Consider the following 48,162-nt stretch of genomic DNA (forward strand, 5'->3'; position numbering starts at 1 on the left):
GGCTGCCTTCGGGGACGCACGAACGGCGTGCTCTCCCACGAAGGAATCCTCGCGCTTCAGTGCGGGGAGGATGTCAATCCAGCTGTGGCTGTATGTTCCGATTTACGCGGAACACGTTCTCTGGATCGTACTTCTCCTTGATCTCGGTGAGACGGTCGTAGTTGTCGCCGTAGGTCGTTTCAATACGCTCGTGCTCCTCGTCGGCGGTTTGGAAGTTGATGTAGTTGCCGCCAGTCGAGTAGGACCGGAGCTGTTCCCATACATCGCGGACCCACTCACGATACTGGTCTCCCTTGGAGTCGTCGGGCTCCCACATGGCCAATGGGAATAACGCGAACCGGGCGTCGCGATTATTGACAGCCCCATCATCTAAGTCGTGTTCATTGAGGGCCCCGGCGATGTGCATGATAACCATCTCGCCCGGGGCAGGGCTCTCTGTGAATCGGTCCCGCATCGTCGATAGCAGGTCGTCGCTCAACTTGGGGGCGAATTCGGACTTCATGTAGTAGTGCTTGCCCTTGGGGAGGATCGCGTCGAAAAGCGACTGCATCCCTGTATAGGGCCGCTCCTGAAGGAGATCCACAATGGGATACTCCAGCGCTTGAATCGGGGTGAGCGCCTCGTCGGCGCCGTCCAAGTCACCGCTATAACAGACGATCATGGCGCAGATGCGTTCACCGTGCCACTCTTCAGGGACGAACGGTGCTGGCGGCGCTCGCCGCATGTTCAGGAAGACAGTCAGTTCGCGGGACGCGTCAGCAGTGAGCGCTTGGTAGGTCTCAAGAATCTCGTCAGCACGCTCGAACGGCCAGGCGATGAGCCCGCCGAAGACGGTCGGGCCGACCTCGTGCAGTTGGAAGGTAAATGACGTGACAACGCCGAAGTTGTGGCCGGCGCCGCGGATCGCCCAGAAGAGGTCCTCGTTTTCCTCGCGGCTGGCGCGGCGGACCTGCCCGTCGGCGGTGACAATTTCGACTTCGCGTAAGTTGTCGACTGTCCAGCCGAATCGACGAGTCAGGTAGCCGAAGCCACCGCCGAGTGTCAGGCCGGCCAGGCCGGTCTCAGAGACGAAGCCTCCCGGTGTCGCTAGGCCGTGAACCTGGGTTTCCCGGTCGAGATCACCGAGGAGACAGCCGGCTTGAGCCGTCACAATCTGCTCGCCAGAATCGACGATGACTCCACGGAGGCGAGACATATCGATGGTCAGGCCATCGTCGGCTAGGGCTGTCCCAGCGATGTTGTGGCCGCCGCCCTTCACCGAAAACAGGAGGTCGTTATCGCGGGCGAAATTCACCGTAGCCACGACATCGGCTGTCCCCGTTGGCTGGACGACAAGCGCGGGCGTTTTCTCGACCATGCCGTTCCAGATGCGCGTTGCCTCCGCGAATCCCTCGTCCTCGGGAGAGAAGAGCGGACCGCGCAGGTGCTGCCGAAACTCTTCAAGGGTTTCTTCGATCAGTTTGGTCGTAGTCCCGTCTCGGGTGGCGATGGTGGCTTGAGTCATGGTACTAAGGGCATACTTGAGGTCCCATTGGCTGAGGTGACTGTTTCTATTTCCCTGCCTCTACTGGTGGGGTTGCATCTGTTATTGGATGGTTTATCCCTATCTTCTAGGCGTCGCAGCCACATAGCGTCATTGCCAGAAATACACCCGCTGTCCGTATAGGAGCGCGACTGACCAAGAGTCGGTGAACGATAAGCGCCCTCTATGCAGCATGACTGTTGAAACATATCGCTGCGTGGGAGTTTCAACAGGGCCAAGAATGTTTATGATGTGAGAGCCAGGCGCGAATGAGCTCGTTCTATTCGGCTTCCTTGTCAAGCTTTGCGCGCAACTCCTCGTTTTTTCTCTTCAACTTCATCGATGCACTCCTGAAGCTGGGAAGAAGATCGCAGAAGAGAACGACGCGATGATTGCGCGGATGGACTATCGGACGGTCACCACCCACTACGGGTGTACGTCCACGAACGACGGCTATCGCGTCATGGAGGAACTGGCCGACCGCGTCCCCGGTGTGAATTACAAGGAGAGTCGGACGGTGTCGGCGGACGACGCACTAGGAGTTGGCGGTCGGCATATCGAAATCTCGGTCGCTGATCCCGATCTCGCCGGCTGGATGCGAACATACGACGCCTAAAGACGATGCGGTAGCCACTGCGAGCAGTTTGTGATCAGTAGAACGGATCCGACACCAATTTGGCAATCTACTTTGGAAACCCTCAACAGTGATAGGTTTCAGCGAACATGATGGACACACGATGCTTATCACTTGTCTGGTGGAATTCTCTCATCCATGAGATCCTTTCTGTGATCAGAGTTATATTTGGGCACCTATTAGGGAGTTCTACCAGACGGCGAAGGCCTGTGGCCACGTTTCTGTAGTCGCTGGATCAACGTGGCTGAAACTATTGCTGAACGATGAGGTACGGTGTTTTATTTCTCTAAAGATACGTTCTACGGCATTCCGATTTCCATGTTAAACGGGCTGAAGTCTGAACCCGGCTCGTTGCAGTGCCGCCGCTAGATGGTGGACGTGATCGACAAGAAACACGGCGTCGGAGACGTCGTGTTTCTCTCGAAGTTCCCGTAGAAACCGCTGTGTTAACGCTGTCGTGGTCGTCGTAAAGAGCCTCAAGTGCAAGAATTAGTCGACTCAGGATCGACGGCGGTGTACAGCCAAAACTGCTGACCATTGATTCAGATCACTATCTCGTCCACCGCAACGTGATCCGGACTTGCATCGCTAGCTGGCTGTAGATTAGCCTTCTGTACCCAATCATGAACTACCTTCCGCGAGCGTACGACACCAAATCCCACACCTCCGTATATAGTATTTGAAATTGATATCAGTGCCAGATGTAGTCGAATCCCCAATTCCATCAGCTCACTCGGTGTCCGCTCACGCTTCACAAGCGCTAACTCAATCCAGTCGCTACATTCGGTGAGGCGGTCGAATTCGAGCATAAGACACTACGAATTTCACCGCCTCATCCTTATCTGAATAGTACCCTCGACCACCAACAGCATTTTTAGCTAATCGCACTGCTTTCTTCATGAAGCGGTAGATCTTCGACATGAACCATCGGCGGTTTCCCACTTCAACTCCCTAGTTCTAACGGTTAAAGTCGACGCTATCCAGCAATTCACCAGAGTCGGACACTCTGAATCACACCTGTGGAGACTGCGCTCGCTGCGCATACACCCGTATCTCTAAGGCAGGTCGTGGAAACAGGAAGCCCCACCCTCACTGAGCGAACCACTTCAGCCATGAGCAAGTAGGATAGGGTAGTTTACAATGGCTCAATGAGCTCGACATGGTGGCCATCCGGGTCCTTCACAAATGCTGTCCGAGCGCCGGCAGCGGGCTGATCACCGGGTTCTTTTACCACGCCGTGGTGATCAATTTCCTCAAAGACGGCGTCAACATCGTCGACGTCCACTGCAACGTGGTCGTAGTGGTTTCCCTGATTGCTTGGTGTCTGTCCATCTGTGTCTGACAGCTGGAATTCAACACCGTTCTCGTCGGTGACATAGATGTTGTGTGTATCGCCGTCTTCGGTGGTGAACTCCCACGAACGTTCGAAGTCAAGCTGTTCAACGTACCAATCGGCCGTACGGTCTGCATCACCGACGTTCAAACAAGTATGGAGTATCGCCATAGATCATCTAACCATACCCCTATATTAAACCTAACTGAATATGCAATCTTTTCGCCAATATTGTCTTAGAGAATGCATTACTACTGTCGAAATCGGTGCGTGATAATCTATCGTCAAATTATGGATGGAATCACGCTTCAGGTGCTGATAGAGTGGCAAACTCTCCATCATAACAAAATCAGTTTCAAGGATAGTATCTCTATAAACTACTGTACGTATTTTATACCATATCAATTGGTTACGGGTACATATGGTTTGCCGGATGATTCCATAAATAGTATAACCATACCACATACGGCATTTAAGAAGGAAGAAAACAATACCTTATACACGAGAATTTTCTGCAAAGAGAAGATGAAATTTTGGCCCCATTACAGTACTATATGCGTAATAGACGATCCAATATCGTCGAGGAACGATGTATCTGAGAGGGTTTGTTGAGCGTCACATGAGGAGGAGAAGGAAATTGTTGCTTCCTTACTGGGCGATTCAACCCCTAAGAAAATAGTTTTACTATGTATATAACTGATTGAACTGAGGGCAGTAAAGCGAATAGAGGCAATACGATTGTGGTATCGTCTCTTCGAATAGCTGCTTTGTCGTAAATCGCCCTGTCTCTCTCATTTTCACGCGGGTTTCTTAGTAGTCGTTAAAAAATTACTCTGTTCTAGTCTTCGCTGTAGTAACTCGCGTATTTTGCTCTTCATGAAATCAAGCTGGCGGATCTTTACGCTCCTTGCGGTAGGAAGTACTATTAGTGCGCCAAGTAGTGTAAGTCATTCCTTAATATAGCTCAGAATACATTATATTATCTAACATTAATTATTTAAACTGTAGAGTTCTCATGTGGATTGTGGCGCAAAAGATGCTAACTCATAACAAAGAGCGCAGTGTATATAGAGACGCTGTAATCCAACGAAATTGGACGAGGAACAGGAGGTCAATGAAGTAATCATGGCCAGTGCAATCGCAGCCCTAATCGCGCTACTGCCGATATTGACCATCACGTACCTGATGGTCGGTCGATTCTGGCCAGCAACCCGTGCCATGCCAGTCGCCTGGTTAGTCGCGATTGCAGCCGGGTACATAGGATGGAACATGAACCTACAGTGGATCGCTGCTGCGACAATCAACGGCTTCATTACAGCAATCAGCATCCTCTGGATCGTTTTCGGTGCGATTCTACTCTTATACACACTCCGGGAAGCCGGAGCATTCGACGTGATCAGTCAAGGATTCGCCTCAGTGAGCGAGGACCGTCGCGTGCAGGTAGTCCTGCTCGTGTTCCTTATGGGTTCGTTCATCGAAGGTGCAGCCGGATTCGGAACACCTGCAGCAATCGTCGGTCCCCTCTTAGTTGGACTCGGCTTCCCGCCAATGGCGGCCGTCGTTGTTGCCCTCACAGGCAACCTGATGGCCATCACTTTCGGAGCCGTCGGAACACCGCTCATCATCGGGATGATAGACATCTTCCAATCGGTCAGCAGGATTCAGACCGAAGTCGTGGCAAACGGCCCGCACGCAAGTATCGCAACATGGGTTAGTGACATCGCCGTCTGGGCCGCAACATACCACGTCATTGTCGGCATATTCCTGCCGTTCATCGGGGTAGCGATGATGACGCGCTTCTTCGGTGAGGAACGCTCCATCAAACCCGCACTCGAAGTGCTACCACTCACGCTGTTCGCGTGGGCGTCCTTCGCTATCCCCTATTGGTTAACTGCCTACTTCCTCGGTCCTGAATTCCCGGCTCTTATCGGCGCAATGGTAGGACTGTTCCTCACGGTTGGCGTACTGAAAACCGGGTTTTTCCATCCCGACGAGGAATGGGACTTCAACAAAAAATCAGATTGGCCGGATCATTGGATCGGAGATATCCAGCCTGGTGAATCAGTCGGATCAAAAGGAGAATTAGCGGCCGATGGAGGAAAAGTCTCCACGCCAAGCAGGAGGGAAACCACGGGCAGTGGAATGTCACTCTGGGTTGCCTGGCTTCCGTACGGGATACTGGCCGCGTTGCTCGTGCTAACACGAGTTTGGGACCCATTAGTGGCGTTCCTCCAGAACACTCTCGTCTTAAGTTGGACGGATATCCTCGGGACTGATCTCTCGAATTCAATCGAAGTCCTCTATCTTCCGGGCGCAGCCTTCGTTGCTGTGCACCTGCTCACAATACCACTCCACGGCATGGATACAACGGAAGTTAAGGATGCCTGGTACGAGACTGTCGAAAAGGTAACACCCGCTGTCATTGCACTGCTCTTTGCTGTCGCGACAGTGCAGATCATGCTCCAATCCGGTGCGAGTACCGGACAGGACAGTATGCTCATCGTATTGTCAGAAATAGTGGCCAACACCGCTGGAGGTGTCTACCCTTTCTTCGCACCGTTCGTCGGAGCACTCGGTGCCTTCCTCGCCGGATCCAATACGGTAAGCGACATCCTCTTTGGGACCTTCCAGTACGGTGTCGCTACCGATATTGGTGCCTCCCGGACTCTTGTGTTGGGCGCACAAGCGGTTGGTGGTGCAATCGGTAACCTCATCGCCATTCACAACGTGGTTGCTGCACTCGCGGTTGTCGGTCTCGTCGGTGAGGAGGGTCGGGTAATCCGGTATGAGCTGATACCGCTATTATATTATGGCACTGCAACAGGGTTACTGACCCTGCTCTTCGTCTACGTCCTCTTCCCTGCAATCTACTAACGAAACAAACTTCTTTTAATTTGGCTCCTGCTAACGAAAGCACCGTCGAATTCTCTTCTACATAGATTCGTCCATACAAACCTTCTTTGGTGGGTTTTCGGGAGATTCATAACTCCGCTGAAGATAACTCGCCTTACAGAGGGAGTATCAATTCATGGTGGAAAACAATGAAATCGATGTGTGTACACCCACCACAACTATTAATAAAAGCAAACCGCAACGAGATATTGTAATGGCCACTGAGAAGCCACGACCTGGTCTTAGCGATTTCGAAACTTTTCGAGAAGCGCAAAATCTTGAACACGAAGATGTAGAGGAATATGCGTCACTCGCGGCGGATCTCCGCAAAGAACTCGAGGGGGAAGTCCGGTTCGACGAATACTCACAGGTTCTCTACGCGACCGACGGCAGTATCTTTCGAGCACGTCCTGCCGGGGTGGTTATTCCGCATCACCTGAACGACGTGCAGAAAGCGGTTCAGATCGCGTTTGACCACGACGTGCCGATTCTGGCTCGTGGGACCGGGTCGTCACTCGGGGGACAGGCCGTCGGGCCTGGATGTGTAATCCTAGATATGAGTAAGTATATGAATGATATAATTGACATAGATCCTGAAGGTCAAGAGGCAACGATCCAACCCGGAGTCGTTCAGGATGATCTCGACGAGCATCTCGACCAGTATGGTCTGAAGTTCGCTCCCGACCCTGCCTCTTCGAACCGGGCAACGGTCGGTGGCGGAATCGGAAACAATTCAACAGGCGCGCATTCGGTCCGATACGAAATCACCGACGAGTACACTGAGGAATTAAAAGTCGTACTCTCGGATGGGTCCGTGATCCAGACGCGAGAAATCGTGCTCGACAGCGATGAATGGGATGATATCGTAAGTGATGATACGCTGGAGGCGGATATCTACCGGACCGTCAGATCGATAGTCGAGGACAACGAAGCCGAGATTGAGAAGCGCTATCCCGATCTGAAGCGGAACGTAAGCGGTTACAACCTCCATAAGGTCATCTACGAGAACAAAGAGGGCCAAGAGGTTATCAACCTTTCAAAACTCCTGGTCGGCTCGGAGAGTACGCTTGGCGTGGTCGTTGAGGCAACGGTGAGTCTGGTTCCAAAGCCGGACGAGACGGCGCTTGCTCTCTACTGCTTTGACGATCTCATCGATACGATGGAGGCAGTTCCTGAAGCGCTGGAGTTCGACGTCAGCGCTGTCGAACTCATGGACGACGAAGTGTTTAGGTTGGCGCGTGAATCCGCAGAGTTCTCCCAGTATGCCGAACCGATTCCGGAACGGGCCGCGGCTGCCCTGATGATCGAGTTCGATTCCGAGTTAGTCGACGACTTCGAAGTAGCTATTTCGGAAACGAACGACCACTTTGTCGAGACGGGACATGCGTTCGACGTGATCGAAGCCTATACGGAGGAAGAGCAGCAGAAACTCTGGAAGCTTCGAAAGGCAGCCATCCCCCTCTTGATGAGTCTTGACGGGGATCCGAAGCCCTATCCATTTATCGAGGATGCGACCGTGCCACCTGAAGAACTTTCGGAGTACGTGCAGTCGTTCGAGAACATTTTGGTCGACCATGATACGTCGGCCGCCTACTTCGCCCATGCTGGTAGCGGGACGCTCCATATTCGGCCGATTCTGAACTTGAAAGAGAACGAAGGAATCCAGCGGATGAGGTCCATCACTGACGAAGTGACGGATCTGGTCGTGGAACATCACGGGTCCTTCTCGGGGGAGCACGGCGACGGCCTCGCGCGGACGGAATTCAATCCCAAGATGTATGGCCCCCAGCTCTGGGATGCGTTCAAGGAAGTGAAGGAAACGTTCGACCCAGGATGGAATATGAATCCTGGGAAGGTTGTCTATCGAGACGAAAATCCGACCGACATGCGTGACGACCTCCGGTATGGCGCCGAATACAGCTCGATTCAACCCCAAACGAAACTTGACTTCGACGATGAAGGCAGTTTCTCCGAGTTGGTTGAACTGTGTAACGGCTGCGGGAACTGTCGACAGACGGATGGTGACGTGATGTGTCCGACCTATCGCGTCTCAAAAGACGAGATGGAGTCGACTCGTGGCCGGGCCAATATGTTGCGTGAAGCCATCAGCGGGGAACTGCCCGAAGGGGAGATGTTCACTGAACGGTTTCAGGAGGAGGTTCTCGACCTCTGTATCGGGTGTAAAGGATGTATGAACGACTGTCCCACTGGGGTGGACCTGGCGAAACTCAAAACAGAAGTCAAACACCAGTATCACCAGCAAGAAGAGCCGAGCATTCGTGAGAAGATATTCGCGAATATCGAGCCGTTGTCGGCGCTTGGAAGTCGCTTCGCCCCCGTCTCGAATTGGCTTCCGAAGCTTCCCGGTGCTCGAACTGCACTCGAAAGATTCGTCGGGATATCGAAAGAGCGGAAACTGCCCCCGTTCCAGTCAGAGAGTTTCGAGGAGTGGTTCGAGTCCAGAGGACCCAAGGTCTCGCTCTCCGAAGCCGATGATAAGGTACTACTCTTCCCCGATACATACACGAATTACAACTATTCGGACGCGGGCAAAGCTGCCGTTGCAGTTCTTGAGGCGGCCGACGTTCACGTTGAACTGCCCGATAATGTCGCCCCAAGTGGCCGGCCAGCGTTCTCAAAAGGGTTCTTGGACCTCGCCGAGGATCGGGCGCAACAGAACGTAGAAGCGCTCGTCCCCTACATCAACGATGGGTGGTCGGTGCTCTTCGTGGAACCATCTGATGCAGTGATGTTACAGGACGAGTATCTCGATCTGATAGACGACCCAGCCGTCGAAGACGTTGCAGCCAACTCCTACAGCGTCCTAGAATACATCGACGCAAAGTGGCTGGACGACGACATCTCTTTCGATGCGTCTGATCAGACGCTTACGTATCACGGGCACTGCAATCAGAAGGCGATGAACAAGGACCATCACGCGGTTGGCGTGTTACGGCGAGCCGGCTACCGCGTTGACCCTCTTGACAGTGCTTGCTGTGGGATGGCCGGATCGTTTGGTTACGAGGCCGAACACTACGACCTCTCGAAAGCCATGGGTCGCCGCCTGTTCGAGAAGGTCGACGCGAGCGATGGCGACGAAGTAGTCGCCCCGGGCGCGTCCTGCCGCAGCCAATTAGGTGACCGACCAAACGAGGACCGTCCACCCCATCCCATCGAAAAGGTCGCAGACGCGCTCAGCACCTGACTTCTTCCTAACCCCCTCCGTCTAAATCGGTGCACAGGACAGCCCCGGATGCTGAACGAGTGTACGTGGACCAGGGACCCCCTCGCGTCGAATTTCTCCGAAACGAGCGATCCAAGTCCGGAGCGTGCGAGCTTGCGGTCACTGGCAAAAGAAACTATGAACTTCGTCTCTCCGTTCTCTACAGGCGGAGCAGGCCGCGTGCCTCGGGGTCGTTCGAGAGAGCTTCGCTCTCTCGTGATGACGAGACGCCGTCGGCGTCTCGAACCACGTGATCCCGAGGCGGTTCACTGTAGCGCCGTGCGTACGATGACGCTACCCGACCTGCATGGCGCGGTCCACGACGTCCTCACCATACATGTCTTCGAGTTCGTCTTGCTGGTCCGGACGGGCCTCGTAGACCTCCTGGAACAGAGAGACCGGGGTTTGAGCCGCCTGATACGTGGCTTCATCCCACATCCGATCGCGCGTCACCTGGACTTCAGTTCCGTCGAGAATCAGCGTCGCCGTTCGCGTCATCGAAATCGCACCCTTCCCGCCGGCCTTGGCTTCCTCGAACTCCTCCATCGAGTCCACGTAGTCGTCCATACTCATGACGTACTGCGTCTGGTCCAGTAGCTCTTGGTGGAGTTCGTCCTCGTCTAACTCGCGTTCATCCTGGCCGATCCGGAGTCTGTACGTTCCATCACCGAGCTCTTCGAGTTCGACGTCGTCACCGGTGTACTCGTGGTATCCCTCGTCGACTCGGTCGAGTTCGACCGTTTCACCGTCGATTTCCAGCAGGTACGATCCTTCCTCGGCGGGAAGCGGGGCCTTGTTCGCTTCGACCACCTGTCCGGGAGTCAACGACCAGATACCGAGCATTCCTTTCGCCCGGTTGTCGGTCATCCGCTGGCGGTATCCTTTCACGTCCCGAATGTCGTCGTACGGTCCGTCGACCGCGATCAGTCCGCTTGCACTCGCAGCACGGGACGTGTTGTGTCGCAGTTCCGCCCATGGGGGTTGCGCCCCGGTAGGCGTCATGGCGCGCATATCCTTCGTGTAGTCCACTTCGCCGTCGACGAGGAGGAACAGCCGTTCGAGGTTGTTAGAGTGTTTTCCTATCTCGTCGTTGAGACGCGACATCGCTATCTCGGCTTCGCCGCTCTCCACGATTGGCGACATGGACAGACTGCCTTCCTCGAGGCCGTGTTCCGCTTCGACCATGGTGATGAACTCGTCGGCCTTCTTCCAGTCGTCGAGAGACCCGACCTCCGGAATCACGAATCCGTCGATATGCTCGATCACATCTTCGTCGGAACCTGCCAACTGCATCATGTGTTCGAACCCCTGGCGTCTGGTTTCAGGATCGTCCCGGTGCCAGACCATCCGCGGGTGGATTTCGCCGGGGAAATCCTGGCCGTGTTCGGAGATGACATCTATGATGTTCTCGATACCCTCGTCTCGCATGCTGGGTGCAGTCGCGTCTTCATTGTCCGGCACCCAGACGTCCGGAGCCTGCATACCCCGGAGTTCGCCTGCTTTTCGCAGCATCTTCGCTGTATCGTCCTCCTCAACCGCAGTCGGGGAGGTGAAAAATGTCCGTACGTACTCTCGGCTGGTGTTTCGCTGCACCATGTAAGTTTGATACTCAGAGCACAATAAAAATACTTAGATTGAGGCAAAAATACCACTACGCCTCGATCGACAAAACAAAGGGCAGTGCGAAACCGAATTCCCCATCGTACCGCGATGTTTCCTCGATCATCCGGCTATCACTCTTCCGGCGCGTCAAGGACCACTACGTTGGCGAGATTCACGATATCTTTGACTTCGTCACCACGTTAGAGGACGTGAACGAGTTTGTTCAACCCGCAAGCATGGGGCCAACGGCCTTGGCGTCACCGAGTCGTTGGAGGAGCTTGTAAGCGATGTTACCAGCCTCCAGGTTCGGGAACACGAGCACGTTCGCGGATTCATCCAGTTCGGAGTGTTCGTAGGTCCCCTGAAGCAACTCTTCGACGACAGCGGTGTCTGCTTGCATTTCGCCATCGACCGGGAAGTTGACGTTCTGGTTGTTCCGCAGTCGAGCAGCCGCTTCTCGCGGTGGAGCCATGCCGTTGTTGTCGACAGAACCGAAATCGGAGTACGAAAGCATGGCTACTCGAGGATCGACGTTAAAGCTCCGGCTAGCTCGGCAGTATGGCGCGCGATTTCAGTGAGCGTCTGCTGGTCGGAATCCTGATTGACGGTGGTGTCTGCAAGGAAGAGCACGCGATTCTTGAAGGTGAGCATATAGACGCCCGCAACGTGTTTGGCGTCCGGGGCGGTGCCGATGACTTGGAGCGGCGGCTGGAGTGCAGAGGGGTAGTGGTGCTTGAAGCCCGTCAGCATCGCATCGGCGTCGCCCTAACCAACCATCACGCACCCCTAAGTAATGTATATCGCGTTCGATGGTCTCCTCGGCTTCGTTGTACGTGATGCCTTTGTTTGCGGAGATGATACAGTTGCTGGGCGTACGCTTCGTGGTCGTCCTTGATGGGATTGACAATGTCGGGGTCAAAGCCGAGGCTCGGCCGGTGTACGGTGTTCTGTATGTCATTGTGGTCACCTAGTTGTACTAGGCAGTGTCGGAACGAGATTACGGCTTCTCTGGACGCCTGCTTCAGGCATGCTATACATAATAATCGAAAGACCACTGAACGCATTCTTAGCGTCAGAGCGCTCAATAAGGTTAGCCGCCGCTCATCTGAGAGGTATCGAGTCGGCGGCTATAGGAACTCTAACAGGCGATTCGGTAGTGGGACGTGTATGGGAGTGTTCCGCTTCGACTGCTCTATAACGAAGGAATTTTCGTAGTAGTATTTCCGCCCTTATTTTATTAAATACTTGTAGTCTTTATATCTATAGTATTCATATATTGTGCCTCAATACGGTATTACCGAAGTAAGTTGAATTTATTGAAGATATGGGAGACGTACGTATGAGAATTCAGTCGTGAAGAGAAGAAACTGGCTAGATACGAGGTAGAAAGGAGATAAATACGTTAGCGGGATTGAGTTGAGAAAATACACAGTTCACTAATTATGGAATATCCTTATCAACCTGTGGTTATATGGCTCGCGTATGAAGCAGGACGGAAATCAGATGGTCGGGGCGACGAAGTCGTCGATCGAAGTTCTTGATGCCATTCGAGAAAGCGGAGGAGAGGCAGAAACCAGCGAACTCGTCGATCGACTCTCGATGGCACAAAGTACGGTATACAAACATCTCAGGACGCTCGAAGACGAGGGCTTCGTCGTCAAGCACGATGGCTACTATCGAATCGGCTCACGGTGTTTAGAATTCGGGGGTTTCGTGCGTCGCTACGATGATATCTTTCAAACGGCGAAAGGAGATGTCCAGGATATGGCCGAAGAAACCGGAGAACTCGCGAACTTGATGTTCGAAGAACAAGGAATGGGAGTTTACGTGTTTACGGTGGGCGGGGAAAACGCTGTCAACATTGATACCGGTATCGGAAAGCGGGTTCACCTCAATTGTACAGCGCTCGGGAAAGCCCTGCTATCGACCATGACGGAGAATCGTATCGACGAGATCATTGACCAACACGGACTCCCACAGCGCACGGACAACACGATTACTACACGGGATGCGTTGATGGACGAAATTAATCGGATAAGAAACGAGGGCGTCGCATACGAGCGGAGCCAGAGAGTGGAGGGCATCTGCTGCGTAGCCGCCCCTATCACGACGGAGAAGAAACGCTGCGCAGCAATCAGTATCAGTGGCCCCGAGCGCCGAATGTCGGAAGATCGGTTACGAAATGAGCTCACAGAAATCGTCCAACGTGCTGCTAACGTCATAGAGCTTAATATCATGTACGATTAAAATCTGAACGTAGCCACACAGCGGAACAAGATTTTCATTGTATTCTGGAATCTTCATAGAGAAGAGGCACCTAGTATGAAGAGATCAATCTAAATTTGCCTCTGGATTCGTCGCTTCTACTTTTGGTATGAAGTCTATGGAGGCGTGAACTACCCCTTCCTACTCGCTCGCGCTGACGCGCTTGCTCCTTGAGGAAGGGGTCTTGCCCGCCTGCATTTTAGATAGTCGTCCACTCGCTTTCAAAGCGTTTAGAGATAGTAAACGACTTAGTGATGGAGAGAATAGTTGTGATATCGATGGAAAAAGCAGCAAACCCGGTTGGAGCCGTAGAAACCGCCATAGGGGTCCTCGAAGCACTCAAAGAGTTACATACTGCGTCGATTACCGAACTTGCCGATCATCTTGATCTGACGAAAGGGGCAGTCCACAACCATATTAGCACGCTTGAACAACACCGGTTCGTAGTGAAGGAGAATAATGAGTATAAGCTTAGCCTCAGATTCCTGATTTTCGGCGAGTACGTTCGGAACAACAATTTGCTTCACCATATCGGAGAATCAGAGGTGCGGAAGTTAGCGGATGAGACAGGGGAGATTGTTCACCTCTCAACCGAAGAGCATGGATTAAGCATGAAACTCCGCAAGATCCACGGTGAGCAAGCTATCGGAGAACAGTTCCATGTTGCCAAACTCCAGCGCCCTGACTACCTCCATTATACGGCGACAGGAAAGGCGACTCTTGCGTTTCTTCCACGAACGCGCGTTGAACGAATAATTGACGAGTACGGACTTGAGAAGATGACTGAGAATACAATCACTGACCGGTCTGTACTGTTCGACGAACTTGAGAAGACTCGAAAACGCGGGTTCTCGCTTAACGATCAGGAGGAGGTTGAAGGAGTAAGAGCGGTTGGTGCGCCGGTCCGTGATCACACTGGTCGCGTTCTTGGATCGGTAAGCGTTTCCGGACCAGTCAGTCGCTTGCAAGGAGAGCGCTTTCGTGAGGTGCTGCCGGAGAAGGTGAAGAATACGACAAACGTTATTGAGGCGAATATCAATATGACTGAAAGTATCTCACTCTCAGGCGTAGAGTGAATATATTGTTTTCTATTACTAAACGTAGGGGGCGTATCTCGTCTGCAGACGATATCAACGATGCTCGAAGAGTTATCGGAACCACGTGTAATGACTGGATATTGGCGTTCTACTATCAACTATTGGTATATTCAGATCCGTTCCAAGTTCTCTGAACTCGCATTTTCTATTACAGTTTTAGAGTTGTAATGCTGTTCTTTTATTCAATCCCGTATCTATGTTATTTAGTGTTACTAAATAAAAGGGGTTCCGAGGTGACTTGCGGTTTTGGCAGAGTCTCGTGGAATTCGAGTTATTTCGTCCGTACAAGGGATGAGACGGTGAGAGAGCGAATGAGTTGGCGGTCGCAGGAATTAGGGATTCGTAGGGGAGTCACGACGATCGTTGCAGAAGCGCTCACCACTGTTTTTATTTATCACTGCATATAGGCTACTGGCATGTACTCAGTCGAAATCATTGCTGACGATCTGACTGGTGCAATGGATACAGCACAGGGATTTGCTGCCCGCGGCTACAGGACAAATGTCTTAGTGGATCCTACCGCCGGAACGACCACGGCTGGGCTAGACAAAGATACTGCAGTGCTGAGCATCAACACAGATAGCCGATACGAAGAAAAATTCCAAGCCGTCGACAGCGTCGCTGAGACTGTTACTAGTTTCTCTGCACAAACCATTTATAAGAAGGTCGACTCGACTCTCCGTGGTAACTTCGTTGCTGAGGTTGACGCGGCCCTCACGAGGTCAGAAGCGGACGTCGCGCTGGTTGCTCCGGCATTCCCTCCGATGGGCCGAACGACGGAGGATGATATCCATTACGTGAACGGGACGCCTGTCACGGAGACGGAGTACGGTGACGATGGGAAAGGGCCAACGTCGTCGGCGCTGACTGAACTGTTCGCCTCCCTCGAGCGCCCAGTTGAGAGCGTGTCGCTTCAGACCGTCGACGCAGGGAAGGACCGTGTCGCGTCCGTTATTAACAACGTAATTGGGCGCCACGAGCGGGCGCCAGTTCTCGCCTGCGACGCCCGGAACGACGACCATTTAGCGGCCGTCGGTGAAGCAGGAGCCGCATTCGATACGCTCTACGTCGGCAGCGGCGGATTAGCCAAACACATTCCGATTTCCCAAACTGATGATGGCAAACCGTCCTTGCCTGACCTTTCATCGGGGGCTGCGTTAGGTGTCGTCGGCAGTGTGAGTGCAACGACACTCATGCAACTTGACCATGTTTCCGACGAAGCAATCGTAGAACTCGACGGCGACCCGCTACTGCGAGGAGATGATATCGACGGCGCCATGGAGCAGGCCGTGCGGCGCCTCCAAAACGATCAACCGGTTGTTTTGACTGCGGCGACTGACGATGGGGCCGTAGACCGGACGATCGCAGCTGGTCGGGACTTGGAGCTTGCGCTCGCCGACGTTCGCGAACGTGTGGCCAGGGGATTAGCCGAGACGGCAACAGAGATTCTTCAAATTGAAACCCCATCTGGGCTCCTTCTGACTGGTGGAGATATTGCAGTCGCTGTTATTCGGGCTCTTGGCGCGACGGCAGTCACGTTGACTGGCGAAGAGGTCGAAGCTGGAATCCCTATCGGCGTGTTTGCCGACGGCTCTACGGCCGGGATGCCACTGATCACGAAAGCCGGCGGCTTTGGATCGGAAGAGACAATAGTTAATTGCCTGGATACGTTGACCTCAACCGATGCATAGTAATAATCCACTCGTTGGTATCACGATGGGTGATCCTGCCGGGATTGGGCCGGAGGTGATCACGAAGGCATATCCAGACTTATGCGATAGAAGTCGACCGATCGTAATCGGCGACGCAGATGTGCTCTCTAACGCGATTGATATCTGCGATGTATCACTCGCTATTGAGCCTGTCAATACTGTATCCAATGCACAGTTCGACACCGATTGTATCCCGGTGCTAGACCTGGATAACGTCGATCGGCTTGTCCACGGCGAAGTTCGCGAGGAGTACGGGGCTGCAAGCCTGGCGTACATTGAACGTGCAATCGAACTTGCCAAGGCGGGCACAATTGACGCCATTACGACGGCGCCGATCAACAAACAGGCGACGAAACTCGCCGGCAGTGACTACGCCGGACATACTGGAATGCTTGCTGACTACACTGATACGGAGAATTACTCGATGATGCTCGTTGAAGACGAGCTCAGGGTAACTCACGTAAGCACGCACGTTCCGTTGCGAGAGGCCTGCGATCTGGTGACGACGGAGAACGTACTCGACACAATCCGTCTGACAGATGAAGCATTGCGCGACCTCGGCATCGAATCACCGTCCGTCGGCGTCGCGGGACTCAACCCCCATGCCAGCGATGGAGGGTTACTGGGCAGCGAGGAAGAAGCCGAGATCGACCCGGCGGTCGAGCAGGCCCAAGAGGAAGGAATCGACGCGACGGGGCCCGAATCGCCGGACACGGTGTACGTCCAGGCGGCGCGTGGTGAGTTCGATTGCGTTGTTTCGATGTACCACGACGAGGGACATATCCCCATCAAGATGCTCGGATTCGCCGGCGGTGCCGCCGTTTCCGGAGTGAACGTGACAATTGGGCTGCCGATTATACGGACAAGTGTCGATCATGGAACCGCCTTCGATATCGCCGGCGACGGGATTGCCTCCGAACAAAGTTTGATCGACGCTGTCGAAGTCGCCTTTGAGATGGCAACCCACGACTGACTGTCGTTTTGAAGCCATGGCCGGAATGCGCTTGATGCGGACTGATTACATCTCAACTTCGATACGTTCCCACTTCGGCGGTCCCGTCTATCGAAACGGCGAATAGGAGCCTGCAAACAACCGCTTTTGTATCCTTGTCTTCTATCAGGTGGTGTCTATATATAGTAATAACCCAAAATAATTGCTAACAATGGTTATCATAACGTTTTTTGCTCCCTATTATGTAACAATCGGTGGAATGTTTGGCAACACAGGACGAGGTCTAGCGGGACAGAGTAACGCAGTCGCGGCGAGAGAACAGACTCCGATCGCAACTAAGAGCCACACCAGCAACACTGACACCGGTAATCAAGTATAAATATGAAGATCAAAGAGAGACTTGAGGCGATCCCTGGAGGAATGATGGTTGTGCCACTGATCCTAGGCGCGCTCACGAACACGTTCTTCCCACAGGCCCTGGAGATTGGCGGGTTTACGACGGCACTCCTGAAAGACGGGGCGTTACCACTGATTGCCGCATTCTTGGTGTGTATGGGTGCCGGTATCACTCTCAACGAAGCTCCGCAATCCCTGAAGCAGGGTACGGCCATCACCGCGACAAAGTTTTTCGTCGGGATGGGTATTGGACTGATTGTAGCTAACTACCTCGGCAATAGCCTCTTTGGACTTTCGTCGCTCGCGATCATTGCGGCAATGACCAACACGAATGGCGGTCTTTACGCCGCCTTGGTCGGGGATATGGGTGACGAGACGGACGTCGGAGCTATCTCCATTATCTCCGTGAATGACGGTCCATTCCTGACGATGGTCGCCCTTGGCACAGCAGGAATCGCATCGATTCCGGTTCTGGATCTGGTAGCGGTCGTCATTCCAATCCTGATTGGCATGATCCTCGGAAATCTTGATCCGGAGATGAGAGAGTACCTCACAAGCGCCGGCCCAGTTCTGATTCCTTTCTTCGCCTTCCCATTAGGCGCCGGGATCGACTTCCGGATGTTGCTCACCGCCGGAGCAGCGGGTATCGTGCTCGGCGTCATAACCGTGCTCGTTGGCGGCGTGTTCAACATTTTAGCCGACAGGCTTTCTGGCGGAAGCGGCGTGGCAGGCGCGTCTGCGTCAAGTACAGCAGGGAACGCGGTCGCGACTCCGCAAGCCGTCGCCGTTGCCGACCCGGCTTTAAAAAGCGCCGCGGCTGTGGCGACGCCGCAAGTAGCTGCGTCCACGATCGTCACGGCTCTGCTGGCGCCGGTCCTAGCCAGCTTTGTCTACGATAGGGTAAACGACGAGGACGAGTCAGACTCGAGTTCAGGCGACAAGACTCCCAGAGTGGGAACTGATCCGACCGATGTCGCCGACGGCGATTAGCGGTGGACGCCATTCCCTAGGGGGTGCTGACTCCATTACCCCCACCTGAGGTGGCCTGTTTTCGGCTTGATGCTGTTCGTCGTCCGTTGCGTTACTCCTCGGACGGTATCACGACCACGCGTAAGTCGTTGACGTTCGTGTTCGTCGGTCCGGTCTCGACGAGACCCTCGCGCCTTTCGAGGAACCTCGCCGCGTCGTTGTTATCAAGAGCGTCGCGCGCTTCTGTCGTGAAAAGCGTAGTATCGGAATCAACGATTCCACCGGCGGCGTCTGATGCCCCGTCGATACCATCCGTATCGACGCTCGCGACGGTCACGCCTGGAACGTCCACTTCGAGCCCCGCACTGAGCGCAAACTCTTGGTTTGGTCCACCGGTTCCGTCTCCGTCGATGGATACCGTTGTCTCTCCGCCAGACAGGAGCACGGCCGGCGGTTCAACCGGTGATCCGGTCGCCGCGCATTCTTCCGCGATGGCGGCCATCGTCTTCGCTGCCTCGCTGGCTTCGCCGCGGATACGAGAACTTAAAACGAGTGGTACATAATCGCGGTCGCGTGCGACCGCTGCTGCGCTGTGGAGCGCTGTGTTCCCGTCAGCGACGACGTGAGGTTGGACGCGATCGAACACGCGGTCGCCCTCTCTCGGCGTCTCGGCTATCTCTCCGTCGACACCGCGGCGGAGTCGATCGCGGACAGCGTCGGGAAGATTAACATCGTAGCGGTCGATGACCTCTAGAGCAGTGTCGAACGTGGATCTGTCCGGCGTGATCGGGCCGCTCGCAATCACATCAAGGTCGTTGCCGATGACGTCGCTGAGAATGACCCCGGTGACCGCGGCTGGTGCGAGCGCCGCTGCGAGTTGCCCGCCCTTGATGTCGGAAAGGTGTTTCCGTACTGCATTGATCTCGTGGATGGTGGCGCCTGACGCTAATAGTGACTCTGTGGTCTGTTGGAGGTCCTGGAGCGAGATTCCCGCCGCGGGAGCGGGGAGAAGAGCGCTTCCGCCGCCGGTGATAACGGCGAGCACGAGGTCGTCTGCGGTCGTCTCGTCAGCCACGGTTAACAGTTCGCGAGTGCTTTGGACTCCGCGCTCACTCGGGACGGGATGATCGCTTGGGAGCACGGAGACTCGGTCTGTCTCGGTTGGGTTATCGGTGACGACGACGCCGCCGGAGATCCGGTCACCAAGAATGTTCTCGAGTACGCTGGCGACGGTGGCGGCCGCGTTTCCTCCGCCGACGACCAATACCCGTTCGTAGTTGCCGAGATCGTGCGTGTCGCCGGCGATTGAGAGCTCGTCACCGTCGATCGAAACCTGGTCCGGAACAACGGTCTCTGGATTTGCCGCCTCGATCCCCGCTTTGATGCAGTCAAGCGCCAGATTATACGGTTCGCTGCTCTTAATCTGCTGTCGATTCTTAATCACGGCTTGTGAAGCGAACTTTATCCACATACAAGGATTCTTTGGTGATGAACTACCCCACCCTACCGCTCGCCTGACGGCTCGCGCGTGAGGGTGGGGCTTCCTGCTTCGATGACGCGCTTTGCAGGGACTGAGGTGGTCCCCGTAGGGGGCGCAGTCTCCACAGGCGGTGATTCGGAGCGTCCCGCTCCTACTTGTTGTGCACCGCGAGAAAGAATGTTCCACGCCGCGTTCCGGTCTCGGTCGGCGGTGAACCCGCACGACGGATAGGAATGATCACGGACCCACAACGGCTTGTCCGTCGAGATGCCGCATGCCGCGCACTCCTTGGTCGTTCCTCTCGGGTTGACCGCCACGAAATGCGTCCCCTCGCGCTCGCACTTGTATTCGAGCAACGAAAGGAATGTTCGCCACGCGGCGGAGGCAGTGTTACGGCTGTTCGACGGACTTTCCATCATTCCCGAGACGTTCAAGTCTTCGACGGCCACAAGGTCATACTCTCGGGCGTAGTAGTTCGAGAGTTTGTGTAAGAAGTCACGGCGCTTGCGTCGGAGGTCGGCGTAACACTCCGCGACTCCGTTTCACTGTATGCACACATTGCACGCTATACACTATAACCGTGTCGATTGCGTGGGCCTGTGGGTCTGCAACAGAACAGTATACGAACAGCTGATGACGGCGCTGTATCCCCGCCCTACTGCGCTCCTTGAGGACGGGGGCTTAGCGCCTGCATTCAACTAAAATCCATACTCTTTTGGTAGCGAGGATTCTCTTTCGTGGTATGGGTTCGCGTTCCGAATTGGCAGTACCGGAAGAGACAGTGCTCGAAGCGTGCGGCGAGACGGAGCTGCCAGAGTTCGGCGTCGTCGAACAGGTCTGGGATACCGATTCAATCTCTGCCGACCAGATTCCAAATTGCTCCGGCGCGGCGGTGGAAGAGCTTGCTCTTGAGGATGTTCCTGAGGGCGGTGAGGTCGCTGTTGGTGTTGGAAGTCGAGGGATTGCGAATCTCCCGCTGTTGGTTCGTGGCGTGATTGAGAGACTTGACGACCTTGGCTATGAGCCCTTCATCTTCCCTGCAATGGGAAGTCACGGCGGCGCGACAGCGGAGGGACAGCAGGAGATGCTCGAATCCTTAGGTGTCACTGAGGAGCGGGTCGGCTGTGAGATCCGGTCGAGCATGGAGGTCGTGCAGGTGGGTGAAACGCCCGACAGGGGCGTGCCGGTCGTCGCCGACGCCAATGCTGTAGCGGCCGATGGGATTCTGGCCGTCAATCGCGTCAAGCCCCATACCGACTTCGACGGCACCGTCGAGAGCGGTCTCTCGAAGATGATGGTGATTGGGATGGGAAAACAGCGCGGCGCGAAGATCGCCCACGAGTGGGCCGTCGACTGGAGCTTCCGGAACATGATCCCCGAAATCACCTCGCAGCTCCTCGATGCCTTGCCGATCGTCGGCGGTGTCGCCATTGTCGAGGACCAGCACGACGACACGACTCACGTCGAGGGCATTCGCCCTGACGGGTTCCTCGACCGCGAGGCTGAACTGCTTGAGACGGCGTACGAGATCATGCCCAAGATTCCGTTTGACGAGGTTGATGTCCTCGTGCTCGACAGGCAGGGGAAAGACATCAGCGGCCAGGGGCTGGATACGAACGTTATTGGTCGTCGTCCGTTCGCGCTTAACGAACCCGAACCCGATTTACCCGATATCAAGCGTATTTTCGTTCGCGGTCTCACGGAGACGACACACGGAAACGCGATGGGTATGGGGTCAGCGGATTTTGTCCATGAAGATATCGTTACCAAATTTAACGCCCCAGATACATTAATCAATGCAATCACTGCCAGCACAACCCGCGGTGTTCGTCTTCCGCCGGCAGTTGAAACTGACCAAGCGGGACTAGTGGCTGCCCTGTCGACAATCGGTGTGATCGACCCTGAGGACGTACGAGTGATCAGAGCCACGGACACGATGCACCTTGGCAGATTCTACGCATCACAGGGCCTCGTCGAAGAGGCTCGAGAACGCGATGACCTCCGCGTCGTTGAGGAACCGACACCGATCGAGTTTGAGGACGGTCAGTTCGCGGCGCCGTCGCTCCACGACGAGTAGAACTCATGGAATTGGAGTCAATTTTTGAAGATGTCTCAGAGGGGGAACTCAGTGTCGAAAAGGCACTTGAACGGGTTGAGGGGTTTACACGTGTCGATGACTTTGCCCGTTTCGATACCCAGCGTGAGGACCGCAACGGTGTCCCAGAGGTCGTCCTCGCAGAAGGCAAGCGCCCAGCCGAGGTCGCGTCCATCACGGAGCAGGCACTTGAGAAGGACGAGTAATTATAATACATATTAGTGATGAAACAAAGGCTGTGCTCGAAGATGTGGCGTCGTCGGTGAATCATGCCGACTGGTCCCAACAGTCTCGCACCCTGGTTCTACGGACGGCCGACTATGACCTGCCAGCGGCTGACGGGACAGTCGCCGTTCTCACAGGCGGGACGGCTGACATCCCAATTGCGGAGGAAGCAGCCGTGACAGCCCGTGAAATGGGCTGTAACGTCGATACTGTTTTCGACATCGGCGTCGCCGGGATTCATCGAATGATCGCGGAACGCCACCAGTTCGACGACGCCGACTGCGTCGTGGTCGCCGCCGGCCGGGAGGGCGCGCTGCCGACGGTCGTCGCCGGGATGGTAGATGCACCGGTCATCGGCCTACCTGTCTCAATTGGGTACGGCGCAGGCGCGGACGGCGAAGCCGCCCTACTAGGGATGCTCCAGTCCTGTACTGTCCTCAGTGTAGTGAACATCGACGCTGGATTCGTCGCCGGTGCGCAGGCGGCACAGATCGTCCGAAAACGATGATTTGACTTACTGTGAACTATCTCCGGTAGTTGGGTATTTAGCGTCGAACACGTTTTCGACGATTGGATCGTCGCTCCCATCATCGGACGTTGTATCGCCAGTCTGTGTTCCTTCAGTCTCCGAACTGACGCTTCCTGTCTGATAGCCATGGAGATCAAGCGTGACGTGATCGAAGCCAAGATCGGCAATGTGGTCGCGGGCCGCCCGGACGAACTCGGAATCAAGAGCGGCCTCCAGATCCGAGGGAGCTACCTCAATACGGGCCAACCCGTCGTGGTCGCGCACACGGAACTGCTCGAATCCCCAGGTCCGGAGAATTTGTTCGGCCTGCTCAATACGGGTCAACCGCTCCTCGGTGACCTCTAGCCCAGTAGGAATCCGCGAGGACAAACACGCCATTGAGGGCTTGTCCGCAACAGAGAGGTCGTACTCGCGAGCGATCGCTCGCACCTCTTCCTTTGTGACATCGTGTTCGAGCAGCGGCGAGTAGGCATCGAGTTCTTCGACGGCCTTAAGTCCTGGCCGATGGCCATCACCGGGATCGGAGGCGTTCGTCCCGTCACAGACAGTCTCGATCCCGCGTTCAACAGCGGCGTCGTACATTGCCGAGAGCCGCATTGTCCGGCAGTGGTAACACCGCTGTTCATCGTTGCGTTTGAACGCCTCGCTGTCGAGTTCTGAAAACTCGACGATCTCGTGACGGATCCCAATCTCATCGGCGATTCGCCGAGTGTTCTCGAGTTCCGCTTCAGGTAGCGTTTCGCTCTTGGCGGTACAGGCGATCGCGTCGTCACCCAGGACGTCGTGAGCAAGTGCTGCGACGACGCTCGAGTCAACCCCGCCGGAGAACGCGATAAGGATACCATCGTGATTGGCGAGGTCAGCCTTGATTCCGGCAATCGTTTCGTCGAGTGACGCCATACAGCAACCTACTGAGCGTCGTGCAAAAACATGGCGGCTTCGTGACCGATATAAGATGATGATCAGTGATACTTGTCTCGGAGATCAGTCTCTTCGGGCGATACTGTCTGTTGCTGATGAAACGATTTTTTATCGCTCCGTTAAAACAGGATCATATGGTATCCGGGGTTGTACTCGTAGCGGGAGCGATACTTGGGATCAAGCATGCTCTTGAGATAGATCATCTGGCCGCAGTGACAACGCTCGTTAATAACGATGACCGACCAGGGTATATCGGCGCATCATGGGGAGTCGGACATTCACTTCCAATTATCACCCTTGGGGTTCTTTTTGTAGTATTTGGCGTGCGTCTCCCGGCAGCAGTCACGAAGTTCTTCGAGGTTCTCGTCGGTCTCGTTTTGCTGTATTTAGGTGCACAAATGCTTCTATCGTCGGCTAAAAACGCCAGATTTGACGCACATGCTCACGACGACAGGCTTCACAGCTTCCGAATGAGCTCGCTCTTCTTCGGTTCTGCTCACAGCCACCCCGAGCAGAGTTCGTTTCTCGTCGGTATCGTCCATGGCTTCGCAGGGAGCGGCGTCCTCGTTGTCGCGCTCGTCTCAACGGCGCCGACAGTCACGTCGGCGCTCACGTTTTTGACCGGTTTTAGTTTCCTTTCAATCGTCACTATGGCCGCAGTATCGTTCCTTTGGGGGCGAATCGTTGGCACCCGCTTCACAGCGTACTTGATGTCGGCTGCAGGTATCATCGGCATCGGTGTTGGCGCAATTCTCCTTTTAGAACAGATCGGACTCAGCCCACTCTAACCGACGGTTGTCGCCCTACGCTGGACCATTTATCCCTATGAATACTGTATTACTCTACGCATGCATGTTCGACTGCTCCAACACGTTCGATTACGCTTGTCCGGAACCAATCTAAGAATAGAAGGGAATATGGATTTGAGCGAAAACTACCGACATTGTTCAGATTAGCTGATTCCACGTGAAGGTGAGCGTTTGCAACCAATTTTCGGCGGAGCGGTGCGTTGCGTGGCGGAAATGATGTCAAGCTGGTTGGTAAGACGTTTTAACTCTTTTAATATACGTTCAATGCTATTCCGGTTCCATGTGTGACATGCTGAAATCGGAGGTCATCCTCGAAGAAGGTCGCGTGTAATCGCGGTGTGCCATCGATGAGAACTACCGCGTCGGCGACGCGGTGATCCCCTTAAATTTATTCTATAAACTATTTAGTTATATAAGAATTCTAACGAATATAACATGATGTGGGGAAATTCATTGGCCTCTAGATCGACGGCAGCGTACAGCCAGTAGCACTAATCGTTGAGCTGAATTACGGTTTCGTCGACCGCAATGAGATTTCGGCGTCTTCTCATTAGTCAGCGGTAGATCCGCCTTCTGAACCGAATTATGAACAGTGAAGTGATACCGTTCGACACTGAAATAATCTAAACTAAGTATAGTATACGAAATTAATAATTTCCTCGTGGAAAGGTGAATATCGAATTGCATCAGCGGCTCCGGTGTTACCTTTCACTCCACAAACTCTCAATCGATTCAGCCGTCACATTTGATGAAGTGGCCGAGTTCAGGTATCAAATACCACGAACTTTCACCGCCTCATCCTTCATCCTCATCTGAACAGTACCGTAAAAAGATATATCAGAAACTAATTGACATTATTTTGCCGATCGAGTTCGTACGAGAGCTCTTCGGCTGTCGACGTCTGCTCAGCAATAACGAGTGATATTACGATCGCCGCTGTTATTCTCGTCCATACCCGATGCCCATCCATGGGGCCGGTGGAAACAACACGAGACGCTCACACCAGCTAGCCGTCGATAGCACGCAAAACAAGAAACCACACGCAGCGCAATAGTGTCGTGCCGTTCCGGACTCCCTGGGGTCGTCCGTCACTCCAACGGCTGTCGTACGGACATCTAGAGTCACGAGCCGTATAAAGGTTGCTTGTATAGACAATTAGATTAAGTTTCTATACACGGGAATCAGCACGGGATTTTGACCGGCGTTACTGCAAACGATTGTGGTCAGCGGGGAGGTACACCCCCCGGGACGGTGGTGCTGTCGATGTCACTGGGACGACGAGAACAGCCGGGGTTGTGATATCACTGGAACCGAGAGACTGTAGCCGAGGAATAACCGCCCGCGGAATATTCTGGTTTGATCTGTGGTTAGTAGAGGGTACTAACGAGAGCAGTTTGCGATTACGGAATGAGAGTGGAGAGCACGACGGTAAAGAGAAGAAGAGGTAGTCGAACAAACAGACTTAATCGGCCCTGTTTAAACCCTCTCTGGATGACCGGTCTTTCGCAACCTCCAGGATGTCTTCGGCGTCATTGATCGCAACAACGTCGAACCGGACGTCACCAAGGCGGGACTGGGCAATGGGTCTATCTCTGCACACCCTTCGAGCTGGCGAAAAGGAGCAAAAATTGCTGCGTATATTGATGCTGAGATCGTCCACGTATCTGCTATGAATAACTGTGTTTGCCGGTTTTTGGTGTGCATTCACCGTTTATTCTCCATATATAATGAAGTATTTTGACAGCCATTGGATTCTTAGCCAGCAACTATTGACAATGATCGTCTGAGATAACGCTCAAAACCGCGCCTAAAGCTTTGCTTTTGAGCGTGCTACGATAATAGCTGAAATGCAATGACTGACCTCAACGTCGCACACGAGTACTTCACATGGCGACTCGTCCAGCAAGTTGCTGAAAAAGAAGGGTACTTCGAGGATGAAGGAGTTGAGCCCGATCTGTCGTACTTTGCGCCTGGTACGCAGGACTTCGACGATGGCGACAACGCATACGAATCGGATTGGTGGAACGACCTTGACGAGGAGGGGGAAACTCACGGTGTCTGCGAGTGGAACGCAGTCCAAGAAGCCTCGGAGACAGACCGCGAAATCATCGGTTCGTATAGCGAATGGGATCGCGTCCTATTCGCACCAGCCAACTCCGAAATTGAGGATATCGACGACCTTCGTGGGCGGTCGATCGGCATCAATGAGTACGCAACGTCGTTCTACTCATTGCCTGAAATGCTCGAAAAGGAAGGATTCGATGACGATGAAATCGTTCTCGAACACATCGGATCTGCCGAAGAGCGGTTTGAGGCAGTGAAAGACGGTGAAATTGACGCCATTGGTGTCCTTGAACCGTACGTCACGCTTGGACGCTATGACGAGGAACTCCAGGAAGTCTATGTTGGTCCGTGCCGGGCTGCACTCACCACGGATGAGGATATCGATCCTGAGACTGCGGAGAAGTTCCGGAACGCCCTTAATCGTGCGGTCGAGGATATCAACGATAATCTCGACGAGTACCGGGATCGATATATCGAGTTCCTCGAAGAGGCTGCCGAGGAGAATCCGGACTCTTTCGACGATGTCGACTTTGATCGACTGCGCGATGACTTCGACCTCCGGCAGTTCCTCCCTGTTCGTGCTCCCGACGAGAAGCGGATTGGAAAAACCACGGAGTGGATGCGCGAGCAAGGCTTCGTCGATGAGGATGCGGAGGTCAAGACGACTGATGACGTAGTCGAAGCGGCACCGCAGACGGAGGACTGAGCCGGCGGGGACCGGTCCTTACGTTTTCCTGTTAGTTGATACGTATCTATGGTCCAGTTACTCACGATTATCGGGAGTGTTGCGCTCGTATTCGGGGTGGCGTACACAGTGTACGGGCGCTACATGAGCCGGGTGTTCGAACTTGATGATGATCGGACGACACCAGCCCACGAACACTATGATGGTGTTGATTACGTTCCCTCGCGGAAACTAGAGCTGTTCGGCCATCACTTTTCGAGTGTCGCGGGTGGGGCGCCAATTGTCGGCCCGATCACTGCCGCGCTTGCGTGGGGCTGGGCACCGGCACTAGCATGGATCGTCGTTGGAACGGTCGTCTACGGCGCAATGAACGACTTCGCCGTCCTGACGAGCAGCGTCCGCCACGAGGGGCGATCAGTCGGCCATATTTTTGGGCAGTACGTCGGCGAGCGCGGAAAATCACTCATGCTCTCGCTCGGTTTTACTGCAAATCTGCTCGTTATCGGCGTCCTCTCACTAGTTGTCGCAATCGTCTTCGATGCCTATCCAAGTGCAGCAACAGCAAGTATCTGCTATGTAGTACTCGCGCTGCTCTTCGGCCTCTATAAGCGATTTGATTTCCCGTTCTGGCTTGGGACAGTACTCTTTGTCCCTGCTGTATTTGGAAGTGTCTGGGTTGGGCTTACATATCCGCTTGTGCTCGTGCCTGCCAGCGGAACGATAGTACTCCCGACTGTCGTAAATCCAAACGTGTCCGCGTGGCTCATCGTCGTACTGTTATATGCGTTTGCGGCGAGTGTGCTTCCCGTTCAGACGTTGCTTCAGCCTCGCGACTACCTGTCGTCGTTCCTCCTCTACGCAGGGTTAGGCGGGGCTATTCTTGCGATTATTGTCGGAACTGTATTCGGCACTGCGAATCAGTCGCTGACAATGAGTCTCAGTCCATTCACCGGGTTCATGAGCAGCGCCTTCGACGGCATTGGCCCGATGGTGCCAATGTTGTTCTCGACGATATTCTGTGGTGCAGTCTGTGGGCTCCATTCGATGGTTTGCTGTGGTACAACACCAAAACAGCTGAATCACGAATCTGACGCCCGTACCATCGGGTATGGAACTACCCTCGCTGAAGGACTCCTAGCAGTTGTCGCGATTGGCACCGTCGCGGTCATTCCCACAGTTCCGTCTGGAGCGGGAATTCAGTTGGCGCTTCCAAGCTTCGCGAAAGGCGGTGCAATTATCCTCTCTGCGCTTGGTATCCCAGCTGATGTCGGCGCTCCCTTCATGGCACTTGTCCTCTCGGCGTTCGCACTGACGACAGTCGATACCTCGATCCGGCTTGGACGGTATTTCGTCGAGGACATCGTCGACGAGCCGGAGACAAGGCTCGCAGGAAATCGATTTGTTAACGGAAGCGCCCAATCGCTTCTCGCGTATCTGCTTGTAGCAAGTGGCAGCTGGGCGGCTATCTGGCCGTTGTTCGGCGGTGCTGTCCAAGTGTTCGCCGGCCTCTCGATGATTACGGTGGTTGTGTGGCTGCTCAATTGGGACTCGACAAAGGAAGTGCTCAGCCTCACGATCGGCGCCGGATTTGTCCTTACGATGAGTCTCTCGGCACTCGGTTACCTAGCGCTGTCAAGCCTCTGGAAGAAGCTACTCGACCCAGCATGGCTGAATACTGCATCTGTAATCCAGATACTCTCGGTCGTCGTCCAAGTCGTAACCGTTGGAATACTGGGGATTCTCGCGTTCGAAATCGTTCGCGTTGCCTTCGGAACCGTCTCCCAGAAGATCGAGCTTCCATCTAGCAGCCAGGAACCAGGAGACTAATTCAAACTAGATACTCGCTTGGCCGCTCGATGAGACACTGCAGGCATCAGCGGAGGTGGCGACCAATGAGTGACGCCGACCTAACCAGTGTCGTGGACACCCTGGACGACGCGGACGCACCTGTTGCGGAACTCCTCGACCACGTGCAGGCGTTGACCGAGCGTATCGAAGACCTCGAGCAGACTGTTGCCGCAAAGGACGACCGGATTGACGACCTCCAGCAGCGCGTCGACGCAGTAGAGGAACGTGTCGATGAGACGGAGAACGAGATAGAGAACACAGAGGCGCATAGAAAGGCGCTAGCCCGGAAGACGGACGCACGCGACGACCGGATCGAAGAACTCCAAGCACGCGAACTCGAGAAAGGAGCGCACTTGCTCGCCGAGAACGTCGGCGGCTATCACAGACGGCAACGATTGAATCTGACTACAGTTGTATCGTCTGGTTGGACTTGAGATTACTCCTCGTCTGTCTCGACAAGGAGCGTGATGCTTCCGTTGTCCCTGACGGTCACTCGATACGGTGAAACCGTAAATTCGACAACGAGATTCCTCGTGTCGCTATCGACAACTGGGTCACCCATGAGGTTGTCGAGTGCTTCGGGATCGATGGTCTCGTAGAGTACGTCGAGTTCAGTTAGCTTGACCCCCTTGACCGCTGCGAGGGCTCTAACGACCGCCTCGCTCGGGGGTTCGTCGCAAGAAAAGCGTGTGTGCAGTGCGTCGTCAGATATCTCAGGCAGTGAGTCTGCCTCACGATCATCATGCATTCTATCAATTACTCCTACAGTCACGACTGGCAGCGAGTTGGCTGTCGATTGTTTATATGTGGATAACCAAAATTATTTCCGTTGAACGTATCGCCCAGCCAATTCTGTTGACAGAATACTTTTTAGAGACCACTCGCTAACTACGCGTATGAGTTCGACCGCTCCGTCTCCCGACGCTGTTCTCGCGGAACTTGACGGCCTCGGTCCGCCTGGCACGCCGGTAACCACGCCGGAGGTCGCCGAGCAGTTCGACTGTACGAACCGAACCATTTACAATCGACTCGAGACACTCGCCGAGGACGCCATCCTTGAGACGAAGAAGGTCGGCGCTCGCGGACGAGTATGGTGGCGCCCCGTCGACGACGAACCTGCCGAGCACGATCCGGAGGCACCCGTCACCGAGTCGACGTTCCAGCAACTATTCGAGAACGTCCCCGGCCTCTACCTCATCGTGGAGCCTGACGACTACGAGATCGTCGCCGTGAGTGACGCCTACCTGGACGCGACGATGACCGAACGGGCCGAAATCATGGGACAGACGCTGTTCGAGGTCTTTCCCGCCGATCCGGATGACCCGGACCCCGAAGGTCCGCCCCGGTTACAGAGGTCGCTTGAACGGGTGAAAGCAGAGCAAGAAACTGACGTGATGCCGGTGACGTTCTATCCGATCCCCTGCCGCGACTCCGAGCGCAACAAATTCGAGGATCGCTGGTGGAACCCGACGAACACGCCCATAGTCGACGACTCCGGAGACATCAACTACATCATCCACCGCGTTGAGGACGTTACGCCAGTCGTCCGCCAGCTCCAGGCCGACGGCGACGAGGCGGTGCTCGACCGTCTCGATACCCGGGATTCTCACCTCGCGACGGACATCATGCTGCGTGGTCAGGAGTTATACGACGCGAAAGAGGATGCCTTCGAACGTCTGCAAGAGAACGAGGAGCGGCTGAACGCGTTCGTGACAGCGACGTCGGAGGTTGTCTATCGCATGAGCCCCGATTGGACTGAAATGAACGAACTCGACGGTCAGGGATTCATCGCCGATACCGACAAAGCCCGAAGCAATTGGCTCGACGATTACATTCCACCTGACGAGCAGGAACGCGTACAGGACGCCATCACGGAGGCCATTGAGACCAAAAGTACCTTCGAGTTGGAACACCAGGTCCTGCAGGTCGATGGCACCCGGGGCTGGACCCACTCTCGGGCAGTGCCGATGCTGGACGACGACGGCGAGATTACCGAGTGGTTCGGGACGGCGTCGGATATCACTGAGCGCAAGCAGCGGGAAGAGCTGCTGGAGGCGCAAAAAGAGCTCCTGGAACTGATTGCCGCCGGGACGCCACTCGAGGAGTGTCTCTCTGCACTCTGCAGTGCCGTTCCGGAACTTAGTCAGGGCGTTCGAGCCAGTATCATGCTCGCCGACGATGACCGCGACTCGTTCCAGCGGCCTATCGCTCCAGACCTGCACTCATCGTGGGGAGAGGGGCTTGAAGACGCACCAATCAACAACCTCATGATTGGTACATGCGGCGAAGCGGTGTTTCGCGGCAATGGCGTTACCTGCGAGGACATTACCTCCGACGACAGATGGTCTGAGGAGTGGCGTGAACTCTGCGTGGCGAATGACGTGGTTGCTGGCCATTCCGAACCCATCCGGGACGCTGACGGCGCCCCTGTGGGCTCGTTCATGCTCTGCTTCAACGAGCAACGGACTCCAAACGAGTGGGAACACCAATTAGTGGACTTCGCCACCTATATCGCAGGGATCGCAGTTGAGCGCCAGCAGTCGCGGCACGCGCTCAAACAGACCAACGACTCCCTCAAACAACTCAACGACGCAAGCCGCGAACTGATCGGCGTCGATACAGAGGAGATCAGTGATCGCGTCCCGGCACTCGCGCAGGACGTGCTCAACGTCGACTATGTCTCCCTGTGGCGCTACAACGATCAGACTGGCGACGTCTACGAACACGCTCGGCAGGCTGGCCCTGAGATTGATCCGCAGGCAGTCGAATGCTCCGATGCGTTCTCTGAGCAGATCTGGCAGACATTCATCGGCGATGACATCGATATCAACAACAATCTCGACCGTTCAGAGGAGAGGTCTTCGGGATCACTGCTGCAGAGTCGGGTGCTCGTGCCGCTCGGGAGACACGGTGTTATCTGTGCTGGATCGACGAAAACCGGGACGTTCGATGCGCAAACGGTCGACCTCATAGAGACGGTTGCTGCGACCGTTGAAACCGCGTGGGATCGTGCCGCGGGAGAACAGGTACTGGAACAGAAAAACGAGGAGCTAACGCGTCTCGACAATCTCAACACACTTATTCGGGAGATCGATCAGGCGCTCGTCGAAATCGAATCGATCGACGGAATCGATGAAGCTGTCTGTGACCGGCTAGCGAACTCCACGCTCTTCGAATTCGCTTGGATTGGCGAGTTCGACGCCGACGCTGATACAATTGAACCGCGAGCATGGGCGGGCATCGACAGCAGTTCGCTAACCGACCTGACGACAGCGGCCGACGGATCGATGGTCGACAAGAATCCCTTCGTGTCCGCGATTACAACCGAAGAGATTCAGATCGTCGCCGATATCGCCACTGACGTCCGGGCCGCCCCATGGCGTGAGGCTGCACTCGATCTGGGTGCGCGCTCGTGTCTTAGTATCCCGCTTGTGTACGACGAATTCGTCTACGGCATCCTGAACGTCTACAGTGGAACCCCGCAAACCGACGAGCGCGATGCGGATATACTGGCGGAACTCGGCCAGACGATCGCCCACGCAATCCACGCCGTTGAAACCAGAGAAACGCTCCAGACCGACAGCGTCGTCGAACTCTCACTCCGCTCGGAGACGGCGGAGACGCCGCTGTGTCGTCTTTCGCAGACTACCGGCTGTACGATCGAGTTCGAGGAGCTAGTACCAGGAACCAACGGTGATACGACCGTGTTCTTTACGGCGACCGACATCGCTTCTGACGACCTGGTGGCTGCCGGCGAGCAGTCGGTCGCCATCGAGGAACTCCACCATTTTGACAATCGGGAAGACGGGGGCCTGTTCAAAGCCCAGCTGACTGACTCGATACTCGCAACACCAGCTCTCAAACGGGATGCGACAGTGCGGTCGCTCACTATCGACGCGGGGACTGCAACTCTCGTCGTCAATCTGTCCGAGACCGCCAATGTCCGCGCGTTCGTTGATCAACTCCAGGAGTCGATTCTCGATCTCGAACTCCTCGCCCGGCAAACGCAGACGCGTTCCATCGACACAGGACATACGCTCCGGTCGGCGTTCGAGAATCAACTGACCTCTCGCCAACAAGAGATTCTCCAAGTGGCCTACCGGAGCGGCTTCTTCGAGTCACCTCGCATCCAAACAGGGAAGGAACTCTCCGAGATGCTGGACATCTCACAGTCGACGTTCAATTACCACCTTCGCGGCGCCGAACGAAATCTCTTCGAAGTCGTATTCGACCATACCTGAGTCAAAATTCTCTCGCCCGTTGCTATGGCGACCCACTACTGTATGTAGATGATTGCTAGCCAAATACGCTATCGATCGCATACATGCCCGTACAAGGCTGAATTGTGGATATACCCACCGAACATAATGCTAGTTATACCAGTCTACGCTGATAACTATCGCAATAATACGATATATGTCCAGCTTGTCCGTAGATATCCAACATAGGCCCTTTCCCCACGCCCCCTAGAACAGAGGGTATGTCGTCGAACGACATGGAGAACCCCTCAAGAGACGACTCATGGACATATCAGCCCCCTGCTTCAAACGAGAGCACAGCACTTTCCAAGAAGTTCGGCATCCTGACGCAGCGAGCCAGCCGACACATCCTTGTTCACCTTCTTCAGCAAGAGAATCCGATCACGATTGACGACCTCACAGCACACGTCGAAAGAGACATCGATATACTCGGTATTGAGGCTGCTACCGGGACTAAGAACAGGAAAGTAGGTGAGCCAACTCATGGCTGAGGCCGACACGATGCCATCTTCATTGGACAACGTGCTGAATATCGTAGCCAACACGTACCGGCGGCGGCTCCTTGTCGGGCTGCTGGAACACAATTCACTGAATGTCGAAAATCCACAGGTTCTGGCTGACGTTCAATCCGAGGATGAAGACCTTAAGTCTCTCAAAATCCAGATGACGCATACTCACCTGCCAAAGCTGGAAGCGGCAGAATTCATTGTATGGAATCGAGAGGATAATGCGGTACAGAGAGGCCCTCGTTTCGGGGAAATTCGCTCACTGCTGGAGACACTGCAAAATCACGCTGACGAACTCCCAGATAATTGGCTCTAAGCTCTGCATCTCACGTCTTGCTGCAAGCAAGTTTCTATCCGGCCTTCAACAGAAGCGGCTCGCTACGACGATGAGATGCTGGCGTCAATGTCGAATCGCAAGCCAGACGAACTCGCTAGGAAAGTCTGGCGTGAATGTGACGAGACTAGTCGCCAAGAATTGTGATCGAACAAAGGTGGATTTCCAATGTGTTTTAGGTTAGTATAAGGTGCTAACCCTATTGGCCTGTATACCTACGCTGAAATCACAGGTCCGTACATCTCCTGATCACCTCTCCGAAGCGTTACCACGTTCATCCTGATCGGTGAATAAGTCTTCAAGACTCGCGATGAGCGTTTCTGCGAAATCGACCGAGGGTCATAGGGAACGCTAAAAATTCGGACCAACTTCTACCGTCTATTTTACTGCGACTGCAAGGGGGACGCTCTCGACGTCTAACACGTGTTGATTCCCGATGATTTTGTCTTCGAGTCGGTCCATTCGGTCTGCCATCGTCTCGTACAGCTGTTTGCCTTCTCGGGTTGCGTCATCGCGTTTTGCACGGACTTTTGCGTAATGGAGGCGGTTCGAGTGGAAAACGTCCCAGTAGTCGCGGCGCTCACTGCTGTCTCGCCCGACCGTGTGGTAGTTCTTGAGACCCAGTCAGATGTCTGCAGGCGGTGGCGACAGTCGTTTCAGGTGAGTTGGGAGTCGCCGCCCATGCGTCCGGTCACTGCTGCCGGAGATCTCATCAGTTTTCTCGACGATCCAATCCATTCCGTCCTCTGGCGGATAATGCATGTGCTGGCCGTCGTCACAGCTCCGGACTGCCAGCACCCCATCATCGCGAACGTGCTCCCAGAGCAGTGAGAGCCCCGACTCCTGGTTGGCAATATGGTGGAAGAGATAGCTCGCGAACACAATATCGAACTTCCCAAGGTCGGCCTTACCGAGGTTGTTCACGTCCAACCAGCGGTACTCGATGTTCGGCGCTGAATATCGGTCCTTGGCGACCTCCAGAGTATCTTCGGCGTTATCAATCGTAACCACCTCGAATCGGTCGTTATCGTCAAAGCAGATGACGATATCATAGCGGTTAAAGCGGAGGTGATGAATACATCCGATGGCGATAGTTTCTACGAATCTGTTCGGTAAGGACTATATTCAGAGCATTATTCCCGTCGCATGGTCTGCTCACAAACGGGACAGTACCGTTTCAATTCCTCAATGATGCAATCAGATTCTTTCCCGGTCCAACCACATTCTGGGCATTGAACAAGGGTAGTCATTGTCTCTCACTATCGTGCCTCTAGCTTCAATTAGCTTGGTGTACTAGATACAATAATTTTCCGACCGTAGTCGAATCGGATGAAACGGTTCACAAGAATAGAGGGAAAAGAAGCGAGACATCCATTTCCTCTTGCTGCTGTAAACGAGGTATCAATGAGAATATGTTCTATGTCTCTTCAACCGCATCGGCGATCCGCTGGAGCTGGCGGGTAACGTCGCGGACCTCGTCACGGAGTTGGCGAACTTCTTTGACGAGTTCCTCGTTACTGCTACCTTCGCTTGCGCCAGGTGAGCCGCCGGGACCACCGCCGCCCATCATTCCACCCATCATCTGTGCCATGGGATTCCCGCCGCCCATGCCACCCATTCCAGGGCCACCACCGCCACCGAAGGGATCGTTAGGTCGCTCGCTGTCTCCCTCACCTTCCTCACTCCGTTGCTCACGCATTTCTTCGACGCGTTCACGGAATGATTGTTCCTCAGCGTCGTCTTGTGTGGCTGCTGCGTCTTCCGTGTGATCGTCCTGTGTATCAGTATCGTCGTCAGCCATATATTGGTGTCTTCGTCGCTGTGGCAAAAGCCTACCGACTGATACGTATGAATCCGCCGTCAGCATCATACAGTCATGTCTGCCATAGTTGATCTAGTTCACACAGCAGGGTTGTTGGACACGTGCTGTTCGGCTAAGATACGTTTAGTGATTCAGCTGCTAGCCAATTATGATTATTATCGGCGTTAGTAACCGTAATGGACCTTGATATGGCAAGTTCCGATACCGAACGATGTATGTGAATCGAGGTCAAAGGAAAGAGTATGAGTGTTCTCTCGCGGGTCCGGCAGGTTGTGACGACCAGCGAGGAGCCAGATGTGGTGATCGAATGCCGGCAGTGCGGAACAACGCTTGACACCGCACCTGATCGCTGTCCAGCATGTGGCAGTGGCGATATCGTTGCCACCGCTATCAACTAACACGGCCTACTACAGAGTTGACTGATCGTGGTGGCCACCTATGCGGGAAGAGGAAAGTGGAGTTCAGTCCGAGTGATCAGGTCGATAGGTCCACGAGGGTGCGGGACCGTATAGCATCTGCCCCAAACGTCAACTGGTGCACGTGCTGATGGTGACGTATGGCTGAATGCCAGAACTGCGGCGCGTTCGTCACTCAGCAGTTCCAGCGCGTGTTCACTGGCCGCGATGGTGAAGTCCATGGCTGCTTTGAATGCAAACAGAAGGCCGACATCAAAAACGGCGCAGCCAGCCAATCATGACCGATGCCGGCCGTGAATGGCATGACTGGTGATACCGGTAGGTGGGCACGATAGCTGTCCGCGACATCCAGAACTACTCGCGCAAGCTCTAGAGTGAAATTTGATGCACTCCTGGGTGAAAGCGGCGGAATTCGCATGGATCGGTGGACTCAAGGTGCTGTTAGTGAAGTGAAAAATGGAGCGAGACGTCACTATGGAAATTGACGACGAATTACTCTGTTTATTCAGTGCGGACGTCGACGAACAGAACGACTCATATACAGTCACGATCCCGAAACGCGAGGTCGAAAAAGGAGACGTCGACGAAGATGGTGTGTATCGCGTTGCGTTACTCCGGACGACCACACCATCAGACAGCCGTGACCAGGACACACGCGAATCACAGCCAGAAACTGACGATGACTCTGGGCCGCCGGTCGATGTTGGTGACCGGCGGCGTGTCGAAATCGAAGATATCGGCGAGCAAGGCGACGGCATTGCGCGGGTCAAGCGGGGCTACGTAATTATCGTCCCTGAAACCGAACAAGGTGACCATGTCTCTGTCGAGATCACTGAAGTCAAGCCAAATGTGGCATTCAGTGAGGTTGTCGAACAGACCGTCGAAGAACAAGCAGTCGCCGGATAAGCTCTCCCGTCCTACTCGTTTGCTTGTGCTCATTCGGTGAGCCGGAGTTCGCCGTCGACTTCGTAGATTTATAATGGAATAGGATGAGTGCGCCACACAGCAATTGAAACTAGCTCATCAAGCTCCCGTCCACGAAGTACTGGAGGTGTTGAAAGCAGACGATGGATGCGCGTCTGCTTGGGCAAAACGTGACAGGCGGACGTACCTGAAGCAGTCTATTTGTGGGACGATACCACGGCACAATCAAGTACTGAGGGAATTCACAAATCAGTTGTGATCAGACAGAATCGTCTGTCACAAACTACAAAATAATATACTCCCTAGTTCATTACGGTAAATTCACTGGATTAGCTCTCGCTAAGAGAGAACTCGATTACACTACTAAGACGTACAGCAAGCAGTGTTTAAAAAGTCCCGAACTCAGCGTACACTCCTAGCAGAGCGTGTCTTGGGGCGGCCGCAGAAGTGCGTCTGAAAGCAGACGCTGGATGGGCGTCTACTCGGAGACAGTACTGACAGACGGATGTTCCTCGGCTTGGTTGTGCAACGGTGCCACGGCACTACTAGCTGTGGACAAGAGGCCATATACCGATCATGATTAGACAGATCCGAGTGTCAGAAACAGAAAGCGCTACGGTTTAGAATAGAATGGACTAAGGAAACCGCAACAGAACCATGGGCAACTGTCAACCTCGAGCCTACCAGACCTGACTGTCACCCACAGCGTCATCAGACAGGGATAGCACGCCACGACTACATCGAAGGCAAGGTCTCAGCACGGCCGGCTGTCCTACCGCTCGCTGTGCAGATATGGGCAGCGCTATCGGGAGCAGAGTGACACAGCTGGACAGCTGAAATTCGGTGCAGCTCTCGCTCGAATGAATGGCCAACGAAAGGAGACATTGCGACGATCGTCCGTCGTATCTATCCGTTATCGCGAGAACCACTTAAAGGCAGACGGGAAGATGTCAGAACTTCCTTTCAGTAGTCAACACTGCTGGCAGTCGCCGACCATTTTATGTTGGTAGTAGATGAGTTATGGTAATCGAAAGGAGAATAGCGATAGAGAACCGTACGTTCTGTACAATCGTGAGCCAGTCATTAGAAAACCAAGTGACCGCGCTGAACGAGACTCAGCCACCACGGTATGGGCTCCTCCGCAGCTACCACGAGAGTGTCCAGCAGGCACTCGAAGGCTGCTCATGCAACTATCCAACGACAAAGCGGTTAGTGGATATTGTTGACGATCCAGCGATCACGTCCCAGATGCTCGGCAATATCTTATCGTTGCTCGTCGATCTCGACGTAATCGGCGTCCACAGCCAGCGCAACAATAGTAACCGCTACGACCTTACTCAGTACGATTCCGCCCGTATGGATGAGCTTGCGGACCTATTAGCTGCGAATCCAGAGCCGTGACGTCCTCGTAGCGGCGAAATGTCACCGCCAAGAGCAAGACCGAGACCTGTTCAGAGATATCCGGAAGCACGAGAGGAGTCAATCGCCATAATTCTACCTGTTCCAATAAAGATAATAGGGCAGGGAGCGATCACAGATATGGCGCGAATTCTTTCTCTTCTCGGCCTTGCCTGTCTCATGGTTCTCGCCGGCTGTCTCGGCGGATTCGGACTTGGAGGCGGTCAGACTACCACGGCCACTACAACGCAGACACCCGCTATCGAGTCAGCAACGACAACGGCTAGGACGACCACGACGACCCAGACGACCACGATCACGTCGACGGCGACCCCAACCAGCACGACCACGACTCAGACGGAGACGCAGGCGACCACAGCTTCGGTCGCCCGGAACACGTCAGCGCATATCGACCCACCCAGTAAAGGGCAACAATTCAAAGCACGCGTGATCGAGGTGATCGGCCCAGAGACGATCAAAGTCAAGCGCGACACTGGCGAAACAGTTGTCGTCGATCTCGTCGGCATCGAGACGCCGCAGGCGGCCACGAACGCGACACCATCGTTGTTCGAGGGCGTCCCAGACTCGAAGCAGGGGCGGCAGATGCTTGGGAAGTATCACGAGCGAGCGCTCAGTTATACCAAATCGCAACTCCGCCAACAGGTTGTGACGGTTGCGACTGCCCCCCAAGTTGGGAAGACCGATGAGAGCCACCTGCGAGCCTACGTCTACATCGGCGATTTCATGTACAACACTGATTTGCTCCGCATCGGCTCCGCTCGCGTCACAGACAGTGAGTTCAGCAAGCGCCCGCTATTTATGCAGAAGATGCAGACGGCTCAGCAGAAGGGCTACGGTATCTGGAGCACGAATCAAACCCGGTAATCGACTACTTTCAGTTGCCTACAATCATTTTCCTACGTGAGGATTGTAGGGTGAAATATGAGTCGGGGGACAGCCGTGATCGAGTCACTCCAAGATGAGATCGAGGCCGCACTTCACGCACTTCGGCCGGAGAACGAGAACAATGGACACCTCGCCGATGACCTGCTTGCAATCGATTCGGCTCGCCGCCATCTTATTGGTGTGTCTGAAGATGGTGACGCAGTGCTCGTACATGATTTTCGGAAAGAGGCAGTCGTCCGAGTCGTATTCGGCGACGGGCGTCTCGACAGTGGGAAACGCGAGACAGTCGTGGACACCCAGGATGTGAGTCAAATATGGACGACGATTCAGGATCGCGGCCGAGACTCGTTTGCGTGGCTGCATCCCCGCTATCGATGGCTGTTCGCCGGCGAGTATAGTAGGCAGGCGCTGTGAGCTGTGGTTCGCAGAAGGAGTGAGACGGGTTAGTCGAACGTGACGAGCGCCGTATCCAGTAGGTGGACGACATCCGTTGTCGCCGGCGTGGCAGTGACGTGGTCGTCGCTTGTCCGGTCGATTAGCTCGACATCGGCGAGGTGAGGGAGATGACAGTGGGTCAAGCTTGTTACAAGCTGGCCGGAATCGGTAGATGCGCTCGGTATCGGCTCGGCAGCGAGTGTAGATGCGAGTTCGTCGACCGTCTTGGGGTCCTCAGTACGGTCGAGCACCCGGAGTGTGTGGCGGCGTGTGGGGTGGCTGACCGCGCGAAAGATTGTGTCGAGTTCTGAGTGTGTTGTGTGAGTCGTTCGGACGTGCTCGGGGTCGTTGTCGTCTGGGGGGTGGTGACTTCCGGCCATGGGTAGTAGTTGTGGGTGGTCTGCTACTCGGTCACATGCTCTACAGTTGGAGGTGGTGAGACCAGGACCAAAAAACCACCGTCAAATTATATAGATCTCGAGCACGGAATCGGCTGTTCCTGTTTGAAAATTAACGATCGAGAACGGATTACAGCTGCCAACGCCTGCACACGCAACTGCTCGGACTTATGCTGTTGGTCATTGTCTTTTATAGGTAATCATATTATTAGTAGAGGACAGAGCTTTTAAACCGGGCGCGTGCGTTGTGGCATCAGCGAAACGCAAAATCGGTCCGAGCACGAGAACGAGCCGCCCTGATTTTGCGTTGATGAGAGCAAATCATGACCGATCTCACGAATTCCCAGCCACGGCCAGCGCAGTGTCGGCAGACAGACGGCGGTGTAGACGACTCACTTGAGACAGCGATCGTCACACACGTTGCCGCTCAAGAAGACGTTGATCCTACGACGCTCGACCCACTCTATGAGGTGATTGATCCGGACGCACTTGGAGACCTATTTGCGCCGCAGTTCGATGGGGCTTCGCGAACAGATGGTCAAGTGGTATTCGCATACAGCGGCTACCGAGTGACAGTAACGAGTAACGGCGATATTCAGACCACACCGCTCGAGACCCAGTAACATAGGTCGCCGCGATCCACAATACTCATAGCGGAGTCGGGAGACCAGTCAAAAAGAGAGAGACTGCGAGAGCCTAGCATAGCTGGCATCTGCAGCCACAAACTGTGTTCGCTTGGGGTCGAATCGGTGTTATGCATTCGCCGTCAGTCCAGTCGCTCCGAGTTGTCCCCCGTCTTGAAGGCGGTCCTGAAGAAATTGTGTGTGCTCTTTGCTCATCGCTGGTGGGAAACGTAGAGGTTGTGTATCGGGTCCAGGACGGCCTGGCAATGTTCGCAACCATGGAAAAAACGGGCGGTGGGAAAACAGAATTTGTCGGGCTGCGCCATCTTGCGCCAGCTCTCCGAGAATGTGAAAGCCGGATTGAGAAAGTGAAGGGCGTACATCGGCTTGAAACAGTCGCAGCGATCTTCCAAGATGAATAGGTGAGGCTGAACGCTAGCCGAAATTTCGTGAGTGACGCTCGCGCCGTTGACCGTTCTGGATCTGTGCATGCTCGGAGTGATCGCGGTCGCCGGCCTCTCTTCGCTTCCAGGGCTGGTCGCCGCTGTTGCGCTCTGTTTCAATACCACCGGATCGATACGTGGTGGCGACTCTGACCTTGGGAACGCATATCAGGTTTCGCGGCTCTCCCCTCAGACGAAAATCAAAGACGAACCTGATCAACAGCGAACCTATATCCGCCCCCAAACACCGCACAACTCACACCCCAGCGACCACATCACACAGTAACAGCCGTCAAAGAGAACAAAGGGAAGGCCGAACGCGTCAGCGGTCGTCAGTCGTCGGCAGTGTCGGCCAAGAACGCCGTAAGCCACTCGTCGGGCGTGGGGGCAAGCGGTCGCCGGGTTCGATCAGCTGCGATTCTGATGCGATTGCATGCCCGCATGGATGCACGACCATCGTTGAGGGACCTCGGACAGTCGTCGCCGTGACCGCCGCTTTGCAGTGCGGACAACGGTCGGCGGTCATTGGCCGGGACCCTCTTCGACACGCAGGTTTCCGCCGCAGTCGCCGCAACTGTAGTCCTCGGGGTTGCGGACCGTCTTCGAGCGACGATACCGTCCGACCCGGCCGTCACATCCCATGCAGATCAGCCACCACTTCGACGAGGTAAATCGCTGGCAGTGCTGAGAGATGTCGAGGCGGTCGGTCCAACGCGCGAATGTCTCACCGTGGTCCGCCTCGCCAAACTGCCAGTACTGCTAGGCATGGACGAGTTCGTGCCGCACCGTCTTGCTGAACTGCTGCCAGCCAAATTCCTGGTAGGCGTCCCAGGTGAGCCGAATCGTGACCGCTTCAGTGGCTGGGTCGTATTCAGTGACGCCGGCCTGTCGCTGCGCCCGCTCGGAGACCTCCCAGTCGATGGATTCAACAGGGAACTTGGGGAAGTGTTCGGCAGCGACGTCGGCCGCATGCGTTTGCGCTTGGTCAAGCAGAGCCGATCATATCGTCGAAGGAGAAACGGAATAGGATGAGTGGAACGTGAAGGCGAGAATCAATCTTTGAGCGAGTGGCTGCTATGCAGAATTGCTTTGGAATTTTCCTATTAAATAAGCTTGAGGATGGATAAGTTATTCATAGCTGCAAACCGTTTAGAATACCGATCAAGACATGCAAACAAATACCACGGATCGATGCAAGTGGCCACTGACTGTCACCGACAACGACACCCAGCCTCAAGAGATGTATTCAACACACCTTGATTTGGATAATCTCTTCCATGCACTCAGTCGGAGTGACCGCCGCCAAACACTCCGGTATTTGGACCGCCAGGATACCCCCGTCGCTGTCGAGGAACTCGCCGCCGCCCTCGCTGCTGACCAACCAGCCCGTAGCACAGAGCAAGTAACGCTCACACTCACGCACCAACATCTCCCACTACTGGAGAACACAAATCTCGTCGAACGAACGACCCAAGGCCGTGTCATCGCTACTGACGCTGCAGCCGCTGCCATTGATGTGCTCGATACGGTGCACTACTATTTCGAGTAGAGTGCCGGATGATAATCTTCCGTTCGGCATAAATTCTGGCGTAATCGCCTATTACTCAATGGTATAGGGGGACTGCAGGGGAGTATGCAGAGTTCAGCAACGGTAGCCAAGACAGCGACAACTACCTGGTTCAGTACGGAGACAAATACGCCAGGTTCGAATCCGCCGACGCGATACAAGCTGACCGAGTCGTATCCGATCGATCCAGCACAGCCGCCCATACAGGAGGTCATCGACGCTGTATTAGATATGAGCGAACCACCAGGGGGCCAGACCACGCTCACCTTGTACGAGCATATCGATCCGGACGCACTTGCGGACCTCCTCGACGCCAGCAAGGACAAGCAGAGTCATGTGGAAGTCCGATTCCAAGTCGACGGGTATCTGTTCGTTGTCCGCAGCACGAACACAATCCTCGTCTACGAGCCCTTGTAGGCCTCCCAGCAGACGATAGTCCGGAGAACTAACAACAGTGGTATGAGCCGCAGCAACCGGGGTTCATATAATTCATCCTGATAGCGGAAAACAGATTCACTATCCACCGCTAGGTTAGTATAGTATACTAACTATCGTTTTTGCAATATCGTTTCACGTTCCTGGAATAGAAGAGAAGACAGCAAACTAATGTGAGTGAGTACTCTTTCAGTATGGTTCAGCCGTCGTGGTACGTTCTGAGACAGCATGAAGAAGTCTGAACGCAGTTATTCAAGAGATCAATAACCGATCTTGGCTGGGTTACGCCGCTGCGGTCACTATTTTATTCGGGGCTTGCAGTTGGTAATGAGTCTAGAACAAAGGAATCTCGGGTCGTCGTAGAGAAAGTATGTCATCAGAAGCTGTAAACCTCGAAACGGACTTCAACGAAACGCTCGAATCGCTGTTCAATGATGCTGAGACAGTGCTTGTGGTGAATCCGTCACTGGAAGTGTTTCGCACGGTAATGGAGACGGCATTCGAGTTTGACGACGAATTGCCGACGCTGCAAGTACTTGCAACTCCGGATGTGCTTAAAACGGCGGTCGGGGATTTCATTCTGGCCAGCCAGATAGCAGACTTGATCGACCAAGACACGTTGTCGCTGCGGACGACGACTGAGATCGCGCGGAGTTCGCTGTTCGTGAGTGACGAGCAGGTGATGACTGTCGTGCCAGTCGACGGGGGACTGAGTGGCCTAACGTCGACGGATGAGGAGTTCGTCGAGACGGTACAATCAGCGTTTGACGACGACTGGGATGAGGGTGAGGAATTTAGCCTGCGAACGCCACCACTGTCTCGCGTTCGAGACACGCTCAGTGAGGAGTTTGACGAAGAGGTCGAAGCCGACTTCATGATGATGCTGGAAGAGAGGGAGACGATTCCTGGTGAGGATGACGAGCTGGATGAGGTAACGATTGCATTGCTGGTGGGTGCGAACAACGAACTACTCCTCTACGATATCAGTCGGTGGGGTGAGGATGTTGGGCTGGCGAGTAAAGCAACGTTCTCACGGACCAAGACCCATATTGAAGATCGTGGGCTGATCGACACGGAGAAAGTCCCGATCGAGGTTGGACGGCCACGGCTTCGACTACTGTTAGAGCCGGACGATCTGGAGGATGTCGATGCGCTCGCCGAGCAAGTGACTGCAGCATAGCTCTCAGCAGCGCCAGCTGTTCCGTTTGTAGCTGTTGAGTATGAATAGTCAGTTGGAGCGCTCTCGTTTTCACATTGATCAACGGGGTCGCGTGTGACTGCAGTATGTCTACGCAGGGCATCGCCACGGGAATTTGTGGGTTATCGACGTCAGTTGCTGCGTTGTCTGTGGATGGAAGGAGGTGGTGATGCGGTGAGCGCAGGCGGATGGGTAGGTGCTCGTACTTGTGCTCCCGCATCTGCATCTGAGCGCCGCCGCCGGTGTGAGTCACCACGCACCGACGAGGCCGCCCGATGCAATTCATCCATCTGATGGCTCTATATTAGACCCCCAACTTCGTTTCGTTGCGTGAACGTTTTCAACAGTTTTCGCCAACTTGGAGAGCAGCTGCATGCTGTGACCTGCTGCCACTCAATGCGCTTACTCACGGCTGCTTGTTAGTAGCAAATACTAACATCACCGCCAACATGCACTCGTGCTTGGTCGAGCAGTGCCACTAGCGTCGCCGGCACACGACAATTGTCATTCTCGGCATGCAGGATTTACCGGAAAGCGTTGAGCGGAGAACCAATGAGGCTCTCTCGTTATTTTCCGTCCAGTATGTGGGTTCAAGAGTAATTGCCGAGCGTGTCTTGTCGCTTCGTCTCTTGTACTGGAGTAGGTTCGTCGGGGGGCGAACCCTCGTGACGGCGATGACAGAGAGCGTGGAGACATGGGGGCAAGCAGTCCATGCTCCTGTGAGACAGCACCACTTTGCGAATGTCGAGGATCAATCCAACAGCATGGGCGGCCTCGACAATTGCATTCCAACTTGCAAAAAGTAAAATCCTGTTGTGGATGAAATTACTACCAGGGATAGTTCCGTCTCACCTGTAGATCTAGTAGAGAACCAGGCACGGAAGGGATCAAGATGGAAAAGGGCCGTAGAACGGGAAGGACACGACCCATGTTGGCTCTCGTCAGAGGTGACCGTCGGGTAGAAGCCCCATGCTCGAAGGCAATACCCGACATCGTTTCCTAATCACTGTCCGGAAAAATAGCTAGTGGTCGCATGCAAAACTTCCTCGTACCTCCGATGAGTGTAATGGTAGACCGAGTGTAGAGTGAGTTCGAAGAAACGACCGAGGCTACCCAGGACGATGTGGACGACCGTGCTGAGAAAGGGGGCGGCAACGCTCGCGTGCGGGCGTCTATGACGCGGATGATCAATCTCGTGCGGGACTACGATAGCGCCGAGGGAGTCGATGATGAATCGCCGAATCTCGCGGTAGAAGCAAGCGCTAGTCAGGGATGTCTAAAAGCATCTGTTGACAAGCTATATCACGAGAGTGTGAAGCAGGGGATTTGGTGGCCGTCTTGCGGCTACAAAATATCTTATGACTAACTATATGTATAATAGAAATATCCTACTTGTATTATTATTTGATCGTCACTACTGGGGAAACCGATTCTATACTCTTGGCAAATATATTATCTGTAGCAAGGCCTACATTGCGCCACCCATGCCACCCATACCACCCATGCCGCCAGCACCGGAACCGCCAGCTTCATCGCCGCCCTTGTCGGTCGACAGGTCGCCAGCGGAGATGATGTCGTCAATTTGGAGGATAAGGTTAGCCGCTTCCGTCGCACTCGAGACGGCTTGCTCTTTGATATGTGCAGGTTCGACAACCCCTGATTCGAACGTATTCGTGACCTCACCGCTCTCAACATCAAGCCCGGCATGCGTCTCGCCCGCCTCGTGTGCACTCCGGAGTTCAACCAGCGTATCGATGCTATCAAGGCCTGCATTCCCTGCAAGCACCCGCGGGACAAGTTCGAGTGCGTCAGCGAACGCTTCAACTGCCAGTTGCTCACGCCCAGACACACTCTCGGCAGAGTCACGGAGGCGTCGCGCAACTTCGATCTCGATGGCGCTGCCACCCGCAACCGCGCGGCCGTCCGAGACTGTTTGCGCCACTACATCGAGAGCATCCGTAATACCGCGTTCCAGTTCATCAACCACGTGGTCGGTGGAGCCACGCAGGAGCAGCGTTACAGCATGGGCGTTGTCGCCCTCAACGTAGAACAGGTCGTCGGTCGTATTCCGGGAGACACTGCCGCCACCAAGATCAGCCTCGCTCGCGCTTGCAAGGTCGGCGACGATAGGCGCGCCCACCACGTCCGTGAGGAAGGACATATCGCTCTGCTTTACGCTCTCGACTGCGAGGATGCCTTCCTTGGCGAGATAGTGTTGGGCCATGTCATCGATACCGTTCTGGCAGAAGACAACGTTGGCACCGGTCTCGGTGATCTGTTGGACCTTCTCTTTGAGTTGTTGTTCTTCTTGGTCGAGGAAGCTCTGGAGCTGGTCAGGGTCAGTAACTGAGACGTCTGTGTCGGCTTCGGTCTCCTCAATTTCGATGGCCTCGTCAAGGAGGAGGACGTGCGCGTCGTCGACGCTTGCCGGCATCGATTCGTGCACGGGATCGTCGTCAATAACGCCTCCTGTCAATAACTCTGAGTCGCTGGCTGTTCGACCGGTCTGGGACTCGATGTTGATGTGGTCGAGGTCGACTGTCCCGTCGACAGTAACCTGTTGCACTGCGTTAACAACGAGTGCAGCGAGCGCTTCCTTGTTGAGTTCGGCTCCCTTGCCCGTCATCGAGGTTTCGGCTACCTGTCGGAGAAGATCTTCATCGCTTGGGTCGACGCTCCTCGCGATGTCGTCAATCTCCTCTCTGGCCATCTCGCTGGCACGCTGGAAGCCTTTCGTGATGGCAGTCGGGTGAACGTCTTGATCGAGAAGGTCCTCAGCGTTGTTAAGGAGCTCTCCTGCGATAGCGACCGCTGTCGTGGTACCGTCGCCGGCTTCGTCTTCTTGTGTTTCGGCGACCTCAATGATCATCTCGGCCGTAGGGTTGTCGATGTCCATCTCTTGGAGGGTGGTCACCCCGTCATTTGTGATGGTGACGTCGCCTGTGTCTGTGACGAGCATCTTGTCCATGCCCTTCGGGCCAAGGGTTGAGCGAACTGCGTCAGCGACGGCACGAGCCGCATTGATATTGTGATCCTGTGCGTCTTTATCTTTGACGCGCTGGGAGTCTTCGGACATGACGACCATCGGCTGGTCTTGCATTCGATCACTCATGAATCCGTTTTGGTCACTGATTGTGGTTCTATATAAAGGCTTTGTCTGTAGACATGGGTCGCGTTTAGTTAAGGCTGAAGGATGAGGCGGAGCGAATTTCGGCTGGTCAATGGCTGAAATCGCCCGCCTCACT

General features: G+C 54.6%; 37 protein-coding genes and 4 pseudogenes. 26 read left to right on the top strand and 15 right to left on the bottom strand.

Features of this window, described 5'->3' with window-relative positions; translation table 11 throughout:
- Positions 1-73: 73 nt before the first annotated feature.
- Positions 74-1,504: an FAD-binding oxidoreductase gene (locus ACRYA2_RS25105; RefSeq protein ID WP_433634272.1), complete on the bottom strand. Its 1,431-nt coding sequence runs from the start codon at positions 1,502-1,504 to the stop codon at positions 74-76.
- 418 nt (positions 1,505-1,922) lie between these two features.
- On the opposite strand from ACRYA2_RS25105, the gene ACRYA2_RS25110 reads away from it, so the two are divergent.
- Positions 1,923-2,138 carry a hypothetical protein gene (locus ACRYA2_RS25110; RefSeq protein WP_433634274.1) on the top strand — a complete coding sequence of 72 codons (216 nt, stop codon included), beginning with the start codon at positions 1,923-1,925 and terminating at the stop codon, positions 2,136-2,138.
- 207 nt (positions 2,139-2,345) lie between these two features.
- Here the strand turns inward: ACRYA2_RS25110 and ACRYA2_RS25115 are convergent.
- Both ACRYA2_RS25115 and ACRYA2_RS25120 read right to left on the bottom strand, forming a co-directional pair.
- Positions 2,346-2,965 (bottom strand): annotated as a pseudogene (locus ACRYA2_RS25115) (IS6 family transposase).
- Between the two features lie 326 nt (positions 2,966-3,291).
- The gene (locus ACRYA2_RS25120; RefSeq protein WP_433634276.1) at positions 3,292-3,660 is read right to left on the bottom strand and encodes a VOC family protein; all 369 of its coding nucleotides are present in this window, start codon (positions 3,658-3,660) and stop codon (positions 3,292-3,294) included.
- Between the two features lie 954 nt (positions 3,661-4,614).
- Here ACRYA2_RS25120 and ACRYA2_RS25125 point away from each other — a divergent pair.
- Positions 4,615-6,363 carry an L-lactate permease gene (locus ACRYA2_RS25125; RefSeq protein ID WP_433634341.1) on the top strand — a complete coding sequence of 583 codons (1,749 nt, stop codon included), beginning with the start codon at positions 4,615-4,617 and terminating at the stop codon, positions 6,361-6,363.
- A 232-nt stretch (positions 6,364-6,595) separates the two neighbouring features.
- A complete protein-coding gene (locus ACRYA2_RS25130) occupies positions 6,596-9,586 on the top strand; it encodes an FAD-binding and (Fe-S)-binding domain-containing protein (RefSeq protein ID WP_433634278.1) in 2,991 nt (996 codons plus the stop codon).
- A gap of 312 nt (positions 9,587-9,898) precedes the next feature.
- Here the strand turns inward: ACRYA2_RS25130 and aceB are convergent, their stop codons facing one another.
- Entirely contained in the window at positions 9,899-11,200 is a 1,302-nt protein-coding gene (gene aceB, locus ACRYA2_RS25135) for a malate synthase AceB (protein WP_433634280.1), read from the bottom strand.
- A gap of 137 nt (positions 11,201-11,337) precedes the next feature.
- A pseudogene (locus ACRYA2_RS25140) lies at positions 11,338-12,183 on the bottom strand (phosphate acyltransferase); the annotation flags it as partial.
- A 505-nt stretch (positions 12,184-12,688) separates the two neighbouring features.
- Between ACRYA2_RS25140 and ACRYA2_RS25145 the strand changes: the two are divergent.
- The 5 genes from ACRYA2_RS25145 (at position 12,689) to ACRYA2_RS25165 (ending at position 18,618) form a co-directional block, all read left to right on the top strand.
- On the top strand, positions 12,689-13,453 hold the full coding sequence (locus ACRYA2_RS25145) for an IclR family transcriptional regulator (RefSeq protein ID WP_433634282.1): 765 nt from the start codon (positions 12,689-12,691) through the stop codon (positions 13,451-13,453).
- Between the two features lie 296 nt (positions 13,454-13,749).
- Complete coding sequence (locus ACRYA2_RS25150; protein WP_433634284.1) at positions 13,750-14,547, top strand: IclR family transcriptional regulator; 798 nt, start codon at positions 13,750-13,752, stop codon at positions 14,545-14,547.
- A gap of 437 nt (positions 14,548-14,984) precedes the next feature.
- Positions 14,985-16,259, top strand: coding sequence for a four-carbon acid sugar kinase family protein (locus ACRYA2_RS25155; RefSeq protein WP_433634286.1), 1,275 nt, complete (start codon positions 14,985-14,987; stop codon positions 16,257-16,259).
- Positions 16,252-17,253: a 4-hydroxythreonine-4-phosphate dehydrogenase PdxA gene (gene pdxA, locus ACRYA2_RS25160; protein ID WP_433634288.1), complete on the top strand. Its 1,002-nt coding sequence runs from the start codon at positions 16,252-16,254 to the stop codon at positions 17,251-17,253. The genes ACRYA2_RS25155 and pdxA overlap by 8 nt, the downstream gene beginning before the upstream one ends.
- Before the next feature lie 360 nt (positions 17,254-17,613).
- Positions 17,614-18,618: a 2-keto-3-deoxygluconate permease gene (locus tag ACRYA2_RS25165; protein WP_433634290.1), complete on the top strand. Its 1,005-nt coding sequence runs from the start codon at positions 17,614-17,616 to the stop codon at positions 18,616-18,618.
- Positions 18,619-18,709: 91 nt separating this feature from the next.
- On the opposite strand, the gene ACRYA2_RS25170 is transcribed toward ACRYA2_RS25165, so the two are convergent.
- On the bottom strand, positions 18,710-20,041 hold the full coding sequence (locus tag ACRYA2_RS25170; RefSeq protein WP_433634343.1) for a glycerate kinase type-2 family protein: 1,332 nt from the start codon (positions 20,039-20,041) through the stop codon (positions 18,710-18,712).
- A gap of 59 nt (positions 20,042-20,100) precedes the next feature.
- Positions 20,101-20,613, bottom strand: a pseudogene (locus ACRYA2_RS25175) (RNA-guided endonuclease InsQ/TnpB family protein); the annotation flags it as partial.
- A gap of 206 nt (positions 20,614-20,819) precedes the next feature.
- On the opposite strand from ACRYA2_RS25175, the gene ACRYA2_RS25180 reads away from it, so the two are divergent.
- Positions 20,820-22,154, top strand: coding sequence for a nickel pincer cofactor-dependent isomerase, group 22 (locus ACRYA2_RS25180; protein WP_433634292.1), 1,335 nt, complete (start codon positions 20,820-20,822; stop codon positions 22,152-22,154).
- Positions 22,155-22,165: 11 nt separating this feature from the next.
- Positions 22,166-22,905: pseudogene (gene larB / locus ACRYA2_RS25185) on the top strand (nickel pincer cofactor biosynthesis protein LarB).
- A gap of 6 nt (positions 22,906-22,911) precedes the next feature.
- Here larB and larE read toward each other — a convergent pair.
- Positions 22,912-23,826: an ATP-dependent sacrificial sulfur transferase LarE gene (gene larE / locus ACRYA2_RS25190; RefSeq protein ID WP_433634294.1), complete on the bottom strand. Its 915-nt coding sequence runs from the start codon at positions 23,824-23,826 to the stop codon at positions 22,912-22,914.
- 155 nt (positions 23,827-23,981) lie between these two features.
- On the opposite strand from larE, the gene ACRYA2_RS25195 reads away from it, so the two are divergent.
- From ACRYA2_RS25195 to ACRYA2_RS25210, 4 genes are all read left to right on the top strand, one after another.
- Positions 23,982-24,635, top strand: coding sequence for a high-affinity nickel-transporter protein (locus tag ACRYA2_RS25195; protein ID WP_433634296.1), 654 nt, complete (start codon positions 23,982-23,984; stop codon positions 24,633-24,635).
- A 1,873-nt stretch (positions 24,636-26,508) separates the two neighbouring features.
- Positions 26,509-27,426 carry an ABC transporter substrate-binding protein gene (locus ACRYA2_RS25200; protein ID WP_433634298.1) on the top strand — a complete coding sequence of 306 codons (918 nt, stop codon included), beginning with the start codon at positions 26,509-26,511 and terminating at the stop codon, positions 27,424-27,426.
- Between the two features lie 48 nt (positions 27,427-27,474).
- Positions 27,475-29,232: a carbon starvation CstA family protein gene (locus ACRYA2_RS25205; protein ID WP_433634300.1), complete on the top strand. Its 1,758-nt coding sequence runs from the start codon at positions 27,475-27,477 to the stop codon at positions 29,230-29,232.
- 65 nt (positions 29,233-29,297) lie between these two features.
- Entirely contained in the window at positions 29,298-29,687 is a 390-nt protein-coding gene (locus tag ACRYA2_RS25210) for a DUF8008 family protein (protein WP_433634302.1), read from the top strand.
- Positions 29,688-29,689: 2 nt separating this feature from the next.
- Here the strand turns inward: ACRYA2_RS25210 and ACRYA2_RS25215 are convergent, their stop codons facing one another.
- Positions 29,690-30,001, bottom strand: coding sequence for a HalOD1 output domain-containing protein (locus ACRYA2_RS25215; protein ID WP_433634304.1), 312 nt, complete (start codon positions 29,999-30,001; stop codon positions 29,690-29,692).
- A gap of 148 nt (positions 30,002-30,149) precedes the next feature.
- Between ACRYA2_RS25215 and ACRYA2_RS25220 the strand changes: the two genes are divergently transcribed.
- From ACRYA2_RS25220 to ACRYA2_RS25230, 3 genes are all read left to right on the top strand, one after another.
- Positions 30,150-33,494, top strand: coding sequence for a bacterio-opsin activator domain-containing protein (locus ACRYA2_RS25220; RefSeq protein WP_433634306.1), 3,345 nt, complete (start codon positions 30,150-30,152; stop codon positions 33,492-33,494).
- Between the two features lie 239 nt (positions 33,495-33,733).
- Positions 33,734-34,003 (top strand): hypothetical protein, encoded by a 270-nt coding sequence (locus ACRYA2_RS25225; RefSeq protein WP_433634308.1) that lies wholly within the window; start codon positions 33,734-33,736, stop codon positions 34,001-34,003.
- On the top strand, positions 33,996-34,334 hold the full coding sequence (locus ACRYA2_RS25230) for an ArsR family transcriptional regulator (protein ID WP_433634310.1): 339 nt from the start codon (positions 33,996-33,998) through the stop codon (positions 34,332-34,334). Before ACRYA2_RS25225 ends, ACRYA2_RS25230 begins: the two co-directional genes overlap by 8 nt.
- Positions 34,335-34,976: 642 nt before the next feature.
- Here the strand turns inward: ACRYA2_RS25230 and ACRYA2_RS25235 are convergent.
- Positions 34,977-35,444, bottom strand: a complete 468-nt coding sequence (locus tag ACRYA2_RS25235; RefSeq protein WP_433634345.1) for a class I SAM-dependent methyltransferase — start codon at positions 35,442-35,444, stop codon at positions 34,977-34,979.
- 325 nt (positions 35,445-35,769) lie between these two features.
- Positions 35,770-36,153, bottom strand: a complete 384-nt coding sequence (locus ACRYA2_RS25240; RefSeq protein WP_433634312.1) for a hypothetical protein — start codon at positions 36,151-36,153, stop codon at positions 35,770-35,772.
- 577 nt (positions 36,154-36,730) lie between these two features.
- On the opposite strand from ACRYA2_RS25240, the gene ACRYA2_RS25245 reads away from it, so the two are divergent.
- The 3 genes from ACRYA2_RS25245 (at position 36,731) to ACRYA2_RS25255 (ending at position 38,915) form a co-directional block, all read left to right on the top strand.
- Positions 36,731-36,871 carry a DUF7563 family protein gene (locus ACRYA2_RS25245; protein ID WP_433634314.1) on the top strand — a complete coding sequence of 47 codons (141 nt, stop codon included), beginning with the start codon at positions 36,731-36,733 and terminating at the stop codon, positions 36,869-36,871.
- Between the two features lie 193 nt (positions 36,872-37,064).
- On the top strand, positions 37,065-37,496 hold the full coding sequence (locus ACRYA2_RS25250) for a TRAM domain-containing protein (RefSeq protein ID WP_433634316.1): 432 nt from the start codon (positions 37,065-37,067) through the stop codon (positions 37,494-37,496).
- Positions 37,497-38,585: 1,089 nt separating this feature from the next.
- A complete protein-coding gene (locus tag ACRYA2_RS25255) occupies positions 38,586-38,915 on the top strand; it encodes a hypothetical protein (protein ID WP_433634318.1) in 330 nt (109 codons plus the stop codon).
- A gap of 221 nt (positions 38,916-39,136) precedes the next feature.
- Here the strand turns inward: ACRYA2_RS25255 and ACRYA2_RS25260 are convergent, their stop codons facing one another.
- Positions 39,137-39,262, bottom strand: coding sequence for a hypothetical protein (locus tag ACRYA2_RS25260; protein WP_433634320.1), 126 nt, complete (start codon positions 39,260-39,262; stop codon positions 39,137-39,139).
- Positions 39,263-39,368: 106 nt separating this feature from the next.
- Here ACRYA2_RS25260 and ACRYA2_RS25265 point away from each other — a divergent pair, with 106 nt between their 5' ends.
- Positions 39,369-39,797, top strand: a complete 429-nt coding sequence (locus ACRYA2_RS25265) for a thermonuclease family protein (protein WP_433634322.1) — start codon at positions 39,369-39,371, stop codon at positions 39,795-39,797.
- Positions 39,798-39,881: 84 nt separating this feature from the next.
- Here ACRYA2_RS25265 and ACRYA2_RS25270 read toward each other — a convergent pair whose 3' ends face one another.
- Positions 39,882-40,130 carry a hypothetical protein gene (locus ACRYA2_RS25270; protein ID WP_433634324.1) on the bottom strand — a complete coding sequence of 83 codons (249 nt, stop codon included), beginning with the start codon at positions 40,128-40,130 and terminating at the stop codon, positions 39,882-39,884.
- 131 nt (positions 40,131-40,261) lie between these two features.
- Complete coding sequence (locus ACRYA2_RS25275) at positions 40,262-40,633, bottom strand: DUF7344 domain-containing protein (protein ID WP_433634327.1); 372 nt, start codon at positions 40,631-40,633, stop codon at positions 40,262-40,264.
- Positions 40,634-40,974: 341 nt separating this feature from the next.
- On the opposite strand from ACRYA2_RS25275, the gene ACRYA2_RS25280 reads away from it, so the two are divergent.
- The 5 genes from ACRYA2_RS25280 (at position 40,975) to tbsP (ending at position 44,899) form a co-directional block, all read left to right on the top strand.
- Entirely contained in the window at positions 40,975-41,274 is a 300-nt protein-coding gene (locus tag ACRYA2_RS25280) for a HalOD1 output domain-containing protein (protein ID WP_433634329.1), read from the top strand.
- A gap of 968 nt (positions 41,275-42,242) precedes the next feature.
- Positions 42,243-42,749: a hypothetical protein gene (locus ACRYA2_RS25285; RefSeq protein WP_433634331.1), complete on the top strand. Its 507-nt coding sequence runs from the start codon at positions 42,243-42,245 to the stop codon at positions 42,747-42,749.
- Positions 42,750-42,885: 136 nt separating this feature from the next.
- Entirely contained in the window at positions 42,886-43,266 is a 381-nt protein-coding gene (locus tag ACRYA2_RS25290) for a DUF7344 domain-containing protein (RefSeq protein WP_433634333.1), read from the top strand.
- Between the two features lie 84 nt (positions 43,267-43,350).
- Complete coding sequence (locus ACRYA2_RS25295) at positions 43,351-43,701, top strand: HalOD1 output domain-containing protein (protein ID WP_433634335.1); 351 nt, start codon at positions 43,351-43,353, stop codon at positions 43,699-43,701.
- Between the two features lie 388 nt (positions 43,702-44,089).
- On the top strand, positions 44,090-44,899 hold the full coding sequence (gene tbsP / locus ACRYA2_RS25300) for a transcriptional regulator TbsP (protein WP_433634337.1): 810 nt from the start codon (positions 44,090-44,092) through the stop codon (positions 44,897-44,899).
- A 1,486-nt stretch (positions 44,900-46,385) separates the two neighbouring features.
- Here the strand turns inward: tbsP and thsB are convergent.
- Positions 46,386-48,029 carry a thermosome subunit beta gene (thsB, locus tag ACRYA2_RS25305; protein ID WP_433634339.1) on the bottom strand — a complete coding sequence of 548 codons (1,644 nt, stop codon included), beginning with the start codon at positions 48,027-48,029 and terminating at the stop codon, positions 46,386-46,388.
- Between the last annotated feature and the right edge of the window lie 133 nt (positions 48,030-48,162).

The sequence above is a fragment of the Halomicrococcus pelagicus genome, from assembly GCF_050954125.1.

Bases quoted from the DNA above. Each gene is read 5' to 3' on its own strand.
- ACRYA2_RS25105 (WP_433634272.1), bottom strand. From the start codon at position 1,504: ATGACTCAAGCCACCATCGCCACCCGAGACGGGACTACGACCAAACTG.
- ACRYA2_RS25110 (WP_433634274.1), top strand. From the start codon at position 1,923: ATGGACTATCGGACGGTCACCACCCACTACGGGTGTACGTCCACGAAC.
- ACRYA2_RS25120 (WP_433634276.1), bottom strand. From the start codon at position 3,660: ATGGCGATACTCCATACTTGTTTGAACGTCGGTGATGCAGACCGTACG.
- ACRYA2_RS25125 (WP_433634341.1), top strand. From the start codon at position 4,615: ATGGCCAGTGCAATCGCAGCCCTAATCGCGCTACTGCCGATATTGACC.
- ACRYA2_RS25130 (WP_433634278.1), top strand. From the start codon at position 6,596: ATGGCCACTGAGAAGCCACGACCTGGTCTTAGCGATTTCGAAACTTTT.
- aceB (WP_433634280.1), bottom strand. From the start codon at position 11,200: ATGGTGCAGCGAAACACCAGCCGAGAGTACGTACGGACATTTTTCACC.
- ACRYA2_RS25145 (WP_433634282.1), top strand. From the start codon at position 12,689: ATGAAGCAGGACGGAAATCAGATGGTCGGGGCGACGAAGTCGTCGATC.
- ACRYA2_RS25150 (WP_433634284.1), top strand. From the start codon at position 13,750: ATGGAAAAAGCAGCAAACCCGGTTGGAGCCGTAGAAACCGCCATAGGG.
- ACRYA2_RS25155 (WP_433634286.1), top strand. From the start codon at position 14,985: ATGTACTCAGTCGAAATCATTGCTGACGATCTGACTGGTGCAATGGAT.
- pdxA (WP_433634288.1), top strand. From the start codon at position 16,252: ATGCATAGTAATAATCCACTCGTTGGTATCACGATGGGTGATCCTGCC.
- ACRYA2_RS25165 (WP_433634290.1), top strand. From the start codon at position 17,614: ATGAAGATCAAAGAGAGACTTGAGGCGATCCCTGGAGGAATGATGGTT.
- ACRYA2_RS25180 (WP_433634292.1), top strand. From the start codon at position 20,820: ATGGGTTCGCGTTCCGAATTGGCAGTACCGGAAGAGACAGTGCTCGAA.
- larE (WP_433634294.1), bottom strand. From the start codon at position 23,826: ATGGCGTCACTCGACGAAACGATTGCCGGAATCAAGGCTGACCTCGCC.
- ACRYA2_RS25195 (WP_433634296.1), top strand. From the start codon at position 23,982: ATGGTATCCGGGGTTGTACTCGTAGCGGGAGCGATACTTGGGATCAAG.
- ACRYA2_RS25200 (WP_433634298.1), top strand. From the start codon at position 26,509: ATGACTGACCTCAACGTCGCACACGAGTACTTCACATGGCGACTCGTC.
- ACRYA2_RS25205 (WP_433634300.1), top strand. From the start codon at position 27,475: ATGGTCCAGTTACTCACGATTATCGGGAGTGTTGCGCTCGTATTCGGG.
- ACRYA2_RS25210 (WP_433634302.1), top strand. From the start codon at position 29,298: ATGAGTGACGCCGACCTAACCAGTGTCGTGGACACCCTGGACGACGCG.
- ACRYA2_RS25215 (WP_433634304.1), bottom strand. From the start codon at position 30,001: ATGCATGATGATCGTGAGGCAGACTCACTGCCTGAGATATCTGACGAC.
- ACRYA2_RS25220 (WP_433634306.1), top strand. From the start codon at position 30,150: ATGAGTTCGACCGCTCCGTCTCCCGACGCTGTTCTCGCGGAACTTGAC.
- ACRYA2_RS25225 (WP_433634308.1), top strand. From the start codon at position 33,734: ATGTCGTCGAACGACATGGAGAACCCCTCAAGAGACGACTCATGGACA.
- ACRYA2_RS25230 (WP_433634310.1), top strand. From the start codon at position 33,996: ATGGCTGAGGCCGACACGATGCCATCTTCATTGGACAACGTGCTGAAT.
- ACRYA2_RS25240 (WP_433634312.1), bottom strand. From the start codon at position 36,153: ATGGCTGACGACGATACTGATACACAGGACGATCACACGGAAGACGCA.
- ACRYA2_RS25245 (WP_433634314.1), top strand. From the start codon at position 36,731: ATGGCTGAATGCCAGAACTGCGGCGCGTTCGTCACTCAGCAGTTCCAG.
- ACRYA2_RS25250 (WP_433634316.1), top strand. From the start codon at position 37,065: ATGGAAATTGACGACGAATTACTCTGTTTATTCAGTGCGGACGTCGAC.
- ACRYA2_RS25275 (WP_433634327.1), bottom strand. From the start codon at position 40,633: ATGGCCGGAAGTCACCACCCCCCAGACGACAACGACCCCGAGCACGTC.
- ACRYA2_RS25280 (WP_433634329.1), top strand. From the start codon at position 40,975: ATGACCGATCTCACGAATTCCCAGCCACGGCCAGCGCAGTGTCGGCAG.
- ACRYA2_RS25290 (WP_433634333.1), top strand. From the start codon at position 42,886: ATGCAAACAAATACCACGGATCGATGCAAGTGGCCACTGACTGTCACC.
- ACRYA2_RS25295 (WP_433634335.1), top strand. From the start codon at position 43,351: ATGCAGAGTTCAGCAACGGTAGCCAAGACAGCGACAACTACCTGGTTC.
- tbsP (WP_433634337.1), top strand. From the start codon at position 44,090: ATGTCATCAGAAGCTGTAAACCTCGAAACGGACTTCAACGAAACGCTC.
- thsB (WP_433634339.1), bottom strand. From the start codon at position 48,029: ATGAGTGATCGAATGCAAGACCAGCCGATGGTCGTCATGTCCGAAGAC.